Annotated in this window: 53 protein-coding genes and 1 tRNA gene (2 of these 54 only partly in view); 20 read left to right on the top strand and 34 right to left on the bottom strand. The window is 46.8% G+C overall.

The window, feature by feature from the left end; genetic code table 11:
- The 9 genes from hflC to ACZ5DR_RS11845 form a co-directional block, all read right to left on the bottom strand.
- Positions 1 to 365: the 5' portion of a protease modulator HflC gene (gene hflC / locus ACZ5DR_RS11885; protein ID WP_377369614.1), read on the bottom strand. Its footprint begins 502 nt before the window's first position; only the first 365 of its 867 coding nucleotides appear in the window; the start codon lies at positions 363 to 365; the stop codon falls past the left edge of the window.
- Positions 365 to 1,606: an FtsH protease activity modulator HflK gene (gene hflK, locus ACZ5DR_RS11880; RefSeq protein WP_377369612.1), complete on the bottom strand. Its 1,242-nt coding sequence runs from the start codon at positions 1,604 to 1,606 to the stop codon at positions 365 to 367. Before hflK ends, hflC begins: the two co-directional genes overlap by 1 nt.
- A 38-nt stretch (positions 1,607 to 1,644) precedes the next feature.
- A complete protein-coding gene (gene hflX, locus ACZ5DR_RS11875) occupies positions 1,645 to 2,934 on the bottom strand; it encodes a ribosome rescue GTPase HflX (RefSeq protein ID WP_377369610.1) in 1,290 nt (429 codons plus the stop codon).
- Between the two features lie 37 nt (positions 2,935 to 2,971).
- Positions 2,972 to 3,217 (bottom strand): RNA chaperone Hfq, encoded by a 246-nt coding sequence (gene hfq, locus ACZ5DR_RS11870; RefSeq protein WP_067097470.1) that lies wholly within the window; start codon positions 3,215 to 3,217, stop codon positions 2,972 to 2,974.
- A gap of 88 nt (positions 3,218 to 3,305) precedes the next feature.
- Positions 3,306 to 4,238, bottom strand: coding sequence for a tRNA (adenosine(37)-N6)-dimethylallyltransferase MiaA (miaA, locus tag ACZ5DR_RS11865; protein ID WP_377369608.1), 933 nt, complete (start codon positions 4,236 to 4,238; stop codon positions 3,306 to 3,308).
- A 2-nt stretch (positions 4,239 to 4,240) separates the two neighbouring features.
- Positions 4,241 to 6,169 (bottom strand): DNA mismatch repair endonuclease MutL, encoded by a 1,929-nt coding sequence (gene mutL / locus ACZ5DR_RS11860; protein WP_377369606.1) that lies wholly within the window; start codon positions 6,167 to 6,169, stop codon positions 4,241 to 4,243.
- A 25-nt stretch (positions 6,170 to 6,194) separates the two neighbouring features.
- Entirely contained in the window at positions 6,195 to 7,520 is a 1,326-nt protein-coding gene (locus tag ACZ5DR_RS11855; RefSeq protein WP_377369604.1) for an N-acetylmuramoyl-L-alanine amidase, read from the bottom strand.
- 109 nt (positions 7,521 to 7,629) lie between these two features.
- Positions 7,630 to 8,097 carry a tRNA (adenosine(37)-N6)-threonylcarbamoyltransferase complex ATPase subunit type 1 TsaE gene (tsaE, locus tag ACZ5DR_RS11850; RefSeq protein ID WP_377369602.1) on the bottom strand — a complete coding sequence of 156 codons (468 nt, stop codon included), beginning with the start codon at positions 8,095 to 8,097 and terminating at the stop codon, positions 7,630 to 7,632.
- Positions 8,098 to 8,141: 44 nt separating this feature from the next.
- Complete coding sequence (locus ACZ5DR_RS11845) at positions 8,142 to 9,626, bottom strand: NAD(P)H-hydrate dehydratase (protein ID WP_377369601.1); 1,485 nt, start codon at positions 9,624 to 9,626, stop codon at positions 8,142 to 8,144.
- 26 nt (positions 9,627 to 9,652) lie between these two features.
- On the opposite strand from ACZ5DR_RS11845, the gene ACZ5DR_RS11840 reads away from it, so the two are divergent.
- Positions 9,653 to 10,402 (top strand): sulfite exporter TauE/SafE family protein, encoded by a 750-nt coding sequence (locus ACZ5DR_RS11840; RefSeq protein WP_377369599.1) that lies wholly within the window; start codon positions 9,653 to 9,655, stop codon positions 10,400 to 10,402.
- A gap of 18 nt (positions 10,403 to 10,420) precedes the next feature.
- Here ACZ5DR_RS11840 and orn read toward each other — a convergent pair whose 3' ends face one another.
- On the bottom strand, positions 10,421 to 10,966 hold the full coding sequence (gene orn, locus ACZ5DR_RS11835; protein ID WP_377369597.1) for an oligoribonuclease: 546 nt from the start codon (positions 10,964 to 10,966) through the stop codon (positions 10,421 to 10,423).
- A gap of 72 nt (positions 10,967 to 11,038) precedes the next feature.
- Here orn and rsgA point away from each other — a divergent pair, with 72 nt between their 5' ends.
- On the top strand, positions 11,039 to 12,073 hold the full coding sequence (gene rsgA / locus ACZ5DR_RS11830) for a small ribosomal subunit biogenesis GTPase RsgA (protein WP_377369595.1): 1,035 nt from the start codon (positions 11,039 to 11,041) through the stop codon (positions 12,071 to 12,073).
- Here the strand turns inward: rsgA and ACZ5DR_RS11825 are convergent.
- Both ACZ5DR_RS11825 and motA read right to left on the bottom strand, forming a co-directional pair.
- Positions 12,070 to 12,891: an OmpA family protein gene (locus tag ACZ5DR_RS11825; RefSeq protein ID WP_464543586.1), complete on the bottom strand. Its 822-nt coding sequence runs from the start codon at positions 12,889 to 12,891 to the stop codon at positions 12,070 to 12,072. The genes rsgA and ACZ5DR_RS11825 overlap by 4 nt on opposite strands.
- A gap of 89 nt (positions 12,892 to 12,980) precedes the next feature.
- Positions 12,981 to 13,835: a flagellar motor stator protein MotA gene (gene motA / locus ACZ5DR_RS11820; protein WP_377369591.1), complete on the bottom strand. Its 855-nt coding sequence runs from the start codon at positions 13,833 to 13,835 to the stop codon at positions 12,981 to 12,983.
- Positions 13,836 to 13,966: 131 nt separating this feature from the next.
- Here motA and ACZ5DR_RS11815 point away from each other — a divergent pair, with 131 nt between their 5' ends.
- Together ACZ5DR_RS11815 and asd are read left to right on the top strand one after the other, a co-directional pair.
- Positions 13,967 to 15,442: an HDOD domain-containing protein gene (locus ACZ5DR_RS11815; RefSeq protein ID WP_377369589.1), complete on the top strand. Its 1,476-nt coding sequence runs from the start codon at positions 13,967 to 13,969 to the stop codon at positions 15,440 to 15,442.
- A 13-nt stretch (positions 15,443 to 15,455) separates the two neighbouring features.
- The gene (asd, locus tag ACZ5DR_RS11810) at positions 15,456 to 16,313 is read left to right on the top strand and encodes an archaetidylserine decarboxylase (protein WP_377369587.1); all 858 of its coding nucleotides are present in this window, start codon (positions 15,456 to 15,458) and stop codon (positions 16,311 to 16,313) included.
- A gap of 69 nt (positions 16,314 to 16,382) precedes the next feature.
- Here the strand turns inward: asd and secF are convergent, their stop codons facing one another.
- The 5 genes from secF to queA all read right to left on the bottom strand — a co-directional run bounded on the left by secF (position 16,383) and on the right by queA (position 21,846).
- Positions 16,383 to 17,288 (bottom strand): protein translocase subunit SecF, encoded by a 906-nt coding sequence (gene secF / locus ACZ5DR_RS11805; protein ID WP_377369585.1) that lies wholly within the window; start codon positions 17,286 to 17,288, stop codon positions 16,383 to 16,385.
- Positions 17,289 to 17,303: 15 nt separating this feature from the next.
- Positions 17,304 to 19,157 carry a protein translocase subunit SecD gene (gene secD / locus ACZ5DR_RS11800; protein WP_377369583.1) on the bottom strand — a complete coding sequence of 618 codons (1,854 nt, stop codon included), beginning with the start codon at positions 19,155 to 19,157 and terminating at the stop codon, positions 17,304 to 17,306.
- Between the two features lie 74 nt (positions 19,158 to 19,231).
- Positions 19,232 to 19,558, bottom strand: a complete 327-nt coding sequence (yajC, locus tag ACZ5DR_RS11795) for a preprotein translocase subunit YajC (RefSeq protein WP_377369581.1) — start codon at positions 19,556 to 19,558, stop codon at positions 19,232 to 19,234.
- Between the two features lie 75 nt (positions 19,559 to 19,633).
- On the bottom strand, positions 19,634 to 20,752 hold the full coding sequence (gene tgt / locus ACZ5DR_RS11790; protein ID WP_464543918.1) for a tRNA guanosine(34) transglycosylase Tgt: 1,119 nt from the start codon (positions 20,750 to 20,752) through the stop codon (positions 19,634 to 19,636).
- A 32-nt stretch (positions 20,753 to 20,784) separates the two neighbouring features.
- The gene (queA, locus tag ACZ5DR_RS11785; protein ID WP_377369577.1) at positions 20,785 to 21,846 is read right to left on the bottom strand and encodes a tRNA preQ1(34) S-adenosylmethionine ribosyltransferase-isomerase QueA; all 1,062 of its coding nucleotides are present in this window, start codon (positions 21,844 to 21,846) and stop codon (positions 20,785 to 20,787) included.
- A 224-nt stretch (positions 21,847 to 22,070) separates the two neighbouring features.
- Between queA and ACZ5DR_RS11780 the strand changes: the two genes are divergently transcribed.
- Positions 22,071 to 22,156: transfer RNA gene (locus ACZ5DR_RS11780), tRNA-Leu, on the top strand.
- A 74-nt stretch (positions 22,157 to 22,230) separates the two neighbouring features.
- Here the strand turns inward: ACZ5DR_RS11780 and ACZ5DR_RS11775 are convergent.
- Positions 22,231 to 22,518 (bottom strand): hypothetical protein, encoded by a 288-nt coding sequence (locus ACZ5DR_RS11775; RefSeq protein ID WP_377369575.1) that lies wholly within the window; start codon positions 22,516 to 22,518, stop codon positions 22,231 to 22,233.
- Between the two features lie 225 nt (positions 22,519 to 22,743).
- Positions 22,744 to 24,645: a PhoX family protein gene (locus ACZ5DR_RS11770; RefSeq protein ID WP_377369573.1), complete on the bottom strand. Its 1,902-nt coding sequence runs from the start codon at positions 24,643 to 24,645 to the stop codon at positions 22,744 to 22,746.
- A gap of 243 nt (positions 24,646 to 24,888) precedes the next feature.
- Between ACZ5DR_RS11770 and ACZ5DR_RS11765 the strand changes: the two genes are divergently transcribed.
- The 3 genes from ACZ5DR_RS11765 to fhuB are packed head-to-tail and all read left to right on the top strand — an operon-like array spanning position 24,889 to position 28,572.
- On the top strand, positions 24,889 to 25,677 hold the full coding sequence (locus ACZ5DR_RS11765; protein ID WP_377369571.1) for an ABC transporter ATP-binding protein: 789 nt from the start codon (positions 24,889 to 24,891) through the stop codon (positions 25,675 to 25,677).
- A complete protein-coding gene (locus tag ACZ5DR_RS11760; protein WP_377369569.1) occupies positions 25,670 to 26,590 on the top strand; it encodes an ABC transporter substrate-binding protein in 921 nt (306 codons plus the stop codon). The genes ACZ5DR_RS11765 and ACZ5DR_RS11760 overlap by 8 nt, the downstream gene beginning before the upstream one ends.
- Positions 26,591 to 26,595: 5 nt before the next feature.
- Positions 26,596 to 28,572 carry a Fe(3+)-hydroxamate ABC transporter permease FhuB gene (gene fhuB, locus ACZ5DR_RS11755; RefSeq protein WP_377369567.1) on the top strand — a complete coding sequence of 659 codons (1,977 nt, stop codon included), beginning with the start codon at positions 26,596 to 26,598 and terminating at the stop codon, positions 28,570 to 28,572.
- A 29-nt stretch (positions 28,573 to 28,601) separates the two neighbouring features.
- Here fhuB and ACZ5DR_RS11750 read toward each other — a convergent pair whose 3' ends face one another.
- The 3 genes from ACZ5DR_RS11750 to ACZ5DR_RS11740 form a co-directional block, all read right to left on the bottom strand.
- Positions 28,602 to 29,120, bottom strand: a complete 519-nt coding sequence (locus tag ACZ5DR_RS11750; protein ID WP_377369565.1) for a cytochrome b/b6 domain-containing protein — start codon at positions 29,118 to 29,120, stop codon at positions 28,602 to 28,604.
- A gap of 86 nt (positions 29,121 to 29,206) precedes the next feature.
- Positions 29,207 to 30,451, bottom strand: coding sequence for an amidase family protein (locus tag ACZ5DR_RS11745; protein ID WP_377369563.1), 1,245 nt, complete (start codon positions 30,449 to 30,451; stop codon positions 29,207 to 29,209).
- Positions 30,452 to 30,498: 47 nt separating this feature from the next.
- Positions 30,499 to 31,311, bottom strand: coding sequence for a helix-turn-helix transcriptional regulator (locus ACZ5DR_RS11740; protein WP_377369561.1), 813 nt, complete (start codon positions 31,309 to 31,311; stop codon positions 30,499 to 30,501).
- Between the two features lie 278 nt (positions 31,312 to 31,589).
- Here ACZ5DR_RS11740 and ACZ5DR_RS11735 point away from each other — a divergent pair, with 278 nt between their 5' ends.
- The 3 genes from ACZ5DR_RS11735 to ACZ5DR_RS11725 all read left to right on the top strand — a co-directional run bounded on the left by ACZ5DR_RS11735 (position 31,590) and on the right by ACZ5DR_RS11725 (position 34,553).
- Positions 31,590 to 32,993, top strand: coding sequence for an aspartate ammonia-lyase (locus tag ACZ5DR_RS11735; RefSeq protein WP_377369559.1), 1,404 nt, complete (start codon positions 31,590 to 31,592; stop codon positions 32,991 to 32,993).
- Between the two features lie 16 nt (positions 32,994 to 33,009).
- A complete protein-coding gene (locus tag ACZ5DR_RS11730) occupies positions 33,010 to 34,035 on the top strand; it encodes an asparaginase (protein ID WP_377369557.1) in 1,026 nt (341 codons plus the stop codon).
- Between the two features lie 113 nt (positions 34,036 to 34,148).
- Positions 34,149 to 34,553, top strand: a complete 405-nt coding sequence (locus ACZ5DR_RS11725; RefSeq protein WP_377369555.1) for a DUF2721 domain-containing protein — start codon at positions 34,149 to 34,151, stop codon at positions 34,551 to 34,553.
- On the opposite strand, the gene ACZ5DR_RS11720 is transcribed toward ACZ5DR_RS11725, so the two are convergent.
- Entirely contained in the window at positions 34,550 to 34,909 is a 360-nt protein-coding gene (locus ACZ5DR_RS11720; RefSeq protein WP_377369554.1) for a VOC family protein, read from the bottom strand. The genes ACZ5DR_RS11725 and ACZ5DR_RS11720 overlap by 4 nt on opposite strands.
- Before the next feature lie 50 nt (positions 34,910 to 34,959).
- Positions 34,960 to 35,844 carry an EamA family transporter gene (locus ACZ5DR_RS11715; RefSeq protein WP_377369552.1) on the bottom strand — a complete coding sequence of 295 codons (885 nt, stop codon included), beginning with the start codon at positions 35,842 to 35,844 and terminating at the stop codon, positions 34,960 to 34,962.
- A gap of 176 nt (positions 35,845 to 36,020) precedes the next feature.
- Here ACZ5DR_RS11715 and ACZ5DR_RS11710 point away from each other — a divergent pair, with 176 nt between their 5' ends.
- Positions 36,021 to 36,419 carry a GtrA family protein gene (locus tag ACZ5DR_RS11710; RefSeq protein ID WP_377369550.1) on the top strand — a complete coding sequence of 133 codons (399 nt, stop codon included), beginning with the start codon at positions 36,021 to 36,023 and terminating at the stop codon, positions 36,417 to 36,419.
- Between the two features lie 42 nt (positions 36,420 to 36,461).
- Here ACZ5DR_RS11710 and ACZ5DR_RS11705 read toward each other — a convergent pair whose 3' ends face one another.
- Positions 36,462 to 37,493, bottom strand: a complete 1,032-nt coding sequence (locus tag ACZ5DR_RS11705; protein ID WP_377369548.1) for a pirin family protein — start codon at positions 37,491 to 37,493, stop codon at positions 36,462 to 36,464.
- 229 nt (positions 37,494 to 37,722) lie between these two features.
- On the opposite strand from ACZ5DR_RS11705, the gene ACZ5DR_RS11700 reads away from it, so the two are divergent.
- The 6 genes from ACZ5DR_RS11700 (at position 37,723) to ACZ5DR_RS11675 (ending at position 45,572) form a co-directional block, all read left to right on the top strand.
- A complete protein-coding gene (locus tag ACZ5DR_RS11700; protein WP_377369546.1) occupies positions 37,723 to 39,279 on the top strand; it encodes a methyl-accepting chemotaxis protein in 1,557 nt (518 codons plus the stop codon).
- Between the two features lie 82 nt (positions 39,280 to 39,361).
- Positions 39,362 to 40,417 (top strand): glycosyltransferase family 2 protein, encoded by a 1,056-nt coding sequence (locus tag ACZ5DR_RS11695; protein ID WP_377369544.1) that lies wholly within the window; start codon positions 39,362 to 39,364, stop codon positions 40,415 to 40,417.
- Positions 40,392 to 41,816: an ArnT family glycosyltransferase gene (locus tag ACZ5DR_RS11690; RefSeq protein WP_377369542.1), complete on the top strand. Its 1,425-nt coding sequence runs from the start codon at positions 40,392 to 40,394 to the stop codon at positions 41,814 to 41,816. The genes ACZ5DR_RS11695 and ACZ5DR_RS11690 overlap by 26 nt, the downstream gene beginning before the upstream one ends.
- 121 nt (positions 41,817 to 41,937) lie before the next feature.
- The gene (locus tag ACZ5DR_RS11685) at positions 41,938 to 43,221 is read left to right on the top strand and encodes a 2-hydroxycarboxylate transporter family protein (RefSeq protein WP_377369540.1); all 1,284 of its coding nucleotides are present in this window, start codon (positions 41,938 to 41,940) and stop codon (positions 43,219 to 43,221) included.
- A 78-nt stretch (positions 43,222 to 43,299) separates the two neighbouring features.
- Positions 43,300 to 44,895, top strand: coding sequence for an ATP-binding protein (locus tag ACZ5DR_RS11680; protein WP_377369538.1), 1,596 nt, complete (start codon positions 43,300 to 43,302; stop codon positions 44,893 to 44,895).
- Entirely contained in the window at positions 44,892 to 45,572 is a 681-nt protein-coding gene (locus tag ACZ5DR_RS11675) for a response regulator (RefSeq protein ID WP_377369536.1), read from the top strand. The genes ACZ5DR_RS11680 and ACZ5DR_RS11675 overlap by 4 nt, the downstream gene beginning before the upstream one ends.
- Here the strand turns inward: ACZ5DR_RS11675 and ACZ5DR_RS11670 are convergent.
- Positions 45,554 to 46,417 (bottom strand): DMT family transporter, encoded by an 864-nt coding sequence (locus tag ACZ5DR_RS11670; RefSeq protein WP_377369534.1) that lies wholly within the window; start codon positions 46,415 to 46,417, stop codon positions 45,554 to 45,556. The genes ACZ5DR_RS11675 and ACZ5DR_RS11670 overlap by 19 nt on opposite strands.
- A gap of 115 nt (positions 46,418 to 46,532) precedes the next feature.
- Between ACZ5DR_RS11670 and ACZ5DR_RS11665 the strand changes: the two genes are divergently transcribed.
- Entirely contained in the window at positions 46,533 to 47,021 is a 489-nt protein-coding gene (locus ACZ5DR_RS11665; RefSeq protein ID WP_377369532.1) for a MarR family winged helix-turn-helix transcriptional regulator, read from the top strand.
- Between the two features lie 18 nt (positions 47,022 to 47,039).
- Here the strand turns inward: ACZ5DR_RS11665 and ACZ5DR_RS11660 are convergent, their stop codons facing one another.
- From ACZ5DR_RS11660 to ACZ5DR_RS11650, 3 genes are all read right to left on the bottom strand, one after another.
- Complete coding sequence (locus ACZ5DR_RS11660) at positions 47,040 to 47,498, bottom strand: hypothetical protein (protein ID WP_377369530.1); 459 nt, start codon at positions 47,496 to 47,498, stop codon at positions 47,040 to 47,042.
- A 132-nt stretch (positions 47,499 to 47,630) separates the two neighbouring features.
- Positions 47,631 to 48,851: an L-2-hydroxyglutarate oxidase gene (lhgO, locus tag ACZ5DR_RS11655; RefSeq protein WP_377369528.1), complete on the bottom strand. Its 1,221-nt coding sequence runs from the start codon at positions 48,849 to 48,851 to the stop codon at positions 47,631 to 47,633.
- 121 nt (positions 48,852 to 48,972) lie between these two features.
- Positions 48,973 to 50,211, bottom strand: a complete 1,239-nt coding sequence (locus ACZ5DR_RS11650) for a gallate dioxygenase (protein WP_377369526.1) — start codon at positions 50,209 to 50,211, stop codon at positions 48,973 to 48,975.
- Between the two features lie 94 nt (positions 50,212 to 50,305).
- Between ACZ5DR_RS11650 and ACZ5DR_RS11645 the strand changes: the two genes are divergently transcribed.
- Complete coding sequence (locus ACZ5DR_RS11645) at positions 50,306 to 51,205, top strand: LysR family transcriptional regulator (RefSeq protein WP_377369524.1); 900 nt, start codon at positions 50,306 to 50,308, stop codon at positions 51,203 to 51,205.
- Positions 51,206 to 51,487: 282 nt separating this feature from the next.
- Here ACZ5DR_RS11645 and sucD read toward each other — a convergent pair whose 3' ends face one another.
- The 5 genes from sucD to ACZ5DR_RS11620 form a co-directional block, all read right to left on the bottom strand.
- Complete coding sequence (gene sucD / locus ACZ5DR_RS11640) at positions 51,488 to 52,360, bottom strand: succinate--CoA ligase subunit alpha (protein WP_067210799.1); 873 nt, start codon at positions 52,358 to 52,360, stop codon at positions 51,488 to 51,490.
- The gene (gene sucC, locus ACZ5DR_RS11635; protein WP_377369521.1) at positions 52,360 to 53,526 is read right to left on the bottom strand and encodes an ADP-forming succinate--CoA ligase subunit beta; all 1,167 of its coding nucleotides are present in this window, start codon (positions 53,524 to 53,526) and stop codon (positions 52,360 to 52,362) included. Before sucC ends, sucD begins: the two co-directional genes overlap by 1 nt.
- Positions 53,527 to 53,611: 85 nt before the next feature.
- The gene (gene lpdA, locus ACZ5DR_RS11630; RefSeq protein WP_377369519.1) at positions 53,612 to 55,051 is read right to left on the bottom strand and encodes a dihydrolipoyl dehydrogenase; all 1,440 of its coding nucleotides are present in this window, start codon (positions 55,049 to 55,051) and stop codon (positions 53,612 to 53,614) included.
- A 78-nt stretch (positions 55,052 to 55,129) separates the two neighbouring features.
- Complete coding sequence (odhB, locus tag ACZ5DR_RS11625) at positions 55,130 to 56,659, bottom strand: 2-oxoglutarate dehydrogenase complex dihydrolipoyllysine-residue succinyltransferase (RefSeq protein WP_464543575.1); 1,530 nt, start codon at positions 56,657 to 56,659, stop codon at positions 55,130 to 55,132.
- A gap of 31 nt (positions 56,660 to 56,690) precedes the next feature.
- A protein-coding gene (locus ACZ5DR_RS11620; protein WP_377369517.1) for a 2-oxoglutarate dehydrogenase E1 component crosses the window boundary here: on the bottom strand, positions 56,691 to 57,671 show its 3' portion. It continues 1,857 nt past the right edge of the window; the window shows 981 of its 2,838 coding nt (coding positions 1,858-2,838); the start codon falls outside the window, past its right edge; the stop codon is at positions 56,691 to 56,693.

Below are 57,671 nucleotides of genomic sequence, written 5' to 3'. Positions count from 1 at the left end.
CCCGTATCAACACGAGAAGACAATACTCGGTTCGCTACAAACTCATCACCAGAAGTGGCCTGATAAAAACGCGATACGTTCTCAATTTTCCACTTCACGTAAGAATCAACAATTACCGCTTTCTTCTCAAGCGTTAAGTAACGTTGCGGACGTGAATCCATAGTTAGAATTCGCGCATCGAACTTCTTAACTTCGTTCATAACTGGAATCTTGAAATGCAAACCAGGTTGAACATCGTCCTGAACGATCTCACCGAACTTAAGCACAACTGCTCTCTCGGTTTCTTTCACAACATACAGGGTCTGAGAGCCAACCAGTAAGGCAATCAACAGTAGAAATAGGATAGAAAAAGATAGATTTTTCATTAGTTTCTCCCTTGACGGTTAACGCTCGTGGAGCTTTGACGATTACGAATTTCTTCAATAACCTGGTCTGTCAAAGTACTAATAGAGGAAGAATCCAATCTATTTAAGCCACCTGTAGCGGCTCTTTGCTTCATAATCTGCTCAAGCGGCAAATACATCATGCTGTTGTTACCATCCGCATCAATGACCACTTTATTCACATCTTTATAGATCGACTCAATTGTCTCAATGTAAAGACGCTTTTTAGTAACTTCTGGTGCTTTCGCATACTCTTGGTATAAACGATCAAAACGATCCGCCTGACCTTGTGCACGAGCAACAATTTCAGAGCGGTAAGCTTCCGCTTCTTCACGAATACGCTGAGCACGACCACGAGCTTCAGGAATGATACCGTTGGCGTAAGACTCCGCTTCGTTACGAACACGCTGCTCATCTTCTTTCGCTTTAATTACGTCATCAAATGCTTCTTGCACTTGATTTGGCGCTTGAGTGTTCTCAACGTTTACCTTAGAGATCAACAGACCTGTACCGTAATTGTTAATATAAGACTGCAGACGTTCTTTTACTTCTGCCGCCAACACCTCACGACCTTCCGTTAGGATTTGGTCCATTTCCGTGGTACCCACCACATGACGCAAAGAACTCTCAACCGCTTGAGATAAAGATTCTTCAGGCGAACGAACGTTAATCACGAAATCGCGTGGATTTTCAATGGAGTATTGAACCGAAACACCCACCTCAACAATGGCTTCATCCACAGTCAACATCAGCGCTTTATGATCCAAAGAACGAACTTTGGTCACATTTACTTTTGTTACTGTATCGATCAATGGCGGATTCCAGTGTAGACCTGGCATAACAGTGTCGCTGTACTTACCTAAGCGCAATACAACACCACGCTCCTGCTGATCAACCTGATAAATACCCGTTGATGCCCACAAGGCAAATAAGCCAATAACAATGATGCCAATCAAGCCGCCACCGATTTTACCGCTAAAACCAGGACCACCATTAGAACCAGAGCCACCACCAGAAGAACGCTTCTTCTTAACACCAAGCATTCCCATTAACTTGTTGAATGCTTCGTCTAAGTCCGGTGGCCCTTGATCCTTACCACCAGATTGACGACCCCATGGGTCGTTACTGTTGTTAGGCTCTTGCTCACGCCCCCCATTGGAATTGCGGTTTTTATCCGTGTTCCATGGGTCGTTGTCGTTATTACCCGGTTCATTCCAGGCCATACTACATCTCCACTTTCTTATAATGATAATCCAGTTGTTTAGGCTGCCTGAATTTGCTCTTCAGACATGCCGACCCGCGCCAAGATCTGTAAGTAATCTTTACGGGGCAAGCGCAATTCTAATACTGAGCAACCTTGCTCATCATAATGCTCCGCTCTCACTGCTCCCTGTTCAAAAAGCATCGCTCGGAAACGCCCTTGGTGCGCAGGCACCAAAATAGTTTCATTAACAATGTCTTCTGACAGTAATTCTGCAATGGCTTGCTCTAACAGCTCGATACCAATCCCATCACGAGCAGACACCCAAACCCTAATAGGGTTCCCCTGATCATCACGATCAATTCTAGGCTCGCCGGTGGGCATAGCATCAATTTTGTTAAATACACGGAGCGTTGGCAACTCATCGGCACCAATCTCTTTCAAAACCGTTTCAACGGATTCAATATTATCATCACGATTCACGTCAGCCGCATCCACCACATGCAATAGTAGATCCGCCTCCGCAGACTCTTTTAGAGTCGCTTGGAATGCTTTCACTAATCGGTGAGGAAGCTTACGAATAAAACCTACCGTGTCCGCTAATACAACCGGGCCCACCTGCTCAAGATCCAATCTTCTCAGGGTCGGATCTAGGGTCGCAAACAGCTGATCTGCCGCAAAAACCTCTGCCCCCGTAATACGGTTAAACAAAGTGGACTTACCAGCGTTGGTGTACCCTACTAAAGATACGGTCGGAACATCTGATCGGTTTCGTGCTCGGCGACTTTGATCACGCTGAGAATTCACCTTATCCAATCGCTTCTGGATAGATTTGATGCGCTCGCGTAGGAGTCGTCGGTCAGTTTCAAGCTGAGTTTCACCTGGACCACGCATACCAATACCGCCTTTCTGGCGTTCAAGGTGGGTCCAGCCACGAATTAATCGTGTGGTCATATGCTGCAACTGGGCCAACTCTACCTGAAGTTTACCTTCGTGAGTTCGGGCTCGCTGAGCAAAAATATCCAAGATGAGTCCGGTACGGTCAAGTACACGACAATGCAAGACGCTTTCAAGATTACGCTCCTGAGAAGGAGTCAACGCATGATCAAAAAGCACAACCTGCGCTTCCTCTCTCATGACAATATCTTTTATTTCATCGAGTTTGCCGGTGCCGACAAAAAATTTGGAGTCTGGCTTATGACGAGACCCTGTTACAACAGCAACAGGGTCTGCACCAGCAGAGATAGCGAGTTCGACGAACTCTTCTGGCCCATGATTCTCGTCTTGATCATGAAAATCGATGTGAACCAGGACAGCAATTTCACCACTTTCAGGGCGTTCGAAAAACAAGTTATATAACCTCTAATTTGTCCTAGTTAGGACAAATTTATTCTGCTGCGTCTTCCGCCTGATCAGGGGACGGCAGACGAATAGTACGAGAAGGAACAACTGTCGAGATTGCGTGTTTGTACACCATTTGGCTAACGGTGTTTTTTAACAAAATCACGAACTGATCAAATGACTCGATTTGTCCCTGTAGTTTAATACCATTCACAAGAAAGATAGACACAGGCACTCTTTCTTTGCGAAGTACGTTTAGGTAAGGGTCTTGTAGTGACTGCCCTTTTGACATCGGACTCTCCTTAAGCAAGCAAACTCATAATTAAAATATTGGAAAAACAATACACTAGATAATACACCAATTCTTTTGCGAATTCCCCTTATATAAGCCTGCTTTCGACGTATTTCAAGGTTTGTGCTAAAAGATCCGGTTGCAAGCTATCAAAAACGGCTAATTCATCCCATCCGCGCAGCCAAGTAAGCTGACGTTTAGCCAACTGTCGAGTGGCGACAACCCCTTTATAAACAGCATCGTCTAAGGCATCTTCCCCTGCCAGATATTGCCACAATTGGCGATAACCAACACAACGAATTGATGGCATTTCTATGGTCAAGTCACCACGCTGATAGAGTGCCTCGACTTCCGCCAAAAACCCCTCTTCCATCATGATTTCAAAGCGCTGTTCAATGCGTTTATGCAAGGTTGAACGGTCTTCTGGCATCACAGCCATATTAATCAAGTGATAAGGGGAAACTTGCTTCTCTTGCTCCGCCCAAAACTGCGTCATGGTTTTACCCGTCAGACGATACACTTCTACCGCTCGCTGCAAGCGCTGGGGATCATTTGGGTTGATACGTGCTGCCGAATCTGGGTCAATCCTCTGCAACTCCTCATGAAGACTAACCAGACCATGCTGCGCTATGTAGGCATCCAACTCAGCACGTAACCCTGCATCCGCAGACGGCATTTCAGCCAGTCCTTTTTGCAACGCGTTAAAATACATCATGGTCCCCCCCACCAAAAGAGGCGTCTTACCTTGGGCCACAATGTCATCAATCTCAACGGCAACGTCTTTTAAAAAGTCTGCAGCAGAATAACTTTCAATAGGATCTATAATATCGATCAGTCGATGAGGTGCCTTAGCCAAAGTTTGGGCATCAGGCTTTGCTGTGCCGATATCCATTCCTCGGTAAACCAAGGCCGAATCCACACTGACAATCTCATAACCATGCTGGCTGGCCATTTCCACTGCCAGTCCCGTTTTACCTGAAGCCGTTGGCCCCATTAAGCAAACGACATTTGGCTTACTCATTATTACCGGCCTCGCAAAAATAATTTATCTAAATCAGACATGGATAGCTGGGTCCAAGTAGGGCGTCCATGGTTACATTGACCACTTCGCTCGGTCACTTCCATATCACGTAAAAGGCTATTCATTTCAGCAATAGTCAGTTTACGATTCGCTCGCACTGCACCATGGCAGGCCATAGTCGCCATTAGCTCATTTGCCCGAGCCTGTAATAAGTCCGTTGCTCCATTAACCGCCAAGTCACTTATCACATCTCGAACCAAACTCTCGATGTCACCATTAATTAGTATAATCGGCACTTCACGAACCATCACACTTTCTAGACCAGAACGTTCCAGAACAAAACCAAATTGGCCAAACACCGCCACATGATCTTCCACAAGATCCGCTTCAGCTTGGGAAATAGCCACGTTAATGGGAACCAATAAAGGTTGAGAAGCTACATCTTTTGAATAAAACGCAGTCTTCATGCGCTCGTAGACAATTCGCTCGTGAGCAGCATGCATATCCACAATAATCATGCCATTGTCAGTTTCTGACAAAATATAGATGCCATGAATCTGAGCGACGGCATAACCAAGAGGGGGCGTCATCGAATGACTTGGCAACGGCTCTGCTACTCGCACCCGATATTCTGTTGGCGCACTACTTTCTGCGCTCACCTGATCAGGGGAACTTGGCGCTTTAATCTCGCCTGTTTCTGGGTCTACATGACTCATATCGAAGTCACGGGCGTAATTGGCCATCTGCGAAACAGCCCCTAACTGACCAGACACATCCGATGGTGAAGGATTATTTGTTGCTCGACTGGTCATCCAAGACAAATCTCGCCCTTGAGAAGGCTGACCTAACCCAAGATTCTCTTGTTCGCTAATTTGAGGCTCACCCTGTTGTATAGGGTTTTCTGCGCTCCCAGATGCGCCAGATTCTGGACGCACATCAGCCAAGACTTTATGAATGCGACTAAAGAGAAAATCATGCACCAAACGGCCGTCACGAAAACGCACTTCATGTTTCGTCGGATGAACGTTCACATCTACGGTCGCAGGATCCAATTCCAGATACAACACAAAGGTTGGATGACGCCCGTTATACAGTACGTCACGATACGCCTGACGGACGGCATGGGCCACCAACTTATCGCGCACCACACGACCATTCACAAAGAAGTACTGTAAGTCCGCCTGGGAGCGTGAGAAGGTTGGCAAGCCAATCCATCCCCATAAGCGTAAACCTGCCGCTTCCACATCAATGGTCAAAGCATTTTCGATAAACTTACGGCCTAACAAGGTGCCAAGACGGTGCTCCGCGTGCAACTGATCCGCCACAGGGCGAAGATCATAGACCTGTTTTCCGTTGTGATTTAATCGAAATCCCACATCATAACGACTTAAAGCCAGTCGCTTAACCACTTCTTCCAAATGGTTAAACTCGGTTTTTTCCGTACGCAAAAACTTACGTCTCGCGGGCGTGTTGAAAAACAAATCACGGGCTTCAATGGTTGTCCCCTGAGGATGGGAAGCAGGTTTCACGGAAGTCACCATGTCTTTACCCTCTGCTTCCACACGCCAAGCGGCCATTTCACCTTCTGCTTGAGATGTTAGATGCAACCGAGACACGGAGCTAATACTAGCCAAGGCTTCCCCTCGGAACCCAAGAGTACAGACCGCTTCTAGGTCATCCAAGGTGACAATTTTACTGGTAGCGTGACGACTTAACGCCAGGGACAAGTCATCTTTCTGAATCCCCGAACCATTGTCACGGATTTTGATACAGCGGACACCGCCCTGCTCTACATCAATATCTAACTGTGTAGCGCCAGCATCAAGACTGTTTTCAAGCAACTCTTTAACAACTGAGGCAGGACGCTCAACCACCTCACCTGCTGCTATCTGGTTGGCAAGTCGAGGTGAGAGCAAGTGAATTCTAGACATGAAATTCCTTCAATAAATTGGGGAACTAACTGGCTGGGATGGAAAGCTTTTGCCCAACCCAAATAACATCGTTTTTCAAGGTATTTGCTGAACGAAGCGCCCCTAAAGAAACCCCATTCTTACGGGCAATTTCAGATAAGGTATCGCCACGGGAAACGGTATAGGTGAAACCACCTTTTTGCTTCTGACGCCAAGCAATGTAAGAGCCATCAGGTGGATTTGCGTTGAATGCATCTTCTACACCCTTGGCAATGGAGGCTGCAAGTTTTCGTCGATAGGTGGCACTGGAAAGGTTTTTAGCTTCCGTAGGATTAGAAAGAAACCCCGTCTCCACCAAAATTGATGGAATATCAGGAGATTTCAGCACCACAAAACCTGCTTGCTGAACGAAATCTTGATGCAATTTCGCCATATTACCCATTTGCCCAAGTACTTCTTTACCAATATCTAGACTCATTTGGATTGTTGAGTTCATAGACATGTCTAGCAGCACTTCTGCTAACAAGCGATCTTTGTCGTCAAGAGAAATCCCCCCCACCAGATCAGCTGATTGCTCCTGCTGTGCAAGCCAGCGACCCATTTCAGACGTTTTTCCACTTAAAGACAAAGCCCACACAGAGGCACCTCGAGCTGAAGGCTTGGTAAAAGCATCCGCATGGACTGAAATCATTAAATCAGCATTCGCTTCCCGGGCCACTTTAGAGCGATCCCGTAATTGCAGGTAAACATCCGTTGAACGAGTCAGTACTGCTTTAAAGCCTTGAACATTATTCAAACGTTTTGCGAGCTCTTTAGCGATGGACAACACGACATCTTTTTCAAAAATGCCGTTATGGCCAATTGCTCCAGGGTCTTTGCCCCCATGGCCGGGATCAATAACCACCACAATATCCCGTTTGTCGTTGGATATAGAGGCTAAGCTTTTAACTACTTTCGCGCTTTTCGGTTGACCATATTCAAGCTCCACCATAATCCGTGGACCGTAATCTCCAGCTGCGGATAATTCAGAAGTTTTGGCCTTCACCTTCTGACTCACGTCGAGCACAAAGCGCATGCCGCTATTGTGTCTTGCGTAGCGCACTCGCAACAAAGCATCCGACGACAAGGCAGATAAGTTGTCCACGACACCTTGGGAGATCTCTGCATTGGTTAAATCCAAGACAACGCGGTCCGGCTGGCTCAATGAAAACATACGGTGCTTTGTTGCACCATCCAGCTCAAACACCAAACGTGTGACCCCTTGCTGTTGTGCCACACGAATGTCTTTTACTTGAGCAGCATTTAACAGGCTACTAAAGATCAACAAAAAGACAGGCAACAACCAAGAAATTGAAAAGATTTTTTTATACATATCAGACAGCTAGCTAGTATATGGACACACTATAACCGTTGGAGCTAATGATCTCAACGAATCCATTTGTTGACACAAAAAAGGAGGCCTCAGCCTCCTCTACTTCCTTTTAATTGGCGAGTTGTTGGAGTATTTCCTGCACCGCTGACTCACCGTAAAGAGTTTTAGGCTCTATGGACACCGAACGCCCAGAACGAACAAGATCCAGATGTACAATTAAATCTGGTTCAGGCAAGACTCCCTTACCCATTTCAGCCCATTCGACTAAGCACAAGGTCCCATCGCGAAAATAATCGCGAATTCCCATGTATTCGAGCTCTTCCGCATCATTGATACGGTACAAGTCAAAGTGAAATGCTTCGACCCCATCTAACTCATATGGTTCAACAATTGTATACGTTGGACTCTTAACTGGACCTTTATTACCAAGACCACGTAACAGGCCTCGTACTAAGGTGGTTTTCCCCATTCCCAAATTGCCATCTAAGTACACCACTCCACCACTTTTGAGTGACGTCGCTAACTGCTCACCAAACAGCTCCATGGCTTCTTCGCCAAATATTTCTCGTTCTATCATCTTTTATCTACTCACTTATCTACACACACCTGTGCGCGCACCTTTTATTCCAAATAGTCCAACAATTGATAAGGCTGCATCGAGATTTGACCGATGACTAAAGACGCCTTATTTGCTGCCATATTATGCCAAGCAGCAGCTATCACAGCCGCTTCAAATGGCTCGTGATAATAGGCAAGACAAGCTCCCACCATACCACTCAAGACGTCTCCAGACCCGCCTTTGGCCAAGGCAGGGCATGGCTGTCCCAGAATTACAACATCACCATTTTGATTTACCACCACACTGGTGGCACCTTTTAAAATAACCACCGACTGAAACCTTGTCGCTATCTGCTGAGCAGATCCCACTAAGTCTTCGAGAATATCTGCTGTAGAGCATTGTAGAAGCCTCGCTGCTTCACCTGGGTGGGGCGTTAATACAGCAGGACGCCCCATTGGCTGGCCATACACCCCTAACCAATACAGCGCATCCGCATCAACTACTGCAGGACCTTCCGTTGCCAAAAAAGCCTGCCAGTTCCGCTCAGACCATTCAGTTCGCCCAAGCCCTGGACCAATGACTAATACAGACTCAGATGAACGAAGAGTGTCACCCAAGCCAATATCCTCCGGCGACACACACATTACATTGGGATTACGCATCAATGATGCCGACAAATGCCGAGACTGAGTCATCAAAGTCACTGTACCGACGCCACTTTTTGCGGCGGCTTCACTGGCCATGATAGCCGCCCCACCAAACCCCAAGTCTCCACCCAATACCGTCACATGCCCATAGGTTCCCTTATGGGAATTAGGCAATCGCAAGCAGGGAGGGTAATTTTCCAACACGGCGGGAGTCAGGAAGTATGCGGTTGGGCGATTAAGCAAGTCAACAGCCTGTAAGCTTTCCATGACGATTTGATGGCAGGCGACCGCACCATCCAGCAAATAATGCCCAAGCTTATCGGCAATAAAAGTCACCACTAAATCAGCTTCTACCAGCAACGCCCCTCGCCCCGTCTCAACATCAAGTCCACTGGGACAATCGACACTGACAACCCAGGCACCTTGAGCGCGCTTTTGATTAATTGCGGCGATAGCATTGGCTAGATCCTCACTTATAGGTGGATGAAAGCCTATCCCCAGTAGACCATCAACCACCACCTGCCCAGGATCTTGGTTAAGCGCCTCTATGTTCCGAGTTATTTGAATAGTGTCATACCCAAAAGCAACCTTTTCTGCATATTCAGCATCCCCAGTGCGGGGCTTAGAGGAACAATCATAAACGGTCACTTCGATACCATCTTGAGCAGCCAAAGCTGCCACAACCAACCCATCGCCCCCATTATTTCCACCGCCCACCACAACAGATAGGTGCTTCAAAGAGGCATTGTGATGTAATATGTGACGATACAAGGCTTCACCCGCCCGGTGCATCATGGCATAGCTCTCGCCCTCCTGCGCAAAGCTGGCCTGTTCTCGACGACGAACATCTTCTACCCGGTACAGTGGGACTAAATAACGCTCAGGGATTCTAGTCAACATTGTGCTTCTCTTACTAAAGGCGATAAATGGACATTACTCTTTTAATCCTAGTCTCGATTGCAGTGCTTATCACTGGCATCTCAAAAGGCGGTTTCTCCGGTGCCTTTGGTATTATCGCGGTCCCCATGATATCCCTGCATGTCTCCCCCATTAAAGCCGCAGCCATAATGTTACCCGTCTTATGTATCATGGACATATTTACGGTACAGAAGTTCTGGAAAAAATGGGATGCCGATGCCGTCAAACAAAGTATTCCATCAGCCATCCTAGGTATTATCATTGGCACCTTGATGGCCTCTTTCGTCTCGGAGCCCCTACTCAAAATCATCATAGGTTTAGTGGCCATTGGCTTCGTCATCAACACTTGGCTGGCAGCCAGAAGAAAAGCTCCAAAGGGCCCTCTCGGAAAATTAGCTGCAGGTTTTTGGTGCGCATTGGGTGGGTTTACCAGCTTCATTTCCCATGCTGGAGGCCCTCCAATCAGCGTTTTCCTGTTACGCCTAAACTTGGATAAAACCCGTTTTGTCGCCTCCGCCGCTTTAATATTTGCCGCCATAAACTACGTAAAGCTGATCCCTTACGCTTGGCTTGGCCAACTTAATACAGATCTGCTTTTGTATTCAGTGTGTTTTGCACCCATTGCCTTTGTGGGAGTACAAGTTGGTGCCTGGCTTCATTATCACATCAACACTAAACTTTTTTTCAAGCTTATGTATGCACTATTAATGGTAACGGGGGTGAAGCTGTTATGGGATGGAGGAAGCGGCCTAATTTAACCGCTCCCTATGTGAGAGCTACAGGTTAAATATTGTTTTGCGGTAGTGTTTCAGCTCTTCAATGGATTCAATAATGTCATCTAAGGCTAAGTGAGCCCCAGTTTTCTCAAAGCCTTCCAGCGCTTCAGGCTTCCATCGTTTTGCCAGTTCTTTTAACGTGCTGACATCCAAGTAACGGTAGTGAAAATAGGCTTCTAACTTAGGCATGTATTTGTACAAAAATCGACGATCCTGCCCGACACTGTTTCCGCAAATCGGTGACTTACCCGCCGGAATATACTGCTCCAAAAATGCAATCGTCTGCGCTTCGGCCTCTTCCATAGAAATAGGAGAGTTCAATACACGCTCTGTTAATCCGGATGCGCCATGGTGCTCAGTACACCACTCATCCATGGCATCCATCACAGCTTTTTCTTGATGAATTGCCAAATTCGGCCCTTTCCCAAGAACATTAAGATCTTTGTCTGTGACAATCGTTGCGATCTCGATAATGGTATCAGTCTCAGGCTCCAAGCCCGTCATTTCCAAATCAATCCAAATTAAATTGTCTTCGCTGTAACTCATATCACTCAATCCTGTATTTTAGATGCCAGCCATTATACTCTATGCGTTTAAATTAACGACCCACCTGAAAGCATGTCGAAAAGAAAGCTCACCAAACAGCAAGCTTGGCGCATTGAGCGCATCCACAAAGAGCGTATGGAACGTACGCAAAAGCGAGCAGACAAAGCCGAAGAAACTCTACAATCGTCTGATCTTGGCCCTGAAACCGAGGGCATAATCATTTCTCACTTTGGTACTCAAGTAGAAGTAGAAGGCACTCAAGTACCCTACGAAGGCATCAGCACACGCTGTAATATGCGCGCGAACCTAGGACAGCTTGTTACCGGTGATAAAGTGGTATGGCGCCCTAAACACACAGAAGGTGGCGTGGTGGTCGCACGTGCTGATCGAGACACCCTATTGCAACGACCTGATATGCATGGTCGCTTAAAGCCTGTTGCAGCCAATATAGACTTCATTGTTGTTGTAATCGCAGCGGAACCTGTCCCCCACGCTAACCTTATCGACCGCTATTTAGTGGCAGCAGAAACCGTCGACATCCCTCCTGTTATCTTGTTAAACAAATGTGACCTCATCGACGACACTAACAAAGAAGCCCTCGACTCACTCCTACAGACCTACACAGATCTGGGCTACCGAGTGATTCGCACCTCCACTAAAAACGATGCATCCATGTCAGAGCTTTATGAGTTCCTAAAAGACAAAATCAGCGTTTTCGTAGGGCAATCTGGGGTCGGCAAATCATCATTGATCGGAACCTTACTTCCGGACATCGAAATCAGTGTGGGAGAGTTGTCTCAAAAGCGTAAAAAAGGCACCCATACCACTACCACGGCACGGCTTTTCCATATGCCTATCGGAGGAGATCTAATTGACTCTCCTGGGATCCGTGAATTTGGCTTGTGGCACATTAGCGAAGACGAGCTATTAGAAGGCTTTATCGAGTTTCGTCCACACTTGGGATACTGCAAATTTCGAGACTGTGCTCACGAACAAGAACCGGGGTGCGCCATCCGTGAGGCCCTTGAAAACGGTGAAATCACAGCTCACCGCTTCGAGAGCTATCTACGTATTCGTCAATCCATCCGTGACAACGATGCCTTTTAAAACACTCCTTCAGGGGTCAAGCCGGGAGCCAGTTCCACTGGCTCTCCACCAAAACGACGCCTATTTTGAGATAACAAACGTCGATACGCTTCATCCGTTAACAAAGTAAGCGTAATACGGCGATTTTCAGAGCTAGCAGGATCCCACCGGTTATAAGGCACCGTATCAGCCAAGCCAATGACTTGAGCAACTCGCCCTGGGTTCAACCCTCCTTCCAGAAGCGCCACTTTAGCCGCATTAGCGCGAGCACTTGAAAGATCCCAATTGTCTTCAAAATCACTTCCCTGAAATGCCGTCGCATCCGTGTGTCCCGTCACAACAATTGGATTGTCCGTTTTCGCAAACACGGATGCCATGGAAACCAATGTGGTCTCCATGTCTGGGACCAATTGACTGCTTCCCGACTCAAACATGGGCTTGTCTGGGTCATCTAACAGAGTAATGCGAACACCTTCAGGGGTGATTTCGATGCGCATATTATTGTCCTCTGACTGGAAGAACTCGATATTTTGCAACTCTTCTTCCATCATGGCATTCATACGCTCCAACTCCTCCCCATCGTTGCCTAAGCGCATTTCAGTCTCATCAGTCAGCTCAGAAGTACTGCCCGGCTCGGGCAAGTCTAAATCCAGCTTCTGTTCAACACTTTTCGCTGGACTGCCGCCCAAATCAATGGGTTTATTGCTGTAACCTGCCGTAGACATTCCTTTTGGGTCATTAAAGTACCCCTCAATGGCGGCTAATTCTTCTGGAGAAGCAACATTAATAATCCACAGCACCAAGAAAAATGCCATCATCGCCAAAGCAAAGTCTGCCAAGGCTATCTTCCAAGCCCCGCCATGATGCCCGCCCCTTTTGATTTTCCTGACTCGCCGTATTACCAACCCAGAATTTTTCACAAAGCCCCCTAGCGGTACTGCTTAACCATCTCGTTTAATTCAACGAAACTTGGACGCATATGAACGGGTAGCATCTTCCGCCCAGCCTCAACACATACGGTTGGCGGATGACCTGAAGACATGGCCCCTAAACAAGATTTCAAACATAAATAAGATTGAAACTCTTGCTCGCCAAGATGCTCCATATGGGAAGCCATTGGACCTACAAAGCCGTAAGCAAAAAATATCCCTAAGAAAGTGCCCACCAGAGCAGCGGCAACATGGGCACCAATTTCTTCCATCGGGCCACCAATAGAGCCCATGGTAATCACAATCCCAAGTACCGCAGCCACGATACCAAAACCTGGTAACGCCTCTGCCACCCGGGTCACTGCATGGCTGGGAGCCTTCAACTCCTCTTGAATAAGCTCTAGCTCCCCCTCCATCATGGCTTCTAGCTCATGGGAAGGCAGGCCTGTCAGGGTAAAAATACGGTAATTATCAGTAAAAAATTCCACCAAAGCATGATCACGAACCACATCGGGAAAGCGCGAAAACAACTCACTTTCAAAAGGTGCCTCGATATCCTGCTCTACAGCTAAAAAACCTTCTTGGCGACTACGCTGAAAAACAGAGTACACACACCCTAGTAACTGTGCTTGAAAAGCAGAATTATGACGGCTACCCAAAAATACTTGGGGGAGCAACTTCAACGTCTGTCTTTGTAGTGAAAAAGGGTTAGCGATCATAAATGCACCTAAAGCGGCACCAAGGATAATCACCACTTCGAATGGCTGCCAGAGTGCTAGCAGTTCCCCATGGGAAGCCAAATACCCCGTCACAACACTTACTAATACTAAGAGTATCCCTGCTAACACAAACATAATTCATTCCTATATTTCGACGGTGTATGCTCACCCAATAATATAAAGTATGATTAAACTAATCATGCACTTTACAAATCATTGGTGCATTAACTACTTACCTTTGTCTTGAGCCTTAAATGTAACGAGCTATGAAGAACAAGTCACCCTCTGGCCTCACCGAATGGCTACTTTATCTGCAAGACCGAAAACTTCCAGTTGGCTCTGACAACATTGCTAAACTCAGGAAGCAAATCAAGACACCTGATGAAACACTGGATCGGATGCAGAGCAACATTGCATCAGAACCCATGTTAGCTTTTGCGATTTTGAATCGTGCCAACATGATAGTGGAATACAAACGCAATGACATAAAAAGCCCTATTCACGCCGCATCCATGATCGGCATGAAAGGCATTGCAACCATATTCGATAGCCTAGAACCCTACCAATACTCCAGAAAGAATCCAGCCCATGCGGCATTTTGGCGAGAAGTTCAAACCAGCTACGAAGCGGCTGCCATAGCGAAACAATGGGCCCTGGAAAAGAAAATAAGCCGAATAGATGATGTCTACTGGATTACATTTTTCCGAGATGCCGTTCGCTGGCTACTTTGGTTCCATGCCCACGACATCATGCAAGAGCTTACTACCCGTGTTAGAAAAGGGGATGCCTCTGAAAGCAGTGAGCAAGCCCTACTGGGCTGTCGAATTGACGAATTAACTGTCGCACTTTTCAAAGAATGGAAAGTGCCCCAGATCATCATCGACTCTTTCCTAACAGATCAAATACCGACGGCGGAAGAGCTCCAATCTATCGCACGCCTAACCCATACCCCCGATCAACTACCGGGCTTCGCAGAAGACAAACGTGTCACACTGTTAATGAACGGTCCATTGATCTTAGCCTACTGTGCAAGCCGCATCTCCCAAGAGGCTAATGTCATGGGCTGGGGCAGTAAAAACTTACCTTTTTACTATCGGGTCATTTCCGCCATTATTCACATCAAACTCGGGGATGCGATTCAGCTAACTCACTATGCCACACGAGAGGCAGCCCAAGAGTTCACCATTGATGCCAAACAGAGCCTAGCGGCACAACTACTGTCTCCTTTACTCTACACACGAACCTCTGCAAGCAAAGCACCTGTCACTAAACGAGTTAAAGTCTCACCCATGGCAGCCTTAGAGCAAAAGTTAAAAACCCTGAGCGAGCCTAAGCAGCGCACTGCTACGGCCATGAAAGCTTTGCTTAGCCTATTTAAAGGCAGCTGTGATCAGATTTTGATTTTGCGCCACGATACAGCCACAGGCAAGTTATCTCCCATGCTTCAATTTGGTTATGACGTCAGCCAAATTAAACAAGTGAAATGGGACGCTTCCACGCCTGTTATCAGCAAATTAACCAGCAAGCGTGTGGCCGTTCACTTTAACGACAGCAAACTTGCAAGCATGCTAAGGCAAATGCCTGAGAATGCCGACAAGCTGTTTCATGAAAAGCAGCACCTATTCTTAGCCTCTTCTCCTGTATCAGAGCAAGAAACCTACATTTACTGGCTTGCCGGCCAAACAGCCCTAAGCCAAGAGCAATTCGACACCTTTAAACGAGTGATAAAACTCGCTGACTAATGGACTTAAGACCGTGAACAAAGACCAATTATTTGCATTCGCACAACACATCACACCACAAAAGTGTTTATCTCGTTTTGTGGGACGCATCGCGCAGTGCCAGAATTCCTGGGTAAAAGACACCTTCATTGGACAGTTCGTAAAAAAATACAATGTCGACATGAGCGAAGCGGTCAACGAAGACCCATTCAGCTACCGAAACTTTAACGATTTTTTCACCCGTGCTATTAAGCCCGAGCTGCGTCCTATCGTAGAGGGAGACAATACCATTGCCTGCCCTGCCGATGGCGCCATCAGCCAATTGGGTGACATTGAGTATGGCACCATCTACCAAGCAAAAGGCCATACCTACAGCTTAACCGAACTCATCGGTGGGGATGCCGAGCTCTCAAACCAGTTCCTTGGCGGCAAATTCGCCACCGTTTATCTATCACCTCGGGACTACCACCGCGTCCATATGCCCCTCACCGGCAAACTGGTCAAAACCATCCATGTGCCAGGCAAATTATTCTCCGTGAACAAAGTCACGGCCGAGCAAATCCCTAATGTCTTCGCCCGCAACGAGCGGACCGTTTGCCTCTTTGAGACAGAAGCTGGCCCCATGGCCGTTATCCTAGTTGGCGCCATGATTGTTGCCAGCATTGAAACAGTGTGGACTGGCCAAGTAACACCTTTTAGCAAGCAGGTGCAAACCTGGGATTACCAAAAACTCTCTGACATCACCCTTGAAAAAGGTGCAGAAATGGGCCGCTTTAAACTTGGCTCCACCGCTATCGTATTGTTTGGCAAAGACGCGGTTAATTGGGACGAAACACTGGCGGCAGAAACCCCAACTAAAATGGGCATGCCATTTGGTACGCTTGTGAACTAAGTTGCCATTTATTGAATGCACAAAAAAAGCGACCGAATGGTCGCTTTTTTATTTCCTCTCGAAATACCTTTAAGGCATTTCGTCTTCTAACTCTTCTTTTGGAGTCGGCACCAAATCCTCACGGGTCACTTTCTGGGCAAGCAGTAAGTTCGCCGCCACGAAGATAGATGAATAAGTACCAATCAAAATACCAATCAGCAATGCCAATGAGAAGTTGTGAATACTCTCACCACCAAAGAAGAACAGCACGACCAACACAAACAAGGTGGTCATAGACGTAATGATGGTTCGATCTAGCGTTTGGTTGATGGACTCATTAATCAAATCGTAAGGGGTGGTGTCACGCATGATTCGAAAGTTCTCACGAATCCGGTCGCAAACAACGATGGTATCGTTCAAAGAGTAACCGATGACCGCCAATAACGCGGCCAACACCGTTAGGTCAAATTCAAACTCAAACAGGGAGAAAATACCTAACGTGATGATCACGTCGTGAGCCAAGGCCACCACAGAAGCAACCGAGAATTTGAACTGGAAACGCACTGCCACATAGATCATGACGATGGCCAGTGCCAGCAGCATACCTAGTCCGCCCTGCTCACGCAGCTCTTCGCCTACTTGACCACCCACGTACTCAGAACGCATTAGCTCAACACTAACGCTTCCATCAGCACGCAGTACAGACAACACTTCATCACCTAGGGTCGGTGTAAAGGCATTCCCCATACGAACGACCACGTCAGTGGGAGAGCCGAAGTTTTGCACGGTGACATCACTGTAATCCCCATCAGCCAAAAGCTGACGCACATCATCAAGGGCAGGCGCCTGACTGTACTGCACCTCAATCAGGGTACCACCCGTAAAGTCCAAACCAAACTGCAAACCCTTAACCGCTAACGAGCCAAGAGAAATCAACACCATAGCAATGGAGAACATCGCAACGATTTTGCGCATTGCCATAAATGGAATATTCATAATTCAATGCCCTCCTTAAATAAACAGACGTTTGTTTTTACGGCCGCCGTACACCAAATTAATTTGGGCACGCGTCACAAGGATCGCCGTAAACATGGACGTGATGATCCCGAGAGATAAGGTCACCGCAAAACCTTTAACCGGACCAGTACCGACCGCAAATAGGATAACCGCCACCAGCAAGGTCGTAATGTTGGCATCTAAAATGGTCGTGAAAGCACGATTGAAACCAGAATGGATCGCCTGCTGAGTCGGCAACCCAGCTCTGAGTTCCTCCCTTATCCGGGAGAAGATCAAGACATTGGCGTCCACTGCCATCCCCATTGTCAGTACGATACCCGCAATACCCGGCAAGGTAAGTGTGGCAGATAGTAGCGACATACAGGCCATCAACAAGACAATGTTCAATGCCAATGAGATGTTGGCAAACACACCAAACACCTTGTAGTAAACCAACATGAAGGCCATGACCACCAGCAAACCAATTTGCGCAGACAAAACACCTAAACGAATGTTTTCTGCACCTAGGCTAGGACCAATGGTACGTTCTTCCACAAAATAAATTGGCGCAGCCAACGCCCCTGCACGCAATAACAAAGCAAGTTCAGAGGATTCACGTGGGCTATCAAGCCCGGTAATACGGAAGGAGTTACCCAAAGTCGTCTGAATCGTTGCAAGAGAGATAATGCCTTTCTCGCTGTAACTTCGACGCACCTCGTTCACTTCACCGTTTTCGTCAGTCACAAAACGAGTACGGCTCTTGTGCTCAATAAACACAACCGCCATATTGCGGCCCACTGCGGTACGAGTGACTCGCGCCATGGCCGAACCACCGCGACCATCTAGGCTGATGTTTACCTGTGGACGACCATTCTCATCAAAGGACGAGTTAGCATCCGATACGCTGTCACCTGTAATGATCACATCACGATCCAAACGCGCGGTTCGACCACTGCCATCACGGAACGTTAAGGTATCAGTGTCTGCAGCATTGGCGTCAAGACCCGCTTCAAGACGAAATTCCAAGTTTGCCGTTGCACCAATAATACGTTTTGCAGCGGCCGTATCTTGAACACCCGGCAACTCCACCACGATGCGATTGCTGCCTTGGCGCTGAACCAATGGCTCTGCCACACCTAGCTCGTTCACACGATTACGAAGGGTGGTTAAGTTCTGCTGCAATGCATAAGCTTCGATCTCACGGGTAGCCGCTTCTGTAAAGCTCACATCAACGTAGTAATCGTCGCCCTCGTCACGAGTGCTGTAGATGTATTCAGGGAAAGCATCTTCTAATAAGTTCTCAGCTTGAGACTGGTCACCTTCCTGTAAGAAGCGAATCGACATAACCCCATCAGTAATGTCTACACTACGGTAACGAATACGCTCTTGACGAAGGGAGGTCTTCATCTCACTTGCGGCCACATCCAAACGCTGTTTCAAAGCCGCCGGCGTATCCACTTCCAATAAGAAATGAACGCCTCCACGAAGGTCCAAGCCTAACTTAGCCGGGCCTGCACCAATTGCCGCCAACCAATCTGGTGTGGTTGGTACTAGGTTTAATGCAACAACGAAGTTGTCCCCAAGTGCCGAAGCGACAACCGGCTGGGCCGCTAGTTGGTCCTCACCGTTATTAAAACGTAAGGTACCGCCAGCAGACGTTAACTCTGCTTGCTTTAATTCAATTCCGGCTTCTTCCAAAGCCTGAGCAGCTTGATTCAATGAACGCTGATCAACCACAGTTGTGGCTTTTTGAGTGGATAGTTGTAGTGCTGGGTCATCTGGATAAAGATTAGGCAATGCGTAAATAACACCGAATACGATGACCAGCAAAATAAGCAAATACTTCCACAAGGGGTACTTGTTAAGCATGGATAGTCCTTGGAACTAGAGAAAAAAATAACCAAGAAAATAGAAAAGCGCCGTAAGGCGCTTTTCCATAGACATTAGATTGATTTCAGAGTGCCTTTTGGCAATACCGCAGCAATAGCGGACTTCTGGAATTTCATCTCAATGTTTTCAGCAACGTCTAGTACAACATAGTTATCATCAACTTTTGTTACTTTACCTAGAACACCACCGCTTGTTACCACTTCAGTACCTTTTGCTAAGGAAGCCAACAAGTTTTTATGCTCTTTGGCACGTTTTGATTGTGGGCGCCACATCAAGAAGTAGAAAATGATGACGAAACCTACCAACAGAACTAGGTTAAAAATACCTGCGTCTGCCGGAGCGCCACCTTCAGCGTAAGCTGGTGAGATCAAAGCGATCATGGTGATTACTCTCCAATGGTTAATAAAACGGTTGCACTTTTGTTCAAAAGACAAACAAAAACACTTTTTTGATCATTATTCGCTCAGCGGTGGGGTTTCCATACCACGTTTTGCGTAAAATTCATCAACAAAGGCGTCAAATCTACCTTCATCAAGCGCCTTACGCAATCCCGCCATTAAGTTCTGGTAGTAGCGTAAGTTATGAATGGTATTAAGCTGAGCTCCTACCATTTCTTGACACTTATCAAGATGATGTAAATATGACCGAGAAAAGTTTTTACAAGTGTAACAGTCACATTCTTTATCTAACGGATTGGCATCATGGCGGTGAAACGCATTACGAATACGCACAATCCCTTCCGAAGTGAACAAATGACCGTTACGGGCGTTGCGGGTTGGCATCACACAGTCAAACATGTCGACACCTCGGCGGACACCTTCCACCAAGTCCTCTGGCTTGCCGACCCCCATTAAATAACGGGGCTTATCTTCGGGCATTTTATGGGCCAGATGATCAAGAATGCGCACCATGTCTTCTTTTGGCTCGCCTACTGACAAGCCTCCAATGGCATAGCCATCGAAGCCGATATTCGTCAGCCCTTCAAGGGATTCATCCCGAAGCTGCTCATACATACTGCCCTGAATGATACCAAATAAAGCAGAAGGACTGTCACCATGAGCCTCTTTGGAACGCTGGGCCCAACGCAGACTCATACGCATAGATTTAGCGGCTTGGTCTTCCGTGGCTGGATAAGGCGTACACTCATCGAAGATCATCACAATGTCCGAACCAAGATCCCGCTGTACTTGCATCGAGATCTCTGGGCTTAAGAACACCTTGTCACCATTTACAGGGGAGCGAAAACTTACGCCCTCTTCGGTGATTTTACGCATGGCCCCCAAAGAAAATACTTGGAAACCACCAGAATCCGTCAGGATTGGCTTTTTCCATTGGGTGAAGTCGTGCAAGTCACCATGAGCTTTGATTACATCCGTTCCGGGGCGCAACCAAAGATGGAAAGTATTACCCAAGATAATGTCTGCACCGATCTCTTCAATATCACGAGTCAGCATACTTTTAACTGTGCCATAGGTGCCCACGGGCATAAAAGCTGGGGTTTCTACATCGCCCCGTGGAAAGCTCAAGCGCGCACGGCGAGCCTTACCTGAGGTTTTAAACACCTCAAAGTCCATAAAACATTCTGGACGTTTATCTGACATTCGTCTTATTCCTCAACTTTCGTCCCGACAACCTCTGGGTTGCGGGTAATAAACATGGCATCGCCATAACTGAAAAATCGGTACTTTTCTTCTACGGCTACCCGATAAGCATTCATCACATGATCATAGCCAGCAAAGGCACTGATCAACATGATCAAGGTGGACTCTGGCAAATGGAAATTCGTTACCAAGGCATCAACCGTTTTAAACTCATAGCCCGGATAGATAAAAATGCTCGTGTCGTTGGCCATAGGCTCAATCACACCTGATTGACTGGCAGACTCTAAAGAACGCACACTGGTGGTACCCACGGCAATGACACGCTTGCCATTGGCTTTCGTGGCCCGCACCTGCTCTACCACTTCTTCAGATACCTCAGCATACTCAGAGTGCATGATATGGTCTTTCACATCATCCACACGGACTGGCTGGAAGGTTCCCGCGCCAACATGCAGTGTAACAAAGGCAACCTTTACGCCTTTCGCCTTCAACTTTTCCAACAGCGCATCATCAAAATGAAGTCCCGCTGTGGGTGCGGCTACCGCACCAGGGGTTTTGTTGTACACCGTCTGATAGCGCTCTTGGTCACTCTCATCATCAGGGCGCTCAATATATGGCGGCAATGGCATGTGACCCACCGCTTCCAACACTGACAAAACCGGCTCATCAAACTTCAAGTGAAATAAAGTATCATCACGCCCCACCATGGTAGCTCCATGGGATGCACCTCTGTCGGTACCTAGCTCTAAGCGATTACCTACTTTAGGAGACTTACTGCAACGGACGTGAGCCAAAATTTCATGTTCTGACAGAAGGCGCTCAACGAGAAGCTCTAGCTTGCCGCCTGACTCTTTTTGACCAAACAATCGGGCAGGAATTACACGGGTGTTGTTAAACACCATCAAATCACCCGCTTCAACAAAATCCAGTACATCAGTGAATGTATTGTGAGACAAAGCACCACTCGGGCCATCTAGCTTGAGCAAACGGCTAGCGGTACGCTCCGGCATAGGGTAGCGTGCGATGAGCTCCTCAGGCAGCTCAAAGCGATAATCAGACACGCGCATAATGAGTTATTTCTAGTACCTATAAAATTGATGCGGCATTTTATCGAATTTCTGACCAGTTGGGTACGTTAACTCAGGATTTCCCTTTTTATCTGATGCTTTATTATGCGTTATGAGACAGCAACTGTTCAGGGTTTAACCAAGCCACAAGTGTTTTAAACTTTTTCAATTTAAGTATTGACTCTATCGGAGAAACCTAGATAATACGCACCACCTTTTTCAAGGCCAGTGTGGTGGAATTGGTAGACACGATGGATTCAAAATCCATTGCCTATAAAGCGTGCCGGTTCGAGTCCGGCCACTGGTACCATCTTTTAGATGCGAAAAGCCCCAAGCAAATGCTTGGGGCTTTTTTCGTTCTTAGGGGAAATAGAACCGAAAGCCCTATTTCTTATTCCCACCTTTACCGCCACCATTATTGGAGCCAGCACTGCGAGACGCTCTTCCCTGATCAGATGCATTACTGTGTGCCGTGCGCTCAATAACGCCACGATTGTCAGATATATAGCTGCCAGACTCATCCTGATGCAACAATAAGTGCTTATCACTGCTATTTAAACTGAAGCCAACTTGATTCTCTAGATCGTCTGCATAGGCGGCGGGAACACCACTCAAAGCCAACACAGCAGACAGAGCCGTAACTTCAATGACGCGCTTTGATTTAATTGCCATGATACCTCTCCTCATTTACGTAGAGCATGGATCACAAAAGCAGATCCGCTCGATAGAGAGAAGTGTATGCAAGACCTTAGAAACCAACTACCAAGTTATTGCAAATCTCTTGTATGCAGTCTCTAAAGTCTTTCCAAAGCGCTCAAAAACCACTCATTCAGCAGCGCCTTTAACCGCCAACAAAAAAACGGCGCACTAGGCGCCGTTTTTCCTACTAAGGCTGTATTAACCGATAATGGCGCCGTCTTCACGGGAAATGGCAATCACACTTGATCGTGGCATGCCTCCATTTGGCCAAACCGAATCGCCCTTCTCACCTGGATGCTGAACACTAACAAACATAGTTGTACGGTCAGCACTCCATGCGGCACCAGTGATTTCACACTCTTTTGGCCCCACTAAGAAACGCTTAATTTCACCTGTTTCAGGATCACCCACTAGCATTTGGTTATTGCCTTGACCTGCAAAGCCCCCTTCATTTGAGTAGTTACCGTCTGTTTGAATCCACAGTAGGCCTTTTTTGTCAAAACGAAGACCATCTGGAGAGTTAAACATATTGTCTTTGTTAACGTTCTTAGAGCCAGCATTAGCATCATCGTACACAGCAGGGTTACCCGCTAGAACAAACAGATCCCAAGTGAATTTCTCTGCAGTGTGGTCCTGATTAGCAGGCACCCAGCGTACGATCTGGCCGAAGTTATTTTTCACACGTGGGTTCGGACCTACTGCAGGGGTGGCATCGCCACCCGCGTTTGGCTTAACACCACGGTTTTTGTTGTTGGTTAAAGCACAGAAAACTTCTGCTTTGTTTGGATTAGACGCCACCCACTCAGGGCGATCCATTGTGGTTGCCCCTAATTTAGAAGCAGCAAGACGGGTGTAAATAGCAATTTCTGCTTCCGTCATACCCGTCGATTCTGGCGTTAGAGCCATCCAATGACCAGTATTGTTTTCATTGAACTTAGCGACGTACAAAGTACCTTCTTCAAGAAGGTTTGAATTATCACCACCGGAAACGTACTTATTCTTAGACACAAAGCGGTATAAGAACTCACCACGCTCATCGTCTCCTAAGTACACGACCACATGACCATTGGCAGCCACTTCTACTTCCGCGTTTTCATGCTTGAAGCGACCTAGAGCGGTACGCTTTTTAGGTCGCGCAGTAGGATTCATTGGATCAATTTCAACGATGTAACCAAAGCGGTTTGGCTCTTGTGGCTCTTTAGATAGGTCAAAACGCTCGTCTGCCATGGCCCAGCTGTAACCCCAATCATCATGACTGATGCCGTAACGCTTCATTTGAGATGTCAGTGGGAATTCTTTATTTGAAGAAGAGAAGTAACCATTGAAGTTTTCTTCACAGGTTAAGTAAGTGCCCCATGGGGTTTGTCCATTACCACAGTTATTCCAAGTTCCTTTCGCCACGACACCGCGAGGGTCCGCTTTGGTTTTAAGCAAGTCATGACCGCGGGCTGGACCGGTAATGTCCATTTCGGTATCCGCAGTAATACGGCGGTTAAATTCGGAGTCCTTAACAATCCCCCAATTACCACCAGTACGAGCAATTTCAACCACTGACACACCGTGAGCGGCTTTACTTTTACGAATGTCATCCGCAGTCGTTGGCTTGCCGTCGGCACGGTTAGCATGAAGTGTATTAAGGTTAGTGTATTCGTTGTTTACACATAGGATTTGACGACCGTTATGAACAAACAGTGCCATACCGTCGTTGTGGTCCCCAAAGGCCATTTCTTGCGATGCACCGGTACCACCCGTTTTAGGATCAAAAGCAGGTGCGTTTGAGAACAAAGGCTCACCCCAAGACGCCAACACTTCCCACTTGTAACCTTTCGGCACTGTCACTGTGTCATGGGCATTTGCTTTCACCATTTCAAACGCTAGGCGAGACATTTTCATCTCTTCACCAGCGAGCGCTTTACCTGCCGCAAGTGTTGTAGATCCCATTACGAACGCTGTTGCGCCGACTGCGGCACCGCCAGAGAGGAAACCACGGCGAGAGACCATGGCTTTTGCCGTTTCTTCAAACTCAACCACTTCCATCGCCGGACGGACCATTTCATCGTGCTCATCAAACCCTAGCACTTGATCTTGCTTAACTGACATCGCAATTCCCTCAATCGAATATTTTAGTTTTGTTGCGGTACCTACCCTTCCACAAAGCAGGCCCGAAAAATAAAGACCAAAACATTTAGCCTACGAGAGATGTCAGTTACATGATGTTTGCATGACAGTTTGGTGAACCAAATGAAACGATAATGCAAATGATTCGCAATATTTCAACGAGTTTTGTATTATGGCGCGCTCAATCATTTCTTTGAAAGAACCGAATCGGAGTTTCCATCTCACATGTATCAGTTATCCGACGTTCTTATGACTCGCGACGATCGTTGTATTCTAGACATTCCAACACTCACGATCCCGACCGACAAACTCACTGTTGTGCTTGGCCACAATGGCTCAGGCAAGTCTACTCTTGTTAGCTTGCTAGCAGGACAACAAGCCCCAGACCAAGGCCTAGTCACGCTAAACGGCAAACCCATGGCGCAATTTAACGCTAAAGCGTTAGCAAAAGAGGTGGCCTTTTTACCTCAGAAGCTGCCCGCCTCCGCAGGCTTAACCGTGCGCGAAGTCGTCAGACTGGGAAGATTTCCGTGGCGTGGACTGCTGGGCCGCTGGTCCAAAGAAGATGAGCAATTGGTAGACGCGGCCATGGCACAAACCAAGGTCACAGAGTTTTCGCACCATCTTGCTGACAACCTGTCCGGCGGGGAGAGACAGCGAGCATGGGTGGCCATGCTATTAGCACAGCAGTCGCCCGTCTTGATTTTGGACGAACCTACGTCAGCACTGGATATCCAACACCAATATCATCTAATGGCGCTACTGGCTCACATTACCCAAGATGCTGCTAGAGGCATGATCGTAATCCTTCATGACCTTAACTTGGCACTACTTTACGCCGATCACATTGTCGCTCTTGCAAAAGGAAAGATCGCATTTGAAGGTAATAAAGAGCTTTTATTGGACGAGGAACGACTTTCAGCGCTTTACAACACCTCAATAAAATTAATCGACCACCCTGTCAGTGCCAACAAGCTGGCTGTTGTCTGTCCTGAGGAACTTGCCCATGCCTAATATCAGCGCTTCATTAAAGGCCATTGTGTCATCGATTATGGCGCTGTTCATAAGCAGTTCAGCCTTAGCCTTCACCCTTGAAGACAATCGTACTACTCATACGTTTAACCATACTCCGAAGCGCGTGGTATCGCTCAACTGGGATTTAACGGAACAAGTCATTGAGCTAGGAATTATTCCAGTGGGTGCCACAGAAATTCAGTCTTACAATGAGTGGGTGATGCAACCTCCAATCCCAGATCAAGTCCCTGATGTGGGCACTCGTGCTGAGCCTAATTTAGAGCGCATTGCTGCCCTGACTCCCGATGTCATTCTTGCCACAGCCACTCAAGCAGACATCATTCCCGCTCTTGAGAAAATAGCGCCAGTTGTCTATCTAGAAAACTATACCGCCGATGTGAACGCTGGCGAGGTGGCTATCCAACAGTTTGTGTTGCTTGGCAAATTGTTTGGTCAATCAGAGTTGGCTAATCAAAAAATCGCCGAACTCGATAATGAGTTCACGAGATTAAAGGCTCAATTGACAGAGGCCTTCGGATCAGACTTACCTAACGTATTGCCTGTGAGACTCAGTGATGAAAGCTCGGTATTCTTATTTACCGAAAACTCCACCTCGGACTATGTTCTCAAACGACTCGGATTAACCAACCCCATTCCCTTACCAGCGGCCCAATGGGGCGTCACTCAAAAGCGCATTGACGTACTTAAAGATGTCACGAATGGCTATGTTCTAAACATTTTACCCTTCCCCTACTGGGATAAATTAAATCGTTCATATCTTTGGAAAGCGATGCCATTTGTTCGGGAGCAGAGAATCAATTCCGCAGACCCCGTGTGGAGCTATGGTGGAGCCATGTCGTTGAAATATTTGGCAGAGGGTTATACCCAAAGCTTGCTTGAACTCGCGGAATAATTTCCATGGAACGCCAGATTACTAAAGTCTCCATCCCATTAATGGTTTGCGCTCTGATTGCTTGTATCTTGTTGGGAACAAATTTGCCCTTTAATCAACAATGGCATCTGATCACTCAGTCCACGTCACCAGAGAGCTTTGCCGATTTCAGTTATCTTTTTGGGCATTTGCCACGATTAACAATGGCACTAATCGTTGGCGCAACTTTTGGCTTAGTTGGCAGCTTAATGCAGCAACTCACCCAAAACCCCCTCACCTCACCTCTTACGTTAGGTACGTCTTCTGGCGCCTGGCTAGCACTGATCATACTGAATGTATGGTTTACCCAATGGGTGGGCGATTACGCGGTATACGCTGCCATGGCGGGCTCTTTCGCAGCGTTTTTTCTCATTCTCGCCATCGTCGGCATCGAGAATATGACAGGGCTGCCTGTTGTCGTAGCGGGTATGGTTGTGAATATTCTGCTGGGGGCCATTGCCACTGGCATCATGCTGCTTAATGAGCAATTTGCGCAAAATATTTTCATGTGGGGAGCTGGGGATCTTGCACAAAATGGCTGGGAAGACATTCTCTGGTTACTACCAAAGCTGCTTCTAATCATCCCCCTGCTTATTTTTGCGCCACGGATTCTAATGTTAATGCGTCTTGGTCAAGACAATGCCACCGCTCGCGGCCTCGCCGTCTTGCCGACATTCTTAGCACTGATTGGGGCTTCCATATGGCTCACTTCCAGCACCATTACCATAGTAGGCGTCATTGGCTTCATCGGCTTAATTGCCCCTAACTGCGCTCGCGCTATGGGGGCTAGAACACCGCGGCAAGAGTTGCTGGCCAGTATGGTACTGGGTGCCATCTTTCTACTGCTGACGGATCGAGCTGCATTTTTTCTAAGCCAGATGACCTCAACTGTCATTGCAAGCGGCGTCACCACTGCTCTGGTCGGCGCGCCCGCCCTGATTTGGTTTTGTCGGCGCAAGCTTAGGGCGCAGGACAGCCTTGCTCTGATATTACCCAAAGGTAAATCTAACCTTAGCCCCTTTACCTTACCTATCTTAGGGGCGGCCTTTTTGCTTGGCCTAATACTGACGACCACTATCCAGCTTGATAGTGGCATTTGGACTTGGCAGCTTCCTTCAGAGTATCAATGGATGGTTCGTTGGCCCAGAATGCTCAGTGCCATAGCGGCTGGTATGGGTCTTGCCATCGCAGGCGTGCTGCTACAACGACTGATCTACAATCCTCTTGCCAGCCCGGACATTTTAGGGGTGTCAGCCGGTGCCACATTTGCCATTGTGGTGACCACGTTAGCCTTCGGTAGTAGCGCCCTATCGACCCATTGGACAACTGCTATTGTCGGTAGCCTATCGGTTTTAGGGTTATTGCTATTGTTAGGTAAACGACACCAGTTCGCCCCTTCTAGCTTGATACTTACGGGGATTGCGGTGACTGCCTTACTGGATGCCGCCATTCAATTCTTTTTATCTCGAGGTACTTCTGACAGTTACCGCATATTACTTTGGTTGGCCGGCTCCACTTATCGCGTAAGCCCAAGTCAGAGTGTCTTGTTAGCGGTCAGTATGGGCGTTATGTCCTTTGGGGCTTTGCTCTGCTCTCGCTGGTTGACGCAGCTATCAATTGGACGTGGATTCGCAGCGGCACGAGGAGTCCCCGTTCAATGGGCAAGTCTTACCCTACTTTCATTAGTGGCGCTTTTGTGTGCCACTATTACCGCCACCTTAGGACCTATTTCGTTTATCGGTTTAATCGCACCTCATATGGCAATCATGCTAGGTGCCACGAAAGCTCGCGCACAAATTGGTTGTGCTGGCTTGCTGGGGGCGACGTTATTGCTGTGGGCTGATTGGTTCGGACAGGTCATTCTGTACCCTGCTCAAATCGCTGCAGGGACAATTGTGTCGATTGTCGGCGGCCTATATTTTATCTTGCTGCTGCTACATAACCGGACAACCCGAAGACATTAATACTAAAAAGGCGTTTCCAAGAATGCTTGTTAGCGCCTTGTCACTCGACCCGTAATCATTTGAGCAATGAGATTCCTTGGTCCTTTGAGCGTAAATACAACTACCGCTAACACATGCATAAACACCATCACCAGTGTGGAATTAGCAAAGAATCCGTGAACCTCCTCCGCCAAGTGAGCACCACTAAACACTCCTTCAATCGCCCAACCACTTAATCCTGTTAAGGCCAGCCCTATGAGCAGTGCAAAGATCATTATGGCTCCGAGAGGGTTGTGACCATTATCTTCAGGTATATTCCCTGAGATTAACTCTTGAATATGAGTGCGTATGGCTAATTTACTAGGAAAGAAGTTTGCGAAGCGGGCATTATGGGTGCCTATTAGCCCCCATACTACACGTATGACAAGCATGCTTAAGACATAATAGCCTGCCCATTCATGCAACTCACTGCCCTCTTCAAGTATGAGAGCGTTTAGCAGAAAAGCGGCTGCCACCGTCCAGTGAAAAACCCTGACAACAGGATCCCAAATGATTATTGAGTGGCGCATTACGCAAGCCTCATCCAAATTAAGGTGAGACAAACATAAGCTGGTAAGATTAATTCAGCCTTAATTTAGGCAGAAGACCCTCAGGTCTAAGAAAAAACAGTTTCCAGCTTCTCTGCTACCGCTAACAGATCCGCATCTCGACCATGACAAGCGGTCAACATGATACCAATAGGCATACCTTGCGATTGATAGGGTAACGAAATGCTGCAGCCATCCAGTACGTTTGCAAGGGTGGTGTTGCGCAGACAAAGCAGGTTCATCTGATCAAATACCCCGTCATCTTCAAGAGACTCAAAGGTTGGTGGAAGGCAAGCCACCGTAGGCATAAGCAAAAAAGTATTCCGCTCTGCAGCTTGATAATCGCCTTTGATTCGATCTCTTAAGACGCAGGTTTGCATAAAGTCTTCATCTGACACTTCCGTCCCCCGAGCCATTCGTTTTCGCACCCGCGGATCAAGCTGATCACTGCTTAGATCAAAAAGTGATTGGTAGGCTCGGCGACTTTCCACTGCAGAAAACTGCCAAACAGGAAGTTCTTTGTAGTCATCCAACTGAGGAATATGTCGCCGCTCGACAATAATCCCTAAGGATTCTATGTTGGCAAGCGCTTGCTCAAATCCTTCTTTAACAATAGGATCAAGATCGTCAAACCCAAAGTTGGTGGGCACTACAAGATAAATGGGATCTTGAGTTTCATCGGCCTGCTTGCCAGATAACACTTCCCAAGCCTGTCGACAGGTTGCCACATCTCTTGCGATAGGCCCCACACTGTCCAGTTCATTGGACAGAGGCAAGCAACCTTGTCGCGACACTGAATCCTGAGTAGGTTTAAACCCAGTTAAACCACAAAATGCCGCTGGAATGCGCAGGGAGCCCCCGGTATCCGTGCCCAAAGCAATGTCAGCTAAGTTGAGTGCCACCGATACGGCGCCACCACTGGTGGAGCCGCCAGGAATACGACCGGGTAACAAGGGGTTGTCAGGGGTGCCATAATGAGGATTTAAACCCAATCCAGAGTACGCTAATTCGGTCATATTGGTATGGCCCACCAACTTGGCACCAGCACTGATTAAACGGGTAACCACCTCTGCATTCGCTTGAGCAATGCCTTGATTGAGTATCTTTGTTCCGCCGGTAGTAGGATATCCCAATACATCAAATGTGGACTTAATAGACACCAGAGCGCCAGATAGCTCTCCCTCGTGGGAAGGAAGTGATTCCAGATCAAATACATCAATAAATATCGAGTTATCCGCTTGCTCAATGCGCTCTTGGAGCGATTCCAAATGACTTGCTAGGCCTCTGTTTCGCCAAGGAAATGTTGCGCTCATATCCATACCACCCTGTCTCTCGAAAACTTAAACCGCTAACACTTGGACTAGAATCGTGCTCGAAAGTGCCATTCGCCGATTGCAATGTCATTTTTAATAGACAAACGAATGTCATCATCTAAAGCTTCGTCATCGTAATCATACAATCCCAACATGGGCATAACCTTGTTGCGCTTAATTTCTTTACCAATGAACTCCAGCATAACTCGGGTACAGCAAGGCATGCGCTCGCCACTGCCAGAAACACCGAGACGCAAGCCAGTTAAGCGGTCCACACGATTTTTAAACGTGGGATAAAGCACGGTTTGAGTCATTTCCAAGTTGGTAAGCGTCTCATAATCGTGCAAAAAGATTCGGTCTCCCAAGAACTGCACGACCCCTTTGTACAGTCCATGAAAAGGTTTACCGGATTTACGTGGGTTGAGACGCTCAGTCCGCTGGTAATAGGTTTTATTGCCTTGGCGCTCAATACACACCAAAGTTCTCAGCACCTTACCTGGGTATGCCATGGATAAATAATATTCAAAATAGTACCCCACGTACTTTTCAATGCCGCTTTGGCCAACACTGTTAAGCTTGTCAAAGTATTGCTGTTCAGGGGTTGCCGCCACCGGCTCTTGTTCCGTCACGGGGCGCACTTGCAACAAACGTCTAAATTGGCTGTGTGGAAGCAAGATCTCATGCTCCTCCACCCCAAAGAAGTCACAAATTCGACGCAAGGTGCTGTTGGAAGGAAAGGTGGTTCCACTTAGATAACGGTTAAACTGCGGACGGTTTACGGCTAATCGACGGCAGACATCTGCGATGGACTTGTAGTAACTGCAAAGTAGCCGCAGATTTTCGGGGAAATTTTCATTCATTGGGGGCCTCCTGAACTACTAGCATACTAACGCTTCCAAGAAGGTAGTTAAACCTAAAAGTTGATGCTATTTGACGTCAAAAAAGTACCAATCAGCAACAATACAGATCAGTATACGAACTCCACATTTGACGATAAATTCGTTTCAATAATGACACATCGGCACTAAATTTAAAAAGATGTGCCCATGAAGAGCTTTGGCGCTGAGTGTCGCTTTGCTTCATCATTAAGCAGACTCTCAATTTCCTTGTTCCCTTACATGCTAAGTCAGGTAATAAAATGGATACACGTTCTGAATACGACCTTCTGGGAACTTTGGATGTTCCTGCGCAAGCTTATTATGGCATTCAAACCCTGCGAGCCTCGCAAAACTTTAAGATAACAGGGGTGCCTATTGGACACTTCCCTGAGCTGATCAAGGCCCTTGCCATGGTCAAAGCCGCTGCGGCACGCACTAACCAAGAGTTTGGACTGCTGGATGACACAAAAACTGATGCCATTGTCTATGCCTGTCAGGATCTTATAAACGGCCAATATCACGATCAATTTATCGTAGATGTGATTCAAGGCGGGGCCGGAACGTCAACTAACATGAACGCGAACGAAGTCATTGCCAACATAGGTTTAAGCAAACTTGGCTTTGGTCTTGGTGATTACCAACACCTGCATCCAAATGACCATGTCAACAAATCCCAGTCCACCAATGACGCCTATCCGACGGCGGCGCGCCTGGGCATCCAGTTTGCTGCGGACAACTTTCTACCAGCTTTAGCTCAACTGAAGGAAGCATTGGAAGCCAAAGGCCAAATGTTCGCCTCCGTACTGAAAATGGGGCGCACTCAGTTACAAGACGCGGTGCCCATGACACTGGGTCAAGAGTTCAACGCATTTGCAACCACACTTGGGGAAGACATTGACCGCATTCAGGACGCCTGCGCCCTACTCTGTGAAGTAAACTTAGGCGGTACCGCTATCGGTACGGGAATCAACACCCCTGAAGGGTACTCACAAAAGGCCATAGAAAAGCTCGCTATTATTTCTAAAAAGCCTCTAACCCCAGCCAGTAACTTGGTAGAAGCCACATCCGATATGGGGGCTTTTGTCTTCTTCTCTGGTATTCTAAAGCGCTTGGCAATCAAGTTAAGCAAGATGAGTAATGATTTAAGGCTTCTATCGAGTGGGCCGCGCACAGGCCTTGGTGAAATAAAGCTACCTGAGATGCAACCTGGCTCTTCGATTATGCCGGGCAAGGTAAACCCTGTTATCCCAGAAGCCATGAACCAAACAGCTTATCAGGTGATTGCGTCAGATTTAGCGGTCACCCTTGCTGCAGAAGCAGGTCAATTACAGCTGAATGCCATGGAACCCATGATCATTTACAACGTATTAAACTCGTTAAAAATGCTGCGTGAAGCCTGTGACATGCTCAATCAAAAATGTATTCAGGGCATTCAAGCAAATGAAGCCACGTGCTTGGCCCATGTGGAAAACAGTATTGGCATCATCACTGCATTAGTTCCACACATCGGCTACAGCAATGCTTCTCGAATTGCACGAGAAGCGTTACTCACCGGCGCCACGGTGAAATCATTAATACTGCTCGAAGGATTGCTAACGGAAGACCAGCTTAACGAGCTACTGAAGCCAGAAAAAATGATTGCTCCAACGAAATTGTCGAGCTGATCACCAAGGAGACAACGTGACCTCTAAACTACTTATTCTATACACAGGCGGCACCATTGGTATGGTGCAAACAGACGACGGGCTGGCTCCCTCTTCTGGCCTGCAGGCTCGAATCCATGACACACTTGGGGAAAGTCTGGATGACTTACCTGAGTTCGATTTGATCGAGTTAAACCCGCTCATCGATAGCTCCAATATTACACCCTCTAACTGGAGCCAGATTTATGATGCCCTTCAGCAACATTGGCATGAGTATGCTGGTTTTATTGTCCTACATGGTACCGACACACTGGCTTACACTGCTGGCGCCCTGTCCTTCATGCTGGGCACCTGCAATAAAAACGTCATCATCACAGGCTCTCAAATCCCACTAGGCATGGGTCGTAGTGATGCAAACAGCAACTTAGAATCCGCGATGGCCTTGGCCGTCGAGCCAAGCTTTGGCATGGTGTCCGTGTTATTCCACCACACTCTTATGCAAGGTAGTCGAGTTACTAAGTTCAGTAGCCATGACTTTTCAGCGTTTCAATCTTTTAACGCTGAGCCTTTAGCGAAACTTTCTATCCATAAACAGTTTGCTGGTACAGCATTGAACCCAAGCGCTCTCCAAGCACCGGCAAAGCGTCACTATGAGTTTGATAATAATGGCGTGGGCATCCTTGTGCTCCATCCAGGCATGTCTGATTATGCTTACGAAGGCTTTTTGAAGGACCCGGAGTGCCGTGCAGTGATTATCCAGACCTATGGCGCAGGGAATATAGCGGATCAAAACACAGGTTTTGTGGACTTCTTAAGTAAGATGCAGCAAGCACAAAAACCCGTCATCAATGTCACCCAGTGTGCCCATAGCGGTACCGCACAAGGTGCCTATGCATCGGGTTCTTTACTCTGTAAGCTGGGGATCCTAGATGGTAAAGATATTACTTTGGAAGCGGCTTTCGCCAAGCTACATTGGCTATTGGCTCAATCCTACAGTTATGAGCAGATCCAACAGCAATGGCCCCAAGCCCTGATCGATGAGATGACCTCTAGTGAAGCTTAATAATTAGTTTCAAAAGCGGTCACACAGGCCGAAATTCCATTCGGCCTGTTGATTCAGAATCACGGTTAGGGGATGATTTTGATGGATTCGGTTTTACATTTAACGAGCGACCTATGATCATATCCCTAACGACACCTGCCATGCTCTTCCCTGCAGTTTCATTGCTTTTGCTGGCCTACACCAACCGCTTCGTTACCCTTGCTTCTATCATCCGTAACTTTGATCCTGAACACAGCACGGAAAGTACGCAACAACAAATCACCAACCTGCGTAAGCGCATCTATTTAATCCGCCGCATGCAAGAGGCCGGCGTGATCAGCTTTTTCCTATGCGTCCTCTCCATGATGGCTTTGTATTGGCAATACGAAGAAGTAGGCGGCTATATTTTTGCCGCCAGTTTAGTGTGTTTGCTCTATTCCCTGTATTTATCCGTTCGAGAAATTAACATTTCCTGCGATGCCCTAGACGTCCATTTGAAAAACTTTAAAGTGGATTTTAAGCGCAAGCTAAAGCGTTAATCCTCTAATGGCTTCGACCAAACCGCCCATTCATTGCCACATGGATCAAGGAAGTGAAAACGGCGTCCACCGGGAAACTCGAAAATAGTCTGCTCTATGGTGCCGCCGTTGCTCTCAACACGAGCCAAAGTTGACTCCAAATCCTCAGCATACAGCACCACTAACGCTGCCCCAGTCTGAGGTCGGGAGCAAAACTCCGCACGAAAGAAGCCTCCGTCCAACCCTGAGTCGAAAAAGGCACTGTAATCAGGACCATAGTCAACGAATGTCCAACCAAAGGTTTGACTGAAAAAAGCCTTATTGGCCTCAAGATCTCGAGCAGGCAGTTCTACATAATTTATTTTATTGGATTCCATAAGACCGACCCTTTCTAATTTATAACGTTTACGACCAATTCAAGTCACCCTTATAAAGCTGCCGCGGTCACCAACACAACACTCACCACGATCATAGCGCCACCTGCCCACTGTTGTGGTGTGACTCGCTCGTTAAAGCGACGTTTGGAAAAGTATAGCGTACCAATAATCTCAGCTTGCCCTAAGGTTTTCACCAGAGCTGGATTCACTAAAGCAAAGCCCGTAAACCAACCGATAGAGCCCAGTGAGCTGAGCACACCTACTTTTATGCTCAATCCGACCGATCGATTCACTGGGGCCAAAAAATCACGGGCTTTATAGATCTGAATGGCACATAACAAAATCGATTGCAGTGCCAAAACGTACCAAAGCGTTACCCCTGCACTGGTAATAATAGAACCGTCTAATGAATGACTCGCCATGGAGGCGGTTACCGAGGTCACGGCAAAACACAAGCCGCTACCAAGACCCGCAATCAGGGACATATCCTTATGGGCATGCCTAAGGTTTTGCAGCTTAATGCTCATAACCAAAGCCCCTAATACGCCAAGAATGATGCCACTCCAGGCCATACCATTTAACGAATAATGTAACAACGGAATGCCGATCAAGGCCGCCAACACCGCCTCAGTCTTAGCCAACAAGGTACCTAATGCAAAGCTGCCAGATTGGAACACCCGCAACATCAAATAGGTCGCCAGTATCTGAGCGATGGCACAGACTGTCCCATAAAACAAAAAAGGCCCATAACCTGATGCAGAAACGCCCCCTAAGGCCCACCAAACGATACAGAGGTAAAGGGTAACCAGAGGCAATCCGTAGAGAGATCGAGCCATAGTTGCGTGAAGAAAACCCTGCTCTTGTGACAAGGTCTTTTGATAAGCGGTACGCATGGATTGGCATGCGGCGGCGAATAAGGTGACAAAAACCCACATAAAAACGAACATCCATTACTTTAAAACAAGCTAAGCATGTGACCTTGCTATATATTTGTAAAAAGAATATTTAGAATTGATTTCATTCCTTTAAGGAATCCTTAACGATTGAATCATTACAATCAAACAACCTTTAACACTGACTTTATCCATATAAGTAAATCCTAAGACACATCATGACTCGACAATTTCTACAATTTGGCAGTGTTGGCGCTTTAGGCTTTATCGTAGATGCCAGCGTGCTTTGGATATTGTCCCACTGGCTCCCTTACGAAGTAGCCCGAGCCTTGTCTTTTTGGGCGGCCGTCACATCAAATTGGTGGTTCAATCGGATCTTTACGTTTAAAGAAGCCAGACGAGATGAAAGGGCTCACCATCAGTGGGGGCGATTCTTCTGCGCCTCTTTGATTGGATTTATTCCGAATTGGGGACTGTTTGTCTTACTAATGGAATGGGGTAGTCAGTTAAGTATCAGCAACTGGCCTATTTATCCGTATGCTGCCTTAATACCTGGCATTTTAGCAGGCATGATAATTAACTTTTCTTTGTCAAAAATTTGGGTATTCAAAGCCTAGGCTCTCTGACCTAAGCTTTGATTCCTGAATTCGACCACCTAATTACGGGGTTTCGATTTCGCCCTTAGCGGAGTGACGAGCAAAACGACGTTTCTCTAAACCATGGGTTTGATCGCTTTGCTCCCACGGCCATCCTCCAAATTGGGTACGCTGGTAATCATAAAATGCTTGTTGCAATTCTTGACGAGTATTCATCACGAATGGACCATGTTGCTGTACTGGCTCACCAATTGGACGACCTTGTAACAATAGAAAGCGACTCTTACTGCCAGTGTTCTTCATAGTGATGTCCGCATCGCTGTCGAGCACCAAAGCCTCTCTGATCGATACCTCCGTCCCATCCACTTGAGCCGAGTCCCCTTCAAAAAAGTACAAAGCACGAGTTAAACCTTTGCTTGCCGCAGGCAAGGTCCAACTTGCCTCTTCATCAAGATCAATGATCCAGATTGCCACATCATTCTCGTTATCAGCCGCCCAAGAATCTGGCGGTGGCGCAACAGGTTCAGCAATCGTACCTGTTGGTGACGTGTATGCCCCCGCAACGACCTTGATATGGACCTCATGTCCTGCCGCATCTGGCACTTTAACTATGGGAGTTTGTTCATTCCATAGCATGGCGAAATGAGGCTCAACCATCTTGTTTTTCGCTGGCAGATTTAACCAGATCTGAAACAATTCTAGAGGGTTTGGCTGATCATCATGAACTAAAGGGAACATCTCAGAGTGCTGGACACCTTTGCCTGCCGTCATCCATTGAGTATCCCCTTCCCCATAACGACCAGCTGCGCCCATGGAGTCCGCATGATCCACAAAGCCTTCATTGACTATGGTTACTGTCTCAAAACCTCGGTGTGGATGAGCTGGAAAACCTGGCACCTTGCTACCGTGATACATACGCCAGCCGTCTTTACCTTGAAAATCTTGGCCAATATGACGCCCCGAAAGCGACGCATCAGGGCCTAATTTTCCATTTCCTTTTGGAAAGCGGTCATCGTGAAAAGCACAAAATAAAAATGGATCAAACGTTGGCCAAAACATTTCCAAGGCCAAGCGCTGTTTAATATGCGAGGACATAATCTCTCCCAAGAGTATTAAAGATTTTGTAAGGGTATCCTATGAAAACGGTGCTGGCGAGACACCAAATCATGCTTACTTACTTTTTGTTAGCTTCAAATCGAAGGGTTTGATGGGTTTGATTTAAAAAGTTGAAGTAATACTTAAGTAGAATCTATATTCACTTTCCATTGTCCTATCCTTAGTTTATAAACATTGTGTAAATAATTGCGTTTTAGGGATATGTTATATGGGCCAGAATTGGGGATTTTCACTAGTTATTGCGTTAACCGGTGTAATCGGTATTGTTTTGCCAGATGTTTCAACATTATATGGATTCACTTTAGTTGTAATGGCCTCAGGGAATATCGTAACGGCATACATTCTAGCTAAGAAAAAACCGCTTAAATCACATCATCAGCCATTGAAAGCAGAAACATCTCCAGAGCAAATAGCGCAAAAAGTTTCTATCACTGCTTCAAAAATGGCCATCGGTTCCGCTGAAGTGTCCCATGCAGTGGACGGTTTAACCAAGCATATCCAACAAGTCGAAACTCATAGTCAGCAGATCAGTGAAGCAACCTTAGTTTTGAGCAGCAGCGGCGAGCAACTGTCGCAACACATAACATCCATTAACCAAACTATGGAAAAGACAGCTGCATCGGCCACCACCTCCGAGCAACAACTCAAGCTCGGGGCAGAAAGGGTGGTAGAGCTATCTCGCTCCGTTGAAGAGGCTGCCCACCAAATTGAGCGACTCAACCAGAGTGCTGATGAAATTGAATCCATCACCGATGTAATCAAGGGGGTTTCTGAGCAAACCAACCTACTCGCCCTTAATGCTGCGATAGAGGCGGCTCGAGCTGGTGAGCAAGGCCGAGGCTTTGCCGTGGTGGCAGACGAAGTACGAACCCTCGCCGGAAAAAGCGCCGAAGCATCACAAAAAATCGCTGACATGCTGAATGAGGTGCGACAGAACAGTCAAAAAACTCGGGATAACATGAGTAAAGTCACTAGCCAAAGCGACACCCTTAAAGATGAACTAATCAGCATTACAGACACCTTCATACACATCACTCAAGATGTTCAAAATGTCTCCCTTTCCATGGAAGAAATTAAGCAATCCAGCAGTGACTTCCAGACCACGAGCTTACAGATTAACGGATCCATTGGTGATATTAGCCAATCACTTACGAGCCTCTCAAATCGCGGCATGACACTGTCCAAGCAAGCCAGTACTTTAAGCGAGGGCGCGGAATCCATCTTCTTGAACTTGGACGGAATAGAATACGAAAGCTTCTTCAAAGAGACCTTGGCCGAAGGTAGGGCGGCGGCCAGCGCTATTGGCAAAATATTGGACTCTCTTATTGAAAAAGGTGACGTTTCGGAGGCGGCATTATTTGGTGACCAATACCAGCCGATTCCTAATACTAATCCCACTAAGTTTTCGACAGCTTATGACCGTCTCACAGATCAGTATTTGCCTGATATTCAGGAGCCAATCCTTGAGCGCCAAAAGCACATACTCTATGCAGGTGCCGTCAATAGAAAAGGCTACTTCCCCACTCACAACAAACGCTACAGCAAACCCTTAACCGGTGATTATGATGTGGATCTACTAAACAACCGCACCAAACGTATCTTTGATGATCCCACAGGAAGACGTTGTGGTAGCCATACAGATGCCTTTCTACTCCAAACTTACAAACGTGATACAGGAGATGTGCTTCATGATCTATCGATCCCCATTTATGTGAAAGGCAAGCACTGGGGTGGATTTAGGATAGGTTTCACTGCAAAGGCCTAAGTCAGAGTGATAGGTAACTGGAGCATTAAGACTCGCTTAATGTTTCTAGTGGATACTCAAAATTCCAATTAATGTGTGAGAAATGATGTCTAACTCTTCTGATAAAAACGAATCAACGACCCCCTACCTGTCTATCATCGTGCCGTTTTTAAATGAGTCTGAAAACCTAGCGAAGTGCCACCATGCCTTGTTACAGGTATTAGATAAACTGCCACATCATTCTGAAATTGTTTACATAGATGATGGCAGTACTGACGACAGTTGGTTGGTAGCTTGCTCATTGCACTCCGGCCGCCATTCGTTACGCGTTATTCGTTTAAGCCGAAATTTTGGTAAAGAATGCGCATTGAGCGCGGGATTACTAAAAGCTTCAGGTAGCGCGGTGATTCCATTTGATGCAGATCTCCAAGACCCGCCGGAATGCATATTCCAGATGGTTGAAGAATGGGAGTCTGGTTACGATATTATTGAAATGCAAAGGACCGAACGCTTAGGGGAAACTTTTTGCAAAAAACTGTCCGCTAAACTCTTTTATAAAACCCTTTCCGCCCTTTCAGACTCTGACATTAACGAAAATGTTGGGGATTTTCGTCTACTAGATCGCAAAGTCGTTCAAGTGATCAATAGCATGCCTGAGCGTAATCGTTTTATGAAGGGGCTACTATCTTGGCCTGGTTTTAAACGCAAGGTTCTAACTTTTCAACGAGCTCCCAGACATGCAGGCACTTCCAAGTGGAATTACTTCAAGTTATTCAAACTTGCCTTTGAAGGCATTACTTCTTTTAGTACGAAGCCTCTCAGACTCGCAACGTTTGCTGGTGTAACGACATCGTTAATCGCATTTATCTATTCCATAATTGTGCTCACAAAGACCGTCATTTGGGGAGATCCCGTGGCAGGTTATCCCTCGTTGCTAATTGTTGTTCTACTTATAGGGGGAGTTCAACTGCTCTCCATCGGATTACTGGGGGAATATGTGGGGCGTCTTTTTATCGAATCTAAGCAGCGCCCTCTTTACGTAGTCATGGAAGAAATTTTTAAAGAATCCAAGGATTCCCCCCAAGCCAATGAATCAAACATTTCTCACATTAACGCCCACCAGGATATTAGAAATGGAAAAGCACTTTCCGGCGAATAAATCGATTATTATCGCCATTAGTGGACTGTTACTACTTCGCTTTTTTTCTCTCGCGCTTTACCCATTAATGGACACCACAGAAGCGCGATATGGCGAAATGGCTCGCATCATGCTGGAAACCCAAAACTGGGTGACCCCAATGTTCGATTATGGGGTACCATTTTGGGGTAAGCCTCCGATGTTCACTTGGCTTAGTGCTCTTGGATACAGTGTTTTTGGTGTGAATGAGTTCGGTGCCAGAGCACCACATTTGCTTGTGGGTGCTGGCATATTATTACTGATCTATCCTTTTGCCACCTTCACCTTTAAGTCTGCACGAAGTGGCTTATTTGCCTGTGTCATTCTGACATCCACGGCGGCCTTCCTAATCTTCTCTGGCTCAGTGATGACAGATACAGCCCTGACTTTTTCTATTACCATGGCCATGGTTGGCTTTTGGATGGCATGGGTCACAGGCGAAAAAAAGTGGGGATATCTGTTCTTTATTGGCTTGGCGTTTGGCCTATTGTCCAAAGGGCCATTAGCGATCGTGCTGGTAGGCATCAGTCTCTTCCTATGGCTATCCATTAACCGCCAGTGGTCTCTTCTTTGGGGACGACTTCCTTGGATCACAGGCACCCTGCTAATGCTCATCATTGCAATCCCTTGGTATGTTTTAGCTGAGCTCAGAACCCCAGGGTTTTTAGACTATTTTATCGTCGGCGAACATATTAAGCGGTTTCTTGTGAGTGGCTGGGAAGGTGATTTATATGGTTCAGCTCATACACAGCCTAGGGGAATGATCTGGCTTCTTGGGTTGATTGCCTTGATGCCTTGGACGCCGATTTTAATGGCTCAATTAGGACGCATTTGGCGTCACTCCTCCATACAGAATGACGAATATTCGGGGGTGCTTTCCTATTTAATCTGTTGGATGCTCGCACCTTTGTTGTTGTTTACCATGGCTGGAAATATCCTGATGAGTTATGTGATGCCGGCTTTACCTGCCGCCGCACTCTTGATTACATACTTGCAGCTTAAACGCCCTATTCGCAAAGTTTGGTATGGTATTGGGGCTATAACTCCAGCACTTTTAATATTGGTAGTCATCGTTTTGAATACCTCAACCGTAGACAAGCTGTCCGATAAACAACTGGCGGCTAGTTGGCTAAACACACCTGAACATAAGCAAGCCCAATTGTATTATGTTGGCGAGAAGTCTTTTTCATCACAGTACTACAGTCGCGGTATCGTGGAATCCATTACTGGCAATGTTCAAGCGTGGGCGGGAAAACAACTTCAGCCGTTCTTTTTCATACAGCCGAAAACGTCACAAGCTTTGTCTGTTATTTCAAAAACTTGGCAGTGCGTCTTGAAAAGTGAAAACACAAAACGCCAGCTGTTTTATTGTTCTAAGTAAAATCTCGATTACAAAAGTTTCAAATCCACCTTTTACTTTCAATAGTAAAGGTGGACTTCTGTCTGTGAAATAGATTGGTAGACTTCGCCCCCATAATAATCACAAACAGAGAGTGTCCTTCATGAATACTAGCGAAGCTATTCCTTCAAATGACCAGCGCGCCGTTAAGGCAACCCTTTTTGTTGCGGCGTTTATCATTCTTTTAGCCACATACTTTAACGAGTTGCCAGGCGGCATGATTGGCGCATTAGGCGCAATGGCTATTGTCGGTTTTGTACTGAATTACATCGGTGACCGAACTCCTATTATTAACCAGTTCTTCGGTGGCGGCGCGATTGTCGTTATCTTTGGTTCTTCTTACCTATTCCACAGTGAATGGATATCTGGCGATATCGAACAACAAATCACAACCTTTACCAAAGGCGGCGGTTTCTTGTCATTTTACGTTGCCAGCCTAGTCACTGGCTCTATCCTAGGGATGAGCACTGCAACCCTTAAGAAAGCAGCTCTTAAATACATCCCTGTTATCTTGGGCGCTGTGGCCATTTCTTTCTTGTTTGCAGGTTTGATCGGCTTGTTATTCGGTAAGAACTTATTTGAATCCTTAATGCTGATTGCCTTGCCTATTATGGGTGGCGGCATGGGCGCCGGTGCCGTACCTTTGGTAGAAATCATGTCTGGCCGTACCGGAATGGACGCTTCAGATTTAATGTCTCAAATGGTGCCCGCTCTTGCTATCGGTAATGCCATCGCCATCGTGATCGCAGGTTTACTAAACAAAATTGGCCAAATACGCCCTACTTGGACAGGTAACGGCGAGCTAATCCGCGGAGATGCAACTGCTATCGTTGATAACGAGAAAAAAGAACCTCTAGATGTAGCCAAGCTTGGCCTAGGTGCTTTGATCGCGATCAGCATGTTTTTCTTAGGCACTCTGTTATCAAACGTGATTAGCATGCACACCTACGCACTGATGATTCTTTCGATTGCCTTGATTAAAGTGTCTGGCATCATGCCAGAACAGCTAGAGAAAGCAGCTCATGCTTGGTACACCTTTGTAGTCGGTAACCTAACACCCGCTTTGTTGGTGGGTATCGGTGTGGCTTACACTGACTTGAACCAAATTATCGATGCCCTATCACCTATGTACTTCGCTCTAGTCTTCGCCACTGTTCTCGGTGCGGCGATTGGTGCAGGTCTAGTCGGTCGCTTGATGGGCTTCTTCCCAATCGAATCAGCCATCACTGGTGGACTGTGTATGGCGAACATGGGCGGAACCGGCGATGTTGCGGTATTAGCCGCCAGCCGACGCATGCAACTCATGCCATTTGCTCAAATATCGTCCCGAATTGGTGGTGCCTTCATGCTTATCCTAGCGACATTTGCCATTCAACTTCTCGGTTAAACTTTACACCTGGGCTCTCTATGAGAGCCCTCTTAGCTTCTTTATACTATGGGACACTTTGAACAAACATCGCATCCCATGACCCTAAAGTCCTACCTTAGCGCTATTATCTTAGCGACCATCACCCTGACCATTTTAATTTCAGGGGCGTTGCTGGTATTTGTGACCAAGCAAACCTATATCGACGGTGTCAGCCAACGGGGGATGGAACTTGCCAAAGTCCTAGCTCGTGACGCACGAATTATTCAAGGAGTCCTCACCTCTAATCAAGGTACTGCTACCACGCTACAGGGCTATATCGAACCCATTCGCGCTGAAACTGACGCCTCCTACATAGTTGTTACTAACCAAAATGGCATCCGTCTGAGTCACCCTAATTCAGACCGAGTGGGCAAGACATTTATTGGAGACGACATACTTCCTACATTGGAAGAAGGTCGAGTTCAAACCACGGTTGCCGTTGGCTCACTGGGTCGAGCCATACGAAATTTCGCGCCCATTGAATACGACAATCAAGTTATTGGAGCCATTAGTATTGGTTACCTGGAACAGTCAGTCGCGGAATTACTGTTTGACTATTATCTTGGCGCCACTCTTTGGTTGGCGCTTATATATATAATCGCCATCGCTATCACGCTGGCGATTATCAGCAAATTAAAACGTACCTTTTTGCGCTTTGAGCCAGAAGAAATTGTACAACGCTTTAAAGAGCACAGCTTACTCCTAGATAGCATTCGTGAAGGCATCATTGCCATTGATCGACAGCATCGAATCACCGCCATCAATGGTGCAGCCGCTGGCTGGCTCACATCAGACCATCAAACCCATGAGCTAGTGGGCAGCCCTTTAAACAACCTCTCAAATACCCTATCTCTGCTGATTGTCGAAGCACTGACTAATCGCCATAAATGTTCTGTCACCTTAGGACAACACGAATTCGCTGTGACGCTTTACCCATTAACCGGCGACTCTAACCATTCAGGCTATTTAATTGTTCTCAACCACGAACAAGAAATGTCAGAACTAGAACGTGAGCTTACACGGACGACGGCCTATGCTAACCAGCTTCGTGCCCGCACCCATGAATACAACAACAAGCTTAATGTCATTTCTGGCCTATTACAGGCAAATAAAACCAGTGAAGCAATCAACTATTTACAGCGGGAAAGCGATGCTCATCAGCACATGCTAGGAAACCTAGTTAAAAGCATAGAGAACAGCCCCGTGGCAGGCATGCTACTGGCTAAATACCACTATGCTAATGAACATCAAATCACCTTTACACTAGATGAAGACAGCCAGCTCAAAAATTATGATCAATCAGTGAATGACGACCTCATTACACTCATTGGAAATCTCATTGAAAACGCCTTCTACGCGGTGTTGAACAATAAATCTAATGAGCAAGCTGACGTCACGCTTTTTATTAGTGATCGCACGAACCATCTAATGGTCACCGTAGAAGACTCAGGGGCAGGTATTGATAAAGCGCTCGCTGACCGGGTTCTAGACATGGGCGTCAGTACTAAAGAGGATGCAGCACAACACGGAATGGGGTTATACCTCGTTAATCGTGTGGTAAAGCATTACAATGGCAGCCTAGATTGGGAACGCAGTGAAGACAGTACAACAGTATTCAGTGTGTACCTTGATAAACGAGAGCTCAAAAAATGACCCAATACTCTGTTTTAATCGTGGAAGACGATCCACAAGCAAGTTACACACTTGAACAAGCCATTAATCAGCACCCGCTTTTTAATGTGATTGCTGCCGCTGAAAGTCTTGCTGAAGCGACTATGCATTTAGCCCATCGACCAGATCTGGTTCTGCTAGACATCACTCTACCTGATGGCAGCGGCATGTCGCTTCTAAGAGAAATCCGCCAAACAGACATTACTACCTCCGTGATCATGACAACCGCCGAGCGGGAGTCCAGCACCGTTGCCCAAGCCATTCAACACGGTGTGGTAGATTACCTGGTTAAACCATTACGTTTATCTCGAGTACATCAAGCACTGAATGATTTTGCTGCGTTCCAAAGTAAACTAGACAGTGCGGAGTCGGTTGATCAACTTCAGATCGATGAGCTAATGCGCAAAAATACCACCCAAAACCGCACTCGAAAAACACCGAAAGGAATTGATAGCAAAACCCTAGCCACCATGATGGAGCATATCAAATCCCGTACGGAGCCTTTTTCGGCCCAAGAAATCGGCAATGACCTAGAGCTAAGCCGCATTACCGCACGACGTTACCTTGAGTACTTAGAGGAACAAGGAATGGTCAGCATGAGCCTTAACTACAATACCGGCGGGCGCCCTAAACAGCTGTATCATGTGGTCGCTTCATAAGGGGCAGACTTTGATCGACCTTTGAAGCGTACATTCGCCACCAACAATGACCCAATAACCAAAGCAATTCCGCCCCACTGCAACCAACCCAGCGCCTCAGACAAAAGGGTCATTCCCAACAAGACAGCGACAATAGGGTTCAACAAGCACAACATACCAAAGGCATTCGGGCCAACTTGCTTAATGGCATTCACCGCAATCAAATAACCAATGGCGGTATTTAGAATCACCAACCAAAGCAGTCCCGGAATATGATGAGCTTCAGGCATAGGCGGAGCCCCCTGAAACCACCAAGCCACTGGAAACAGCAACGCCCCAGAAAACAATAGCTGCCAAGTCGCCACGCCTAGAATATCCGTCACCTGCCAATGCTTCGTTAAAAGAGTGGCAATTGCTATCATCAAAGTCGCCCCCAACGCACAAGCAACCCCTATACCGTCTAACTGAGCTGATGGATTCAGAAGCAACATCACCCCCACCAAGCCTATGAGGGCAGATAAAATGGCTTTTAAAGTCGGTGATTGACGCAATACTCCCCACTGAATCAGGATTAGCAATATTGGCAAAGTAGCTCCTAGAGTACCTGCAACTCCCCCGGGTAGACGAAATGCCGCCACCATCAATAGAACAAAAAACACCGCTATATTGAAAAAGCCCAATACAAACACTTTTTGCAGGTTCATGCGCGGCAAGCGACGTACAAACAGTAGCAAAAAGACGCCTGCACCTAAGGCCCGCCAAACCGCCACCCAAAGGACTGGCATATCTGTTAGAAATAACCCCACCGCCGCATAAGTACTGCCCCATAAAATGGGCGCGACCGCTGCCAACCAGTATGCATACATAAATCTTCTCTCTTTGAATTTATCTTTCACAAAAGATACTTTCGAGAAAGATATTGTATTAACACCTAACAATCAAGTATCTTTTTAAAAAGATACTTTTATATAAGAGAGCACCATGAGCGATCACGTGACTAAAATTCTCAACCAATGGGCAAACGTGCGCCCTGACCTTGATTGCACTCCCATGGGCATCATTGGCAGAGTTGGACGGCTAGAGAAGTTCCTGTCTCCGGAAATAGAAAAAGTCATTAGTGATCACAATATGAGTCGCATTGAATTCGATTTGATGGCGACGTTAAGACGCTCAGACACACCACTGACTCCCACAGAGCTGTATAAAGCCACCCTACTTTCCTCCGGTGCCGTGTCTGTGAAACTGGATAAACTGGTGACTCAAGGATGGGTAGAACGGCTACACAACGAGACAGATCGTCGTAGTTGTCGAGTGGCTTTGACCCAACTAGGAAAAGAAATCATCGACCCTGCTGTCAACGCCCATGTGACCAATCAAAAAAAACTCCTCGACAGTCTAACCGCCGAGGAGCATGAGGTATTAGGGAACCTTCTGGGTAAATGGCTTGGGGACCTGGAAAGTAAACACTAGGTCAATGCCAGCGCCACCTTAGTTCAATGTACTCAGTTTTGCGTAACGCTCAGTGGACGCCATACCCACGGCACGCTTAAGTTCATCTGGGGTTTGATAAGCCTGAGTCATTAACTGCTGGCCTTCAATTTCAGAGCTATCTAGGTAGTCATTTGAAATCAACCAATCTTGCAGGGCAACTTGGTCAAGCTGGCCATCCGGTGTTTTTAGCTTCTGCATGTCCTCATCAGACAACTGGGCAACACTGCCCCCTGGTAGGTAAATTGCGCCCGTTACAAAATCAACACCGAAGGCGATGACACCCGGTACAAACCACAACAACAAACCTACCGCATCCAGCGCAACGACCCCTAAATCGAGCTTACCGCCCTTTTGACCATTTCGCTCTGGGTAAATTAAGGTACCACATGCTGCGAGCTGGGAAACAACAAATGATCCAATAACCAGTTTGGTAACGCCTTTAGTCGTGATCTGCATCTTCTCTCTCCATTGCTGTGTTTCTTTACAATTTGACCGCTTATTAGAGAGAGTGCAAGTAAACGGGGGATCATCGCTATTTGTTCCATCTTTCTAACACATTAGTTAGAGATCTAAGTATTTTTCTTACGCTTAAACACTCGTCATAACTACATCTAACTTTTCAGTAATGTATTTTCCAATAGGAAAAGCACTGGTTGCCGCCGGTGACGGGGCATTGCAAACATGCAGACTACGCTTGCTCTGTGCGAACAGAAAATCATGAACCAAGGAACCATCTGACATCACCGCCTGGGCACGGATACCAGCAGGATATGGCGTTAGATCCGAGCGCTGGACACTCGGGCAATACTTCTGCACTTCTTTTAAGTAGCCAGACTTAAACCAGGAATTGTAGGTTTCCTTTAAACCAATCTTCCAATAGCCCTTAATAAGCCGCCAGTAGCCGGCAAAACTCAGCATGGTCGCCATATCAGACATACTGATATTAATCTTGCCGTAGCCTTCCCGCTTCCAGCCTTGTACTGCGTTAGGGCCTACAGTAACTGAGCCATCAATCATGCGGGTTAAATGAACCCCAAGAAAGGGCAAGTCAGGATCAGGAATGGGGTAAATCAAATGATTAACCACTTGATTATGATGAGATGGCAATTGGTAATATTCTCCCCGGAAAGGAACAATTTGAAAGTCGGTCTTAATGCCCAGCATTTTCGTCACTCGGTCCGCCATCAAACCAGCACAAGAGACCAAATAGCGTGCTTCCAAGTTCCCTTTGTTGGTCGTCACTTCTATACCCTCTTCTCTCTCAACCATGTGCTCTACGCAAGTCTGAAGTAACAATTCCCCACCCTGCTCTTCAAAAATCTGAGCCAGTTTGTCACACACCTGTCGATAATTAACGATCCCTGTAGAAGGCACAAAAAGCGCCCCTTCACCCACGATATTAGGTTCCCTTTTAAGCAACTCCTCTTTAGAGAGTTTATGCACTTCTAGATCATTAGTCTGGCAACGCTCAAACAGAGCATCCATTCGCTCTAGCTCAATGTTATTCGTGGCCACAAGCAGTTTGCCGCATTCATCAAATGGAATATCGTGTAGCTGACAAAATGCCTTTGTTGCCGCCGCACCTTCCTTACAAAATTGCGCTTTTAAACTCCCCGGAGCGTAGTAAACACCCGCATGAATCACACCCGAATTGTGACCTGTTTGGTGATGGGCAACTTGCGATTCCTTTTCCACAATCGCGATTCGCCAAGTGGGGTATTTTTGCTGCATCTGCCAAGCGGTTGATAAACCAACGATGCCACCACCAATGACTACCACGTCGAACTGTTTGGATGCCTGCTGATCCATATCTGCTCCATCATTTATACTATTGTTTAGATTAAGTATAAGAGCGAAGGCATTAGGATCCTATGATTGAAGGGGAAAATAGGCCTGATACTTTAGTCTCGGCCTATTTTCTTTGAGGATATTACTTTGCTGACACAGAATAGGTCATGGAGACTTTTCGGGAAGCCTGAAATTGCTCCATAGTTTGACCACGCATGGCAGCATAGACTTCAGGATTAGACAGCCCAAGGACTGCCGCCATTTTCTCAAGACAGAAAAAGATCACTCCATAACGAATCAAACCAATCCAATTTCTTTCTGATACTAGGTTTTTTTCTTCATCGGACAATTCATATTCTTCCATCAAAGCCCGCTGGTCCGTCACAAAGCGCTGGCGATGCTCCGGCTCAATAAGGCGTCTCAGAAACCCATTTAAACGATACGCCCTATGACTTGTCTCTACCGTAAAGGGATAAGTGCCTGATAAAGTGTCTAGCCCGTGAAGCTGCTCAAATGGATCATGATTGACCGCCTCTGTCGACTGCTGCTCTTCAAACACAACCGTTGCAATATTGGTCATGGATGGACAATAGCTGGTCTTATGGACACATTTGATGTCGTTAGACAAAGCACCACGCATAATGAGCCACATAATCACCTCAGCCCCTTCCATACCCCCTTTAATGGCATAGTCTGCATGGGTTAATTCAGTGAGTTTATTTGGGTCCGTTTCTAACAAAGAAAGAAACTCCTGGTCCCACTGCTCATCATTAAAACCACAACGCTCCCCATGCACTTGGTGAGACAAGCCCCCAGTAGCAACGATGGCAACGTTCAAGTCTTCCGGAAAGCTTAAAATAGCCTTGCGAAGCGCTTTACCAAAGTTGAAACAACGTTTGGCCGTCGGTGCAGGGAATTGCAGCACCCCTACTTGAAGAGGTACAACCTTGCCTTGCCACTCTCCAACTTCTCCTGGCACCATCATTGAGAAAGGTGAAAAAAATCCATGATCGAGAGGTTTTTTCTGAAAAGTAGAAATATCAAACTCTTGTGCCGCCATACTGTGGGCAATATGGCGAGAGAGTTCTTGATGGGCTTTGGCTGGCGGAAAATCTCGAGCACCACCCCCTTCATCTGCTGTGCAATATTGATCGTCTATCCCTAAAACAAACGGTGAATAGTGATCAAAAAAGAATGACGTCACATGATCGTTAAAAATGAAAAACAAAACATCCACTTCTTTTTCAGCTACCCATGATTTGAGCTGATCAAACCCTTCAAATATTGGCGACCAAATAGGGTCATTTTGCTTATTCGTGTCTTTTGCAAAAGCAATGGTAGGGGAATGAGACGCCCCTATTCCACCAACGATTCGAGCCATAGAATTTTTCCAGTGAGTTTTTATTATATGGCACCATGATAGATGCTAAAATATTCGAAACAATACTCAAAATATTAACAAACTGTTTCCTATTATGAACAATGCAAACTCCCTTAGAGATCTACCAAGTTTCTATTGGGTCGCGAAAACCCATAGCATCTCCCAAGCTGCTGAGAAGCTCGATGTGTCGAAAGCGACTATTAGCAAAACCATCACTCGATTAGAAGACCGCTATCGGGTTCGTTTATTTGAACGTAACTCCCGCAATGTGCGCCTCACCAGTGAGGGTCATAAATTATTAGAGTACGCCGAGCGTGTCATAGCCCTAGCTGATGAAGCCGACCACACCTTACAAGGGATGAAGTCCTCTCCCCAGGGTAGCGTACAACTGGCAGCCCCTCTGGCCTTCAGCAGAGAAATCCTAGCGCCGAGTTTGATACGTTTTCACCAAGAGTATCCAGACATAAAATTACGTATTCAGACCAGTGCTCACCCAATGGATGTACTTCGTGATGAAATTGATATGGCTGTGATTGTTGGGACTATGGATCATTCTGAATTGATCGCAAAAACCTTGTATAAGGGCTCTTTGAAATGGGTCACGACACCGAATTACCGAGACACCATGGGCACTTGTGTAACCCCAAATGATCTAGAAGCCCACATCCAGTATTGTGAAACTCGCTACAGCGTGAACAAGCTGGCTGTGTATGGACATAACAAGACCTACTACTTGCGGTTAGACGACAAAAATTGCTGTAACGACCCTTTGGTGGTAAGAGAGGCGATTCTTAGAGGCTATGGCATCAGTATGTTGCCAGAACAGTATTGCTCAGAGCATATAGAGAAAGGGGAACTAGTAGAAATATATCGTGATTTTAAGTTAGCGACTGAAGCGGCTCAACTGAACCTAGTCTACCCAAGTAGACTATATCGTTCCAAACGCATTCAAGCCGTGTCTTCTTTTCTGCAAGAAATCTGTGATGCTCTGTAAGAGATCCCTGAATCCCCAAAGTGAACCTATGGTTCAATAGGACATGACTAACATTGAAACTGACAAAACACCCAGGTCCATTTGGTAACATCCAGCGCTGCTGCAACCGTTACTATAGAGATTAATCTCATCTTAAAATCCTTCCTTTATTTCAGGAAAGTATCGAGCAGTTGGTTAGAAATTGCACGCAGCTTTGCTAAAGTCTGACACTCAAAACATAACTTTTGCGCAAAAAAAATCCTCGCCGAAGCGAGGATTTTATTTAGCTAATGTAAGCAGTGCTTACCAGCCAGTGATTTCTTTTAGACCAGCGCCGATGTCCGCTAGAGAGCGTACAGTCTTAACGCCTGCGTCTTGTAGTGCTGCGAATTTCTCATCAGCAGTACCTTTACCGCCAGAAATGATCGCACCAGCGTGACCCATACGCTTACCAGCAGGAGCCGTTACACCAGCGATGTAAGATACAACAGGCTTAGTTACGTTTGCTTTGATGTAAGCAGCCGCTTCTTCTTCTGCAGTACCACCGATCTCACCGATCATAACGATCGCTTCAGTTTGAGGATCGTTTTGGAACATTTCTAGAACGTCGATGAAGTTAGTACCTGGGATTGGATCACCACCGATACCAACACAAGTAGATTGACCGTAGCCAGCGTCAGTTGTTTGCTTAACTGCTTCGTAAGTCAAAGTACCAGAACGAGAAACGATACCTACTTTACCTGGCATGTGGATGTGGCCAGGCATGATACCGATTTTACACTCTCCAGGAGTGATAACACCTGGACAGTTAGGGCCGATTAGACGTACACCTAGCTCGTCACACTTAACTTTACAGTCAAGCATGTCCAGTGTTGGAACACCTTCAGTGATACAAACGATTAGTTTGATACCAGCGTTAGCCGCTTCAAGGATAGAATCCTTAACGAATGGTGCTGGAACGTAGATTACAGATGCTTCAGCGCCTGTTGTTTCTACTGCTTCTTTCACTGTGTTGAATACAGGCAAACCAAGGTGAGTTTGACCACCTTTACCTGGTGTAACACCGCCAACCATTTTCGTACCGTAAGCAATCGCTTGCTCAGAGTGGAAAGTACCTTGGCCGCCAGTGAAACCCTGACAGATTACTTTAGTATCTTTGTTAATTAAAACAGACATTATTTGCCCTCCGCAGCTTTAACAACTTGCTCTGCTGCGTCTTTCAGACTTGTTGCAGCGATGATAGCTAGACCTGAGTTAGCAAGAACTTCACGGCCTTTTTCTGCGTTTGTACCTTCAAGACGTACAACCACAGGCACTTCAACGCCTACTTGCTCAACAGCACCGATAATACCTTCTGCGATCATGTCACAACGAACGATACCACCGAAGATGTTAACCAATACCGCTTTAACATTGCTGTCAGAAAGGATGATTTTGAATGCTTCTGCTACACGCTCTTTCGTCGCGCCGCCACCTACGTCTAGGAAGTTAGCTGGCTTGCCGCCGTGTAGGTTTACGATGTCCATAGTACCCATTGCTAGGCCTGCACCGTTAACCATACAGCCAACGTTACCGTCTAGTGCAACGTAGTTAAGTTCCCACTGTGCTGCATGAGCTTCGCGCTCGTCTTCTTGAGACGGATCGTGGAACTCTTGCATTTTCTTCTGACGGTATACAGCGTTGCTGTCGATGTTGATTTTGCCGTCTAGACAGTGAAGGTTGCCTTCGTCAGTGATAACTAGAGGGTTGATCTCTAGTAGTGCGAAGTCATTGTCATGGAACATTTGAGACAAACCAAGGAAGATCTTAGTGAACTGCTTGATTTGAGTTGGGTTCAAGCCCATTTTGAACGCCATTTCGCGCGCTTGGTATGGCTGAGCACCTACTAATGGATCGATTTCAGCTTTGTGAATCAGTTCAGGAGTTTCCTCAGCAACTTTCTCGATCTCAACACCACCTTCAGTCGACGCCATGAATACAACACGACGTGAAGAACGGTCTACAACTGCACCAAGGTACAATTCGTTGGCTATGTCTGTGCAAGACTCAACTAGGATCTTAGCAACAGGCTGACCATTTTCGTCTGTTTGGTACGTTACAAGGTTCTTACCTAACCAGTTTGCTGCAAAAGCAGAAACTTCTTCGTAAGAATCAACAAGCTTAACACCGCCTGCTTTACCACGACCACCAGCATGCACTTGAGCTTTAACAACCCACTTGTCACCGCCAATTTTCTTCGCTGCTTCCACTGCCTCTTCTGGCGTGTCTACTGCGTACCCTTTAGATACTGGCAGGCCGTATTCAGCAAAAAGCTGTTTAGCCTGATATTCATGTAGGTTCATTTGATTATTCCGCTCATCTTAATGATTGACATAAGCTCTGTCCGAAGACAGAAATGCCGACTGAATCAGCCGGCAAATCGAATTTTTATTTGCGTTTACGGTTTGCTACGTGGATCGCATGTCCATCTACTGCTAGAGCAGCTTCATGTACCGCTTCACTTACTGTTGGGTGAGCGAATACAGTCAAAGCAATGTCTTCAGCTGTAGAACCGAATTCCATAGCAATAACTGCTTGCGCGATCAGATCCGCAGCGTGACCACCGATGATGTGGCAGCCTAGGATACGGTCTGTTTCTTCACATGCAAGCATTTTAACGAAACCATCAGTATCGTTTGCAGCCATAGCACGACCAGACGCAGCAAATGGGAATTTACCCACTTTGTATTTCACGCCTTCTGCTTTTAGTTGCTGTTCGTTCTTACCTACCCATGCAAGTTCTGGGTGGGTGTAGATAACAGAAGGAATGCAGTCGTAGTTCATTTGCGCTTTGTGACCCGCAATGATGTCTGCAACCATTACACCTTCTTCAGAGGCTTTGTGCGCTAGCATTGGGCCACGAACGATGTCACCAATGGCGAACACACCCGGTACGTTTGTACGGCACTGATCATCAACAAACACGAAGCCACGCTCGTCTAGGTTAACGCCAGAGTCACCCGCTAGACAGCCATCAGTAAATGGCTTACGACCAACAGCGACAATAAGCTTGTCGAAAGTTTGCTTCTGTTCTGCACCTTGAGCATCAAGGTAAGTCACTTCCACTTCTTCGCCTTTCACTTCGCTGCCTGTTACTCGTGCACCGACGCGGATGTCTAGACCTTGTTTCTTGAAGATTTTAGCCGCTTCTTTTGCTAGATCTTGGTCACATAGGCTCAGGAACTGGTCTTGTGCTTCTAATACAACCACTTCAGAACCTAGGCGCTTCCATACAGAACCCAGCTCAAGACCGATAACACCAGCACCGATTACACCTAGACGCTTAGGTACTTCACGGAAGTCTAGAGCACCTTCGTTATCAACGATGATGTCACCTGTGCGCGGCGCTGGTGGGATGTTTACAGGTACAGAACCTGTTGCAAGGATTACGTTGTCCGCCTCAAAAGTTTCTACTTTGCCGTCATGGGCAGTGAACTCAACTTTTTTATTAGCTAGCAACTTACCGAAACCTTCAAAGCTGGTCACACCATTGGCTTTGAACAAACCAGCGATACCGCCAGTCAATTGGTTAACGATGTTGTCTTTACGATCAACCATCGCGTTCACATCCATAGACACTTCGCCTACGCCAATACCGTGAACAGAGAATTCGTCTTTTGCATCATGATACTTGTGAGAAGAATCCAACAATGCTTTAGATGGGATACAACCTACGTTTAGACACGTACCACCAAGGCGAGGCTTGTCGTTTTTGTCCAACCATTTTTCGATACATGCTACTTTAAGACCCAATTGCGCTGCGCGGATTGCGGCAACATAACCACCTGGGCCACCACCGATTACGATAACATCAAATTTATTAGACATAGATTTATCCATTGTTGTTTATCGGGGCGTTATGCGCCCCGATAAGTTTCACTCATACACCAAAGTGGGTGCAATTCATTAGATTTCAAGCAGCAAACGAGCTGGATCTTCTAATAGCTCCTTGATTGTTACAAGGAACTGCACCGCTTCTTTACCATCAATCATACGGTGATCGTATGAAAGAGCTAGGTACATCATTGGTTGGATGACTACTTGACCATTTACCGCCATTGGACGTTCTTGGATTTTGTGCATACCCAAGATTGCTGTTTGAGGTGGGTTCAAGATAGGAGTAGACATTAGAGAACCGAAGATACCGCCGTTAGTGATAGTGAATGTACCACCCTGCATATCTTCCATACCTAGCTTACCGTCACGACCACGAACTGCGAAGTCCATGATGTTAGATTCAATGTCTGCAAGGCCCATTGCTTCAGTGTTACGTAGTACAGGTACCATCAAACCACGGTTTGTTGATACAGCAACACCGATGTCTTGGTAACCATGGTAAACCATGTCGTTACCGTCGATTGAAGCGTTTACGGCCGGGTAGCGTTTAAGCGCTTCCGTTGCAGCTTTAACGAAGAAAGACATGAAGCCAAGCTTAGTACCGTTGTGAGTCTTCTGGAACAAGTCTTTGTACTTGCTACGAAGCTCCATGACAGGACCCATGTTTACTTCGTTGTAAGTTGTAAGCATGGCAGCGGTTTGCTGGGCTTCAACTAGACGCTTAGCAATGGTTGCACGCAAACGCGTCATTGGTACACGTTTTTCTACGCGACCATCAGCGCCCAATGCAGGCATTGCTGCTGGTGCCGCTGCCGCAGGTGCAGGAGCTGCTGCTTTGTTTTTAGCTGCTGCTTCAACATCTTCTTTCGTGATACGACCACCTTTGCCAGTGCCTTTTACTTGAGAAGCAGACAAACCTGCTTCTGCTAGTGCTTTACGTGCAGCAGGGCCAGCAATACCATCTTCATCGCCAGACTCTTCTGTAGCGGAAGTCGCTTCAGCGGCTGGTGCCGCAGCCGGTGCTGCATCAGCAGAAGCGCCAGCAGAGAAGTTAGCAAGAACTTCTTCACTTAATACTGTATCGCCTTCAGCTTTAACAATGTCAGCAATCACACCGTCAGCAGGGGCAACGACTTCAAGCACAACTTTATCTGTTTCGATATCAACGATGTGCTCATCACGCTTACACGCTTCACCTGGCTGTTTGTGCCAAGCTGCTACAGTACCGTCGGCAACGGACTCTGGGAACGTAGGTGCTTTAATTTGAACAGTTTCTTTTGCAGAAGACGCTGCTGCCGCAGGTGCTGCAGAGTCTTCTTTAGGAGCTTCTGATTTAGCTGCTGGTGCATCAGTCGCTGCAGCGCCAGAGTCGAATACCGCAAGCACTTCTTCGCTTAGTACGATATCACCTTCTGCTTTCTTGATTTCTTTCAAAACGCCATCAGCAGGTGCAACGACTTCTAGAACAACTTTGTCAGTTTCAATGTCGACAATGTGCTCGTCACGCTTACACGCTTCGCCTGGTTGTTTATGCCAAGTAGCGACTGTGCCATCCGCTACTGATTCTGGAAAAGTAGGTGCTTTAATTTCAATACTCATTTTTTACCCTTATCTCTGACAGGCAATGGTGCTAGCCGACAATCGCGTCGTTAACCAGCGCTTCTTGTTCTTCAACGTGTACAGACATGTAACCCGCTGCCGGAGCAGCAGAAGAAATACGACCAGCAAAGCGGATCTTCAATTTCGGGAACAACTCTTCTAACACACGATTCATACGGTGACGGTTGGCATGCCATGCGCCTTGGTTCTTAGGCTCTTCTTGACACCAAACAAGCTCTTCAACATTTTTGTACGGAGCCAACGCTGCTTCGAAGTCAGCGTATGGGAATGGGTACAACTGCTCAAGACGAATGATCGCCACGTCCTCTTTCGCCAATTCTTCGCGACGGTTAAATAGATCGTAGTAGACCTTACCGCTACAAATAACGATGCGTTTCACATTCTCAGGCTTAACAGCTTCTGACGTTTCTGGAAGAACCGTTTTGAAGCTGCCCTCTGATAGATCTTCAAGAGTCGAAATCGCTTGCTTATGACGTAGCAAACTCTTTGGTGACATGATGATCAAAGGACGACGCATCGGACGAATCGCCTGACGACGAAGGATGTGGAAAATCTGCGAAGGTGTTGTTGGCACACATACTTGGATGTTGTACTCAGCACACAATTGCATGAATCGCTCTAGACGTGCAGACGAGTGCTCAGGGCCCTGACCTTCATAGCCATGTGGCAATAGCATTGTCAGACCACATAGGCGGCCCCACTTATGCTCACCACTGGTAATGAATTGGTCGATTACTACTTGTGCACCGTTAGCAAAGTCACCGAACTGCGCTTCCCAGATCACTAGACCTTTAGGAGAAGTTGTTGAGTAACCGTACTCAAACGCAAGCACCGCTTCTTCAGACAAGTACGAGTCGTACAGATCTAAGGTAGGCTGATCATCAGACAAGTGTTTCAATGGCACATAAGTGCTGCCATCTTTCTGACTGTGAATCACGGCATGACGGTGTGAGAAGGTACCACGACCAGAGTCTTGACCCGTGATACGGAT

The sequence above is a fragment of the Marinomonas vaga genome, assembly GCF_055388305.1.
The sequence above is the reverse complement of the archived record's forward strand: the minus strand, read 5'-3'. Positions and strand labels throughout refer to the sequence as shown.

What these genes read in the sequence shown, in the direction of transcription:
- ACZ5DR_RS11675 (WP_377369536.1), top strand. Translation starts at nt 44,892, where the DNA reads ATGACCCAATACTCTGTTTTAATCGTGGAAGACGATCCACAAGCAAGT.
- ACZ5DR_RS11775 (WP_377369575.1), bottom strand. Translation starts at nt 22,518, where the DNA reads ATGGCAATTAAATCAAAGCGCGTCATTGAAGTTACGGCTCTGTCTGCT.
- ACZ5DR_RS11695 (WP_377369544.1), top strand. Translation starts at nt 39,362, where the DNA reads ATGATGTCTAACTCTTCTGATAAAAACGAATCAACGACCCCCTACCTG.
- ACZ5DR_RS11740 (WP_377369561.1), bottom strand. Translation starts at nt 31,311, where the DNA reads ATGAATGAAAATTTCCCCGAAAATCTGCGGCTACTTTGCAGTTACTAC.
- lhgO (WP_377369528.1), bottom strand. Translation starts at nt 48,851, where the DNA reads ATGGATCAGCAGGCATCCAAACAGTTCGACGTGGTAGTCATTGGTGGT.
- secF (WP_377369585.1), bottom strand. Translation starts at nt 17,288, where the DNA reads ATGAATATTCCATTTATGGCAATGCGCAAAATCGTTGCGATGTTCTCC.
- ACZ5DR_RS11720 (WP_377369554.1), bottom strand. Translation starts at nt 34,909, where the DNA reads ATGGAATCCAATAAAATAAATTATGTAGAACTGCCTGCTCGAGATCTT.
- secD (WP_377369583.1), bottom strand. Translation starts at nt 19,157, where the DNA reads ATGCTTAACAAGTACCCCTTGTGGAAGTATTTGCTTATTTTGCTGGTC.
- hfq (WP_067097470.1), bottom strand. Translation starts at nt 3,217, where the DNA reads ATGTCAAAAGGGCAGTCACTACAAGACCCTTACCTAAACGTACTTCGC.
- ACZ5DR_RS11760 (WP_377369569.1), top strand. Translation starts at nt 25,670, where the DNA reads ATGCCTAATATCAGCGCTTCATTAAAGGCCATTGTGTCATCGATTATG.
- ACZ5DR_RS11735 (WP_377369559.1), top strand. Translation starts at nt 31,590, where the DNA reads ATGGATACACGTTCTGAATACGACCTTCTGGGAACTTTGGATGTTCCT.
- ACZ5DR_RS11745 (WP_377369563.1), bottom strand. Translation starts at nt 30,451, where the DNA reads ATGAGCGCAACATTTCCTTGGCGAAACAGAGGCCTAGCAAGTCATTTG.
- ACZ5DR_RS11750 (WP_377369565.1), bottom strand. Translation starts at nt 29,120, where the DNA reads ATGCGCCACTCAATAATCATTTGGGATCCTGTTGTCAGGGTTTTTCAC.
- odhB (WP_464543575.1), bottom strand. Translation starts at nt 56,659, where the DNA reads ATGAGTATTGAAATTAAAGCACCTACTTTTCCAGAATCAGTAGCGGAT.
- ACZ5DR_RS11700 (WP_377369546.1), top strand. Translation starts at nt 37,723, where the DNA reads ATGGGCCAGAATTGGGGATTTTCACTAGTTATTGCGTTAACCGGTGTA.
- ACZ5DR_RS11855 (WP_377369604.1), bottom strand. Translation starts at nt 7,520, where the DNA reads ATGTATAAAAAAATCTTTTCAATTTCTTGGTTGTTGCCTGTCTTTTTG.
- ACZ5DR_RS11770 (WP_377369573.1), bottom strand. Translation starts at nt 24,645, where the DNA reads ATGTCAGTTAAGCAAGATCAAGTGCTAGGGTTTGATGAGCACGATGAA.
- ACZ5DR_RS11715 (WP_377369552.1), bottom strand. Translation starts at nt 35,844, where the DNA reads ATGTGGGTTTTTGTCACCTTATTCGCCGCCGCATGCCAATCCATGCGT.
- miaA (WP_377369608.1), bottom strand. Translation starts at nt 4,238, where the DNA reads ATGAGTAAGCCAAATGTCGTTTGCTTAATGGGGCCAACGGCTTCAGGT.
- ACZ5DR_RS11690 (WP_377369542.1), top strand. Translation starts at nt 40,392, where the DNA reads ATGGAAAAGCACTTTCCGGCGAATAAATCGATTATTATCGCCATTAGT.
- tgt (WP_464543918.1), bottom strand. Translation starts at nt 20,752, where the DNA reads ATGGACTTTGAGGTGTTTAAAACCTCAGGTAAGGCTCGCCGTGCGCGC.
- ACZ5DR_RS11815 (WP_377369589.1), top strand. Translation starts at nt 13,967, where the DNA reads ATGAAGAACAAGTCACCCTCTGGCCTCACCGAATGGCTACTTTATCTG.
- tsaE (WP_377369602.1), bottom strand. Translation starts at nt 8,097, where the DNA reads ATGATAGAACGAGAAATATTTGGCGAAGAAGCCATGGAGCTGTTTGGT.
- ACZ5DR_RS11840 (WP_377369599.1), top strand. Translation starts at nt 9,653, where the DNA reads ATGGACATTACTCTTTTAATCCTAGTCTCGATTGCAGTGCTTATCACT.
- ACZ5DR_RS11725 (WP_377369555.1), top strand. Translation starts at nt 34,149, where the DNA reads ATGATCATATCCCTAACGACACCTGCCATGCTCTTCCCTGCAGTTTCA.
- ACZ5DR_RS11765 (WP_377369571.1), top strand. Translation starts at nt 24,889, where the DNA reads ATGTATCAGTTATCCGACGTTCTTATGACTCGCGACGATCGTTGTATT.
- ACZ5DR_RS11705 (WP_377369548.1), bottom strand. Translation starts at nt 37,493, where the DNA reads ATGTCCTCGCATATTAAACAGCGCTTGGCCTTGGAAATGTTTTGGCCA.
- ACZ5DR_RS11665 (WP_377369532.1), top strand. Translation starts at nt 46,533, where the DNA reads ATGAGCGATCACGTGACTAAAATTCTCAACCAATGGGCAAACGTGCGC.
- ACZ5DR_RS11685 (WP_377369540.1), top strand. Translation starts at nt 41,938, where the DNA reads ATGAATACTAGCGAAGCTATTCCTTCAAATGACCAGCGCGCCGTTAAG.
- queA (WP_377369577.1), bottom strand. Translation starts at nt 21,846, where the DNA reads ATGCGCGTGTCTGATTATCGCTTTGAGCTGCCTGAGGAGCTCATCGCA.
- yajC (WP_377369581.1), bottom strand. Translation starts at nt 19,558, where the DNA reads ATGATCGCTTTGATCTCACCAGCTTACGCTGAAGGTGGCGCTCCGGCA.
- lpdA (WP_377369519.1), bottom strand. Translation starts at nt 55,051, where the DNA reads ATGTCTAATAAATTTGATGTTATCGTAATCGGTGGTGGCCCAGGTGGT.
- fhuB (WP_377369567.1), top strand. Translation starts at nt 26,596, where the DNA reads ATGGAACGCCAGATTACTAAAGTCTCCATCCCATTAATGGTTTGCGCT.
- ACZ5DR_RS11670 (WP_377369534.1), bottom strand. Translation starts at nt 46,417, where the DNA reads ATGTATGCATACTGGTTGGCAGCGGTCGCGCCCATTTTATGGGGCAGT.
- motA (WP_377369591.1), bottom strand. Translation starts at nt 13,835, where the DNA reads ATGTTTGTGTTAGCAGGGATACTCTTAGTATTAGTAAGTGTTGTGACG.
- sucD (WP_067210799.1), bottom strand. Translation starts at nt 52,360, where the DNA reads ATGTCTGTTTTAATTAACAAAGATACTAAAGTAATCTGTCAGGGTTTC.
- hflK (WP_377369612.1), bottom strand. Translation starts at nt 1,606, where the DNA reads ATGGCCTGGAATGAACCGGGTAATAACGACAACGACCCATGGAACACG.
- sucC (WP_377369521.1), bottom strand. Translation starts at nt 53,526, where the DNA reads ATGAACCTACATGAATATCAGGCTAAACAGCTTTTTGCTGAATACGGC.
- ACZ5DR_RS11680 (WP_377369538.1), top strand. Translation starts at nt 43,300, where the DNA reads ATGACCCTAAAGTCCTACCTTAGCGCTATTATCTTAGCGACCATCACC.
- ACZ5DR_RS11845 (WP_377369601.1), bottom strand. Translation starts at nt 9,626, where the DNA reads ATGTTGACTAGAATCCCTGAGCGTTATTTAGTCCCACTGTACCGGGTA.
- rsgA (WP_377369595.1), top strand. Translation starts at nt 11,039, where the DNA reads ATGTCGAAAAGAAAGCTCACCAAACAGCAAGCTTGGCGCATTGAGCGC.
- orn (WP_377369597.1), bottom strand. Translation starts at nt 10,966, where the DNA reads ATGAGTTACAGCGAAGACAATTTAATTTGGATTGATTTGGAAATGACG.
- ACZ5DR_RS11645 (WP_377369524.1), top strand. Translation starts at nt 50,306, where the DNA reads ATGAACAATGCAAACTCCCTTAGAGATCTACCAAGTTTCTATTGGGTC.
- mutL (WP_377369606.1), bottom strand. Translation starts at nt 6,169, where the DNA reads ATGTCTAGAATTCACTTGCTCTCACCTCGACTTGCCAACCAGATAGCA.
- ACZ5DR_RS11650 (WP_377369526.1), bottom strand. Translation starts at nt 50,211, where the DNA reads ATGGCTCGAATCGTTGGTGGAATAGGGGCGTCTCATTCCCCTACCATT.
- ACZ5DR_RS11710 (WP_377369550.1), top strand. Translation starts at nt 36,021, where the DNA reads ATGACTCGACAATTTCTACAATTTGGCAGTGTTGGCGCTTTAGGCTTT.
- ACZ5DR_RS11660 (WP_377369530.1), bottom strand. Translation starts at nt 47,498, where the DNA reads ATGCAGATCACGACTAAAGGCGTTACCAAACTGGTTATTGGATCATTT.